Origin of the sequence: Corallococcus sp. AS-1-6 (assembly GCF_020037015.1) — a bacterium.
In the GTDB taxonomy this organism is placed as follows: domain Bacteria; phylum Myxococcota; class Myxococcia; order Myxococcales; family Myxococcaceae; genus Corallococcus.
The window spans coordinates 341,975-396,097 of the sequence record NZ_JAIQDE010000004.1 but is presented as its reverse complement, the minus strand read 5'-3'; the positions used below and the strand labels follow the sequence as shown (position 1 = coordinate 396,097).

Annotated in this window: 38 protein-coding genes; 12 read left to right on the top strand and 26 right to left on the bottom strand. The window is 71.8% G+C overall.

Annotated elements, in window-relative coordinates:
* From K8612_RS08630 to K8612_RS08580, 12 genes are all read right to left on the bottom strand, one after another.
* A partial coding sequence (locus K8612_RS08630; RefSeq protein WP_223761928.1) for a non-ribosomal peptide synthetase occupies positions 1-11,081 on the bottom strand: 11,081 nt, incomplete at its 3' end.
* Between the two features lie 322 nt (positions 11,082-11,403).
* Positions 11,404-12,327: a 5'-nucleotidase gene (locus K8612_RS08625; RefSeq protein WP_223738801.1), complete on the bottom strand. Its 924-nt coding sequence runs from the start codon at positions 12,325-12,327 to the stop codon at positions 11,404-11,406.
* Between the two features lie 66 nt (positions 12,328-12,393).
* The gene (locus K8612_RS38825) at positions 12,394-12,528 is read right to left on the bottom strand and encodes a hypothetical protein (RefSeq protein ID WP_255651349.1); all 135 of its coding nucleotides are present in this window, start codon (positions 12,526-12,528) and stop codon (positions 12,394-12,396) included.
* The gene (locus K8612_RS08620; protein ID WP_223738800.1) at positions 12,528-13,397 is read right to left on the bottom strand and encodes a tetratricopeptide repeat protein; all 870 of its coding nucleotides are present in this window, start codon (positions 13,395-13,397) and stop codon (positions 12,528-12,530) included. Before K8612_RS08620 ends, K8612_RS38825 begins: the two co-directional genes overlap by 1 nt.
* Positions 13,398-13,472: 75 nt before the next feature.
* A complete protein-coding gene (locus K8612_RS08615) occupies positions 13,473-14,744 on the bottom strand; it encodes a CheR family methyltransferase (protein WP_223761927.1) in 1,272 nt (423 codons plus the stop codon).
* 11 nt (positions 14,745-14,755) lie between these two features.
* On the bottom strand, positions 14,756-15,814 hold the full coding sequence (gene cheB / locus K8612_RS08610) for a chemotaxis-specific protein-glutamate methyltransferase CheB (RefSeq protein ID WP_223738798.1): 1,059 nt from the start codon (positions 15,812-15,814) through the stop codon (positions 14,756-14,758).
* A gap of 82 nt (positions 15,815-15,896) precedes the next feature.
* Complete coding sequence (locus K8612_RS08605) at positions 15,897-18,677, bottom strand: response regulator (protein WP_223761926.1); 2,781 nt, start codon at positions 18,675-18,677, stop codon at positions 15,897-15,899.
* Positions 18,674-20,479 (bottom strand): methyl-accepting chemotaxis protein, encoded by a 1,806-nt coding sequence (locus K8612_RS08600; protein ID WP_223738796.1) that lies wholly within the window; start codon positions 20,477-20,479, stop codon positions 18,674-18,676. The genes K8612_RS08605 and K8612_RS08600 overlap by 4 nt, the downstream gene beginning before the upstream one ends.
* Position 20,480: 1 nt before the next feature.
* Entirely contained in the window at positions 20,481-22,325 is a 1,845-nt protein-coding gene (locus tag K8612_RS08595) for a methyl-accepting chemotaxis protein (protein WP_223738795.1), read from the bottom strand.
* Positions 22,322-22,690, bottom strand: coding sequence for a protein CrdC (locus K8612_RS08590; protein WP_223738794.1), 369 nt, complete (start codon positions 22,688-22,690; stop codon positions 22,322-22,324). Before K8612_RS08590 ends, K8612_RS08595 begins: the two co-directional genes overlap by 4 nt.
* 4 nt (positions 22,691-22,694) lie before the next feature.
* Entirely contained in the window at positions 22,695-23,129 is a 435-nt protein-coding gene (locus K8612_RS08585) for a chemotaxis protein CheW (protein ID WP_223738793.1), read from the bottom strand.
* Positions 23,130-23,152: 23 nt separating this feature from the next.
* Positions 23,153-23,902, bottom strand: coding sequence for an OmpA family protein (locus K8612_RS08580; protein ID WP_306799628.1), 750 nt, complete (start codon positions 23,900-23,902; stop codon positions 23,153-23,155).
* Positions 23,903-24,078: 176 nt separating this feature from the next.
* Here K8612_RS08580 and K8612_RS08575 point away from each other — a divergent pair, with 176 nt between their 5' ends.
* Positions 24,079-25,539 carry a sigma-54 dependent transcriptional regulator gene (locus K8612_RS08575; RefSeq protein WP_223761925.1) on the top strand — a complete coding sequence of 487 codons (1,461 nt, stop codon included), beginning with the start codon at positions 24,079-24,081 and terminating at the stop codon, positions 25,537-25,539.
* A 20-nt stretch (positions 25,540-25,559) separates the two neighbouring features.
* Here the strand turns inward: K8612_RS08575 and K8612_RS08570 are convergent, their stop codons facing one another.
* On the bottom strand, positions 25,560-26,894 hold the full coding sequence (locus tag K8612_RS08570; protein ID WP_223761924.1) for a hypothetical protein: 1,335 nt from the start codon (positions 26,892-26,894) through the stop codon (positions 25,560-25,562).
* Between the two features lie 247 nt (positions 26,895-27,141).
* Between K8612_RS08570 and K8612_RS08565 the strand changes: the two genes are divergently transcribed.
* The 8 genes from K8612_RS08565 to K8612_RS08530 all read left to right on the top strand — a co-directional run bounded on the left by K8612_RS08565 (position 27,142) and on the right by K8612_RS08530 (position 35,803).
* Positions 27,142-27,714 (top strand): hypothetical protein, encoded by a 573-nt coding sequence (locus tag K8612_RS08565; protein WP_223761923.1) that lies wholly within the window; start codon positions 27,142-27,144, stop codon positions 27,712-27,714.
* The gene (locus tag K8612_RS08560) at positions 27,701-28,084 is read left to right on the top strand and encodes a GIY-YIG nuclease family protein (RefSeq protein ID WP_223761922.1); all 384 of its coding nucleotides are present in this window, start codon (positions 27,701-27,703) and stop codon (positions 28,082-28,084) included. Before K8612_RS08565 ends, K8612_RS08560 begins: the two co-directional genes overlap by 14 nt.
* 152 nt (positions 28,085-28,236) lie before the next feature.
* Positions 28,237-29,862, top strand: coding sequence for a CotH kinase family protein (locus tag K8612_RS08555; protein WP_223761921.1), 1,626 nt, complete (start codon positions 28,237-28,239; stop codon positions 29,860-29,862).
* Positions 29,859-30,626, top strand: coding sequence for a VTC domain-containing protein (locus K8612_RS08550; protein ID WP_223761920.1), 768 nt, complete (start codon positions 29,859-29,861; stop codon positions 30,624-30,626). The genes K8612_RS08555 and K8612_RS08550 overlap by 4 nt, the downstream gene beginning before the upstream one ends.
* A gap of 59 nt (positions 30,627-30,685) precedes the next feature.
* Positions 30,686-31,855, top strand: coding sequence for a porin (locus K8612_RS08545; protein WP_223761919.1), 1,170 nt, complete (start codon positions 30,686-30,688; stop codon positions 31,853-31,855).
* Entirely contained in the window at positions 31,855-33,537 is a 1,683-nt protein-coding gene (tmk, locus tag K8612_RS08540) for a dTMP kinase (protein ID WP_223761918.1), read from the top strand. The genes K8612_RS08545 and tmk overlap by 1 nt, the downstream gene beginning before the upstream one ends.
* Entirely contained in the window at positions 33,524-34,192 is a 669-nt protein-coding gene (locus tag K8612_RS08535; RefSeq protein ID WP_223738783.1) for a DUF4956 domain-containing protein, read from the top strand. The genes tmk and K8612_RS08535 overlap by 14 nt, the downstream gene beginning before the upstream one ends.
* Positions 34,193-34,285: 93 nt before the next feature.
* Positions 34,286-35,803, top strand: coding sequence for an Hsp70 family protein (locus K8612_RS08530; protein WP_223738782.1), 1,518 nt, complete (start codon positions 34,286-34,288; stop codon positions 35,801-35,803).
* 21 nt (positions 35,804-35,824) lie between these two features.
* Here K8612_RS08530 and K8612_RS08525 read toward each other — a convergent pair whose 3' ends face one another.
* Together K8612_RS08525 and K8612_RS08520 are read right to left on the bottom strand one after the other, a co-directional pair.
* Positions 35,825-38,542, bottom strand: coding sequence for a PAS domain-containing hybrid sensor histidine kinase/response regulator (locus tag K8612_RS08525; protein ID WP_223761917.1), 2,718 nt, complete (start codon positions 38,540-38,542; stop codon positions 35,825-35,827).
* A gap of 117 nt (positions 38,543-38,659) precedes the next feature.
* Complete coding sequence (locus K8612_RS08520; protein WP_223761916.1) at positions 38,660-39,040, bottom strand: hypothetical protein; 381 nt, start codon at positions 39,038-39,040, stop codon at positions 38,660-38,662.
* Positions 39,041-39,242: 202 nt separating this feature from the next.
* Between K8612_RS08520 and K8612_RS08515 the strand changes: the two genes are divergently transcribed.
* A complete protein-coding gene (locus K8612_RS08515) occupies positions 39,243-39,641 on the top strand; it encodes a response regulator (protein WP_223738780.1) in 399 nt (132 codons plus the stop codon).
* A 7-nt stretch (positions 39,642-39,648) separates the two neighbouring features.
* Here the strand turns inward: K8612_RS08515 and K8612_RS08510 are convergent, their stop codons facing one another.
* The 7 genes from K8612_RS08510 to K8612_RS08480 all read right to left on the bottom strand — a co-directional run bounded on the left by K8612_RS08510 (position 39,649) and on the right by K8612_RS08480 (position 47,060).
* Positions 39,649-40,323 (bottom strand): SOS response-associated peptidase, encoded by a 675-nt coding sequence (locus tag K8612_RS08510; protein WP_223738779.1) that lies wholly within the window; start codon positions 40,321-40,323, stop codon positions 39,649-39,651.
* Between the two features lie 56 nt (positions 40,324-40,379).
* The gene (gene dgt, locus K8612_RS08505) at positions 40,380-41,822 is read right to left on the bottom strand and encodes a dGTP triphosphohydrolase (RefSeq protein ID WP_223761915.1); all 1,443 of its coding nucleotides are present in this window, start codon (positions 41,820-41,822) and stop codon (positions 40,380-40,382) included.
* Positions 41,823-41,953: 131 nt separating this feature from the next.
* Entirely contained in the window at positions 41,954-42,625 is a 672-nt protein-coding gene (locus tag K8612_RS08500; RefSeq protein ID WP_223761914.1) for a DUF2378 family protein, read from the bottom strand.
* A 99-nt stretch (positions 42,626-42,724) separates the two neighbouring features.
* Positions 42,725-44,143 carry a sensor histidine kinase gene (locus tag K8612_RS08495; RefSeq protein WP_223761913.1) on the bottom strand — a complete coding sequence of 473 codons (1,419 nt, stop codon included), beginning with the start codon at positions 44,141-44,143 and terminating at the stop codon, positions 42,725-42,727.
* Between the two features lie 351 nt (positions 44,144-44,494).
* Positions 44,495-46,138, bottom strand: coding sequence for a GMC oxidoreductase (locus K8612_RS08490; protein WP_223761912.1), 1,644 nt, complete (start codon positions 46,136-46,138; stop codon positions 44,495-44,497).
* A 134-nt stretch (positions 46,139-46,272) separates the two neighbouring features.
* Positions 46,273-46,776: a hypothetical protein gene (locus tag K8612_RS08485; RefSeq protein ID WP_223738774.1), complete on the bottom strand. Its 504-nt coding sequence runs from the start codon at positions 46,774-46,776 to the stop codon at positions 46,273-46,275.
* Between the two features lie 92 nt (positions 46,777-46,868).
* Positions 46,869-47,060 carry a hypothetical protein gene (locus tag K8612_RS08480; protein WP_223761911.1) on the bottom strand — a complete coding sequence of 64 codons (192 nt, stop codon included), beginning with the start codon at positions 47,058-47,060 and terminating at the stop codon, positions 46,869-46,871.
* Between the two features lie 74 nt (positions 47,061-47,134).
* Between K8612_RS08480 and K8612_RS08475 the strand changes: the two genes are divergently transcribed.
* A complete protein-coding gene (locus tag K8612_RS08475) occupies positions 47,135-49,525 on the top strand; it encodes a glycoside hydrolase family 31 protein (protein WP_223761910.1) in 2,391 nt (796 codons plus the stop codon).
* A gap of 1 nt (position 49,526) precedes the next feature.
* On the opposite strand, the gene K8612_RS08470 is transcribed toward K8612_RS08475, so the two are convergent.
* The 4 genes from K8612_RS08470 to xth are packed head-to-tail and all read right to left on the bottom strand — an operon-like array spanning position 49,527 to position 52,866.
* Positions 49,527-50,237, bottom strand: coding sequence for a double-CXXCG motif protein (locus K8612_RS08470; RefSeq protein WP_223761909.1), 711 nt, complete (start codon positions 50,235-50,237; stop codon positions 49,527-49,529).
* A 15-nt stretch (positions 50,238-50,252) separates the two neighbouring features.
* Positions 50,253-50,900 carry a TIGR02269 family lipoprotein gene (locus tag K8612_RS08465; protein ID WP_223761908.1) on the bottom strand — a complete coding sequence of 216 codons (648 nt, stop codon included), beginning with the start codon at positions 50,898-50,900 and terminating at the stop codon, positions 50,253-50,255.
* Between the two features lie 8 nt (positions 50,901-50,908).
* On the bottom strand, positions 50,909-52,081 hold the full coding sequence (locus K8612_RS08460) for a threonine synthase (protein ID WP_223761907.1): 1,173 nt from the start codon (positions 52,079-52,081) through the stop codon (positions 50,909-50,911).
* Positions 52,082-52,095: 14 nt separating this feature from the next.
* Entirely contained in the window at positions 52,096-52,866 is a 771-nt protein-coding gene (gene xth, locus K8612_RS08455) for an exodeoxyribonuclease III (protein ID WP_223761906.1), read from the bottom strand.
* Between the two features lie 131 nt (positions 52,867-52,997).
* On the opposite strand from xth, the gene K8612_RS39195 reads away from it, so the two are divergent.
* Entirely contained in the window at positions 52,998-54,050 is a 1,053-nt protein-coding gene (locus K8612_RS39195) for a lipopolysaccharide assembly protein LapB (RefSeq protein ID WP_223761905.1), read from the top strand.
* The last annotated feature ends 73 nt before the right edge of the window (positions 54,051-54,123 follow it).

Below are 54,123 nucleotides of genomic sequence, written 5' to 3'. Positions count from 1 at the left end.
GGCGTGCGCTTCGCCTGCGCCTCGAAGAGCCGAGGAATCGTCGCGTCCCGGTCGTACTCCGCCTGCTGCTGGTTCCACGTCACCAGCACCTGCTGGCGCTCCGCCTCCGTCAGCATGGGCAGCCTGCCCACTGCCGTTTCCGGCCTGGTGACAATGCCTTCCAACAGCACGCGCAGGTGCTCCGCCATCCTGCGCACCGTCGCCTCGTCGAACAAGCTGGTGCTGTACTCCACCGCTCCGACCAAGCCCTGCGGCGTCTCCGTGAAGTAGACGCTCACGTCGAACTTCGACGTGTGAAGCTCCAGCTCCAGCGGCTTCATCGTCAGCCCGGGCAGCTTCGCCTCTCCCTCAGGCGTGTTCTGCAACGCCAGCATCGACTGGAACAGGGGCGTGTGGCTCAGACTGCGTTCCGGCTGCAGCGCCTCCACCAGCTTTTCGAACGGCACGTCCTGGTGCTCATAGGCCTCCAGGACCGTGCCGCGGACCTGCTTCAGCAGTTCACGGAAGGACGCATCCCCGTCCACCTGGGCGCGCAGCACCAGCGTGTTGACGAAGAAGCCGATGAGCCCTTCCAGCTCCGCCCGGGTCCGGCCCGCGATGGGCGAGCCCACGCTGATGTCCGTCTGTCCCGAGTAGCGCGACAGCAACGCCTGCCAGCCCGCCAGCAGCACCATGTACAGCGACGCGCCTTCACGCTGCGCCAACGTCTTCAACTGCTGTTCCAGCGACGAGGGCAAGACGAAGGAATGGACCGCTCCGGCATTGCCTCGCACCGCCGGGCGCGGCCGGTCCGTGGGCAGCTCCAACACGGGCGGCGCACCGGCGAGCTTCCCCCTCCAGAAGTCCACTTCCCTCTGGAGCGTCTCTCCCTGCAACCAGCCTCGCTGCCAGGCCGCGTAGCCCGCGTACTGGAGCGGCAGCTCCGGCAGCGGTGACGGGCGTCCTTCCGAGAACGCCGCGTAGAGCGCCCCCACCTCACGGATCAGCACGCCCAGCGACCAGCCGTCCGACACGATGTGGTGCATCGTGACGAGCAGCACGTGCTCGGTGCTCCCCAGCTTCAACAGGCCAGCCCGGATGAGCGGGCCCTTGTTCAGGTCGAAGGGCTCCGCCAGCTCCGCCCTGATCCGACGCCGGACCTCCTGCTCCTGCTGCTCGGGGGTGAGGCCCTCCAACTCGCTCCGCGCCAGCGAAAGGCGCGCATCGGCATGGATGCGCTGCACGGGCTGCCCTTCGTGCAGTTCGAAGGTCGTACGCAGGGATTCGTGACGGCGCACGACTTCACGCAGAGACCACTCCAGGGCGCCAACGTCCAGCTCGCCATCCAGCCGCACCGCGACCGGGACGTTGTAGAGCGGGCTGCCCGGCTCCAGTTGGTCGATGAACCACAGGCGCTGCTGTGCGAACGACAGCGGCGATGCTGCAGACCCGGCGAGGAGTTCCAGTGGCGCGGGCAATGGACGCGCGGCGGTCCCCAGTCGCTCGGCCAGGACTTCCAGCACGGGCGCTTCGAAGAGGGCTCGCAGCGGGAGTTCCACTCCGAATTCCGCACGGAGCCGTGACACCACCTGCGTCGCCAGCAACGAGTGCCCACCGAGCGCGAAGAAGTTGTCCTTCACGCCCACCCTGGGCACCCGCAGGACCTCCGCCCAGATGGCCGCCAGCTTTCGCTCTGCCTCCGTGCGGGGCGCTTCGTATTCGCGCTCCGAGCGGACCGTATCGAGCTCAGGCAGGGCCTTGCGGTCCACCTTGCCGTTGGCCGTGAGCGGCAGCGCGGCCAGCACGCCCATCGTGGACGGCACCATGTACTCCGGCAGTCGCTGCCGCAGCTCCGACTCCACGGCCTTCGGGTCGATGTTCTGGCCCGGCTTCGCCACGAGGTACGCAACCAGCCGCTTGTCGCCGCCCACGTCGCGCACCACCGCCGTGGCCTCCGCGATGCCCTCATGCTTCAGGAGCGCCGCTTCGACTTCGCCCAGCTCGATGCGGAAGCCGCGCACCTTCACCTGGAAGTCCGTGCGGCCCAGGAACTCCAGCGTCCCGTCCTCCCTCCACCGGGCCTTGTCGCCCGTGCGGTACAGCCGCGCTCCCGGCTTCGTGCTGAAGGCGTTGGGCACGAAGCGCTCCGCCGTCAGGTCCGTGCGATTGAGGTAGCCCCACGCCAGGCCTTCGCCTCCCACGTACAGCTCGCCCGGCACGCCCACGCCCGCCACGTCCCCTCGCGCGTCCAGCACGTACGCCGTCGAGTTCCCAATCGGCTTGCCGATGGGGACCGATGCGGTGAGCGACGTGTCGCGCGTCAGCGTGTGCGTGGTGGAGAACGTGGTGTTCTCCGTGGGGCCGTAGCCGTTCACCAGCACCGCGCCTTCTGGCAGATGCTTCAGATGCTCGCGCACACGCTGGGCTGGCAGCACGTCACCGCCCGCCAGCACCTGCGACACGCCAGAGAGTGCTTCCACCTGGTGCAGCGCCATCTGCTCGTACAGCGCCGCCGTCAGCCACAGCGTGGTGATGCGCTCCTGCTTCAGCAGTGCGCCCAGCTCCTCCAGCGTCAGCGCGTGCGGCGGTGCCAGCACCAGCTTCGCCCCGTGCAGCAGCGCGCCCCAGAGTTCCAGCGTCGAGGCGTCGAAGGCCACCGGCGCCAGTTGCAGCCAGACCTCCTCCGGCCCGAAGCGCAGGAAGCCGTTGCCCACCACCAACCGCGTGATGCCCCGGTGCGGCACGCTCACGCCCTTCGGGCGCCCCGTGCTTCCTGACGTGAACATCACGTACGCCAGGTCTTCCGCGCTCACCTCCACCTGCGGCGCTGCCTCCGGCTGGTGGGCCACTTCGCTCCACACTGTGTCCAGCAGCAGCGGCGTACCCGCGCTCTTCGGCAGCTTCTGCACCAGCGACTGCTGCGTCAGCGTTACCCCCACGCCCGCATCCCCCAGCAGCAACGCGATGCGCTCCGCCGGGTAGTTGCGGTCCACCGGCACGTACGCGCCTCCCGCCTTCAGGATGCCGAGCAGCCCCACCACCATCTCGAAGGAGCGCTCCACGAACACGCCCACCCGCGTGCCTCGCTTCACTCCGAGCCCGCGCAGGTGGTGCGCCAGTTGGTTCGCCTTCGCGTCCAGCTCGCCGTACGTCAGCGTCCTGCCGTCCTGGGCCTGGAGCGCCACTGCCTCCGGCGTCCTCCGCGCCTGATCCGCGAAGCGGGCGTGGACCGGCAGGTCGTGGCGGTTCTGGGTGTCCGTCTGGTTCCACGTCACCAGTACCTGCTGGCGCTCCGCCTCCGTCAGCATGGGCAACTGGCTCACCGCCGTCTCCGGCTTCGCCACCACGCCTTCCAGCAGGACGTGCAGGTGCTCCGCCATCCGGCGCACCGTCGCCTCGTCGAACAGGTCGGTGCTGTACTCCACCGCTCCGTTCAGCCCCTGTGGCGTCTCCGTGAAGAAGAGGCTCACGTCGAACTTCGACGTGCGGATCTCCAGTTCCAGCGGCTTCATCGTCAGCCCGGGCAGCTTCGCCTCGCCCTCGGGCATGTTCTGCAACGCCAGCAGCGTCTGGAACAGCGGGGTGTGGCTCAGGCTGCGCTCCGGATGCAGCGCCTCCACCAGCTTTTCGAACGGCACGTCCTGGTGCTCATAGGCCTCCAGCACTGTGCCCCTCACCTGCTTCAGCAGCTCACGGAAGGACTTCTCCCCGTCCACCCAGGCGCGCAGCACCAGCGTGTTGACGAAGAAGCCGATGAGTCCTTCCAGCTCCGCCCGCGTCCGGCCCGCGATGGGCGAGCCCACGCTGATGTCCATCTGCCCCGAGTAGCGCGACAGCAGCGCCTGCCAGCCCGCCAGCAGCACCATGTACAGCGACGCGCCTTCACGCTGCGCCAGTTCCCGCAGCGCATGGGCCAGCGCCGATGGCACCAGGAAGGAATGCACCGCTCCGGTGTTGCCTCGCACCGCCGGACGCGGATGGTCCGTGGGCAGCTCCAGCACTGGCGGCGCCCCGGCGAGCTTCCCCCTCCAGAAGTCCACTTCCTTCTGGAGCGTTTCTCCCTGCAACCAGCCCCGCTGCCAGGCCGCGTAGCCCGCGTACTGGAGCGGCAGCTCCGGCAGTGGCGACGGGCGTCCTTCCGAGAACGCTGCGTAGAGCGCGCCCACCTCGCGGATCAGCACTCCCAGCGACCAGCCGTCCGACACGATGTGGTGCATCGTGATGAGCAGCACGTGTTCGGTGCTTCCCAGCTTCAACAGGCCGGCCCGGATGAGCGGGCCCTTGTTCAGGTCGAAGGGCTCCGCCAGCTCCACCCCGAGCCGACGCCGGACCTCCTGCTCCTGCTGCTCGGGGGTGAGGCCCTCCAGGTCGACGTCCGCCAGTGGCAGGCGCGCATGCGGATGGATGCGCTGCACGGGCTGCCCTTCGTGCAGCTCGAAGGTCGTGCGCAGGGATTCGTGGCGCCGGACAATCTCGTTCAGGGCCCGCACCAGCGCGCCCCGCTGCAAGGTGCCTTGCAACCGGACCGCCACCGGGACGTTGTAGAGCGGGCTGCCCGGCTCCAGTTGGTCGATGAACCACAGGCGCTGCTGTGCGAACGACAGCGGCGGCGCCTCGTCCCTGGCGACGTGCTCCAACGCCGCGGGCAACGGACGGGCGGCCGTCCCCAGTCGCTCGGCCAGGACTTCCAGCACGGGCGCCTCGAAGAGGACTCGCAGCGAGAGCTCCACTCCGAGTTCCGTGCGGATCCGCGAGACCACCTGCGTCGCCAGCAACGAGTGCCCACCGAGCGCGAAGAAGTTGTCCTTCACGCCCACCCTGGGTACCCGCAGGACCTCCGCCCAGATGGCCGCCAGCTTTCGCTCCGCCTCCGTGCGAGGCGGCTCGTAGGCAGTGCCTGCCTCGTGCGCATCCAGCGCCTCCAGGGCCTTGCGGTCCACCTTGCCGTTGGCCGTGAGCGGCAGCGCGTCCAGCACGCCCATCGCGGACGGCACCATGTATTCAGGGAGCCGCTGCCGAAGCTCTGCCTCCACGGCCTTCGGGTCGATGTTCTGGCCCGGCTTCGCCACGAGGTACGCAACCAGCCGCTTGTCGCCGCCCACGTCGCGCACCACCGCCGTGGCCTCCGCGATGCCCTCCTGCTTCAGGAGCGCCGCTTCGACTTCGCCCAACTCGATGCGGAAGCCGCGCACCTTCACCTGGAAGTCGGTGCGCCCCAGGAACTCCAGCGTCCCGTCCTCCTTCCACCGGGCCTTGTCGCCCGTGCGGTACAGCCGCGCTCCCGGCTTCGTGCTGAGGGCGTTGGGCACGAAGCGCTCCGCCGTCAGGTCCGTGCGATTGAGGTAGCCCCACGCCAGGCCTTCGCCTCCCACGTACAGCTCGCCCGGCACGCCCACGCCCGCCACGTCCCCTCGCGCGTCCAGCACGTACGCCGTCGAGTTCCCAATCGGCTTGCCGATGGGGACCGATGCGGTGAGCGACGTGTCGCGCGTCAGCGTGTGCGTGGTGGAGAACGTGGTGTTCTCCGTGGGGCCGTAGCCGTTCACCAGCACCGCGCCTTCTGGCAGATGCTTCAGATGCTCGCGCACACGCTGGGCTGGCAGCACGTCTCCGCCCGCCAGCACCTGCGACACTCCTGCCAGCGCTTCCACCTGATGCAGCGCCATCTGCTCGTACAGCGCCGCCGTCAGCCACAGCGTGCTGATGCGCTCCTGCGTCAGCAGCGCACCCAACTCCTCCAGCGTCAGCGCGTGCGGCGGCGCCAGCACCAGCTTCGCCCCGTGCAGCAGCGCACCCCAGAGTTCCAGCGTCGAGGCGTCGAAGGCCACCGGCGCCAGTTGCAGCCAGACCTCCTCCGGCCCGAAGCGCAGGAAGCCGTTGCCCAGCACCAACCGCGTGATGCCCCGGTGCGGCACGCTCACGCCCTTCGGGCGCCCGGTGCTTCCTGACGTGAACATCACGTACGCCAGGTCTTCCGCGCTCACCTCCACCTGCGGCGCCGTCCCCGGCTGGTGGGCCACTTCGCTCCACACCGTGTCCAGCAGCAGCGGCGTGCCCGCGCTCTTCGGCAGCTTCTGCACCAGCGACTGCTGCGTCAGCGTTACCCCCACGCCCGCATCCCCCAGCAGCAACGCGATGCGCTCCGCCGGGTAGTTGCGGTCCACCGGCACGTACGCGCCTCCCGCCTTCAGGATGCCGAGCAGCCCCACCACCATCTCGAAGGAGCGCTCCACGAACACGCCCACCCGCGTGCCTCGCTTCACTCCGAGCCCGCGCAGGTGGTGCGCCAGTTGGTTCGCCTTCGCGTCCAGCTCGCCGTACGTCAGCGTCCTGCCGTCCTGGCTCTGGAGCGCCACTGCCTCCGGCGTCTTCCGCGCCTGCTCCTCGAAGCGGGCGTGGACCGGCGTCGTGTTCGTGGACTCCGCCACCGTGCGGTTGCCACCGTCGAGGAGCCGCTGCCGCTCCTCCGCGTCCACCATCGGCAGCCGGGACACTGCGGCCTCCGGACGTGCCAGCGCGGCCTCCAGCAGGACCCAGAGGTGCTCCACCATCCGGCGCACTGTCGCGGCGTCGAACAACTCGGTGCTGTACTCGACCGAGCCTCTCAGCCCTTCTCCCTCCTCCACGAAGAAGAGGCTCACGTCGAACTTCGACGTGCGGCTCTCCATCATCACCGGCTTGAGCGACATGCCCGGCAGCCCCAGGTCTCCCTGCGGCACGTTCTGGAGCGCCAGCAGCGTCTGGAACAGCGGGGTGTGGCTCAGGCTGCGCTCGGGCTGGAGCGCCTCCACCAGCTTCTCGAACGGCACGTCCTGGTGCTCGTAGGCCTCCAGCACCGTGCCCCTCACCTGCTTCAGCAGCTCACGGAAGGACGCGTGCCCGTCCACCCGGGCTCGCAGCACCAGCGTGTTGACGAAGAAGCCGATGAGCCCTTCCAGCTCCGCCCGGGTCCGGCCCGCGATGGGCGACCCGACGCTGATGTCCGTCTGTCCCGAGTAGCGCGACAGCAGCGCCTGCCACCCCGCCAGCAGCACCATGTACAGCGACGCGCCTTCACGCTGCGCCAGCGCCCGCAGGCGCTGCGTCATCGCGGGGGACCACTGGAAGAAGTGCATCGTGCCCGCGTTGCCCCGCACCGCCGGGCGCGGACGATCCGTGGGCAACTCCAGGGCCGCGGGTGCTCCCGCGAGCCGGCCCTTCCAGAAGGCCACCTCGCGTTCGAGCGCATCCCCCTGCAACCAGCCGCGCTGCCAGGCCGCGTAGTCCGCGTACTGGAGCGGCAGCTCCGGCAGCGAGGAGGGCTGGCCCTGCACGAACGCCGCGTACAGCGCGCCGATCTCCCGCACGAGCACGCCCAACGACCAGCCATCCGAGATGGCGTGGTGCATCGTGAGCGCGAGCAGGTGGTCGTGCCCGTCCAGCCGCACCAACTGCGCGCGGACCAGCGGCCCTCGCGACAGGTCGAACGGCCTCAGCCCCTGCGCCATCACCCGGCGGCGGGCCTCTTCCTCCCGCTCGCCCGCTTCGACGCCGCGCAGGTCCTCCACCTCCAGCGGCATCGCCGAGGGCGGATGCACCACCTGCACCGGCGTGCCTTCATGCGACGTGAACGTCGTGCGGAGCGCCTCGTGACGTCCCACCAACGCATCCAGCGCACCCTGGAGCGCCGCGACGTCCAGGGCCCCCTCCAGTCGGACCGCGAGCGGGACGTTGTAGAGCGGGCTGCCAGGCTCCAACTGGTCGATGAACCACAGGCGCTGCTGCGCGAACGACAACGGCAGGGGCTGCTCTCGCGAGACGGCCACCAGCGGCGGAGCGACGGAGCGCGTTGCGCGCTCCAGGCGGAGCGCCAGGGCCTCCAGCGTGGCGGACTCGAACAGCTCCCGCAGCGGCAGCTCCACGCCGAACCCGGCGCGGATCCGCGAGGCCACCTGCGTCGCCAGCAGCGAGTGGCCGCCCAGCTCGAAGAAGTTGTCCGTCACGCCCACCTGGGGCACGCGCAACACCTGCGCCCAGATGGCCGCCAGCTTCGCTTCCACTTCCGTGCGGGGCGCCTCGAAGACCTTCTCCGAGCGCGGGGCCTCCGGCTCCGGCAGCGCCTTGCGGTCCACCTTGCCGTTCGCGCTGAGCGGCAGCGCGTCCAGCGACACCAGCGCCGTGGGCACCATGTACTCCGGCAGCCGCTGCCTGAGGTGGGCCTTGAGCTCCGCCGCGTCGAGCATCCGCTCCGGCTTCGCGACCGCGTACCCCACCAACTGCTTGTCCGCGCCCTGCCCCCGCGCCACCACCGTGGCCTCCGCCACGTCCGGGTGCTGGAGGAGCGCGGCTTCGATTTCACCCAGCTCGATGCGGAAGCCGCGCACCTTCACCTGGAAGTCGGTGCGCCCCAGGAACTCCAGCGTCCCGTCCTCCCTCCACCGGGCCTTGTCGCCCGTGCGGTACAGCCGCGCTCCGGGCTCCGGGCTGAACGGGTGGGGCACGAAGCGCTCCGCCGTCAGGTCCGGGCGGTTGAGGTAGCCCCACGCCAGCCCCTCACCGCCCACGAACAGCTCCCCCGGCACGCCCACACCCGCCACGTCCCCGCGCGCGTCCAGCACGTACGTCGTCGAGTTCCCAATCGGCTTGCCGATGGGGACCGACGCGGTGAGCGACGTCTCGCGCGTCAGCGTGTGCGTGGTGGAGAACGTGGTGTTCTCCGTGGGGCCGTACGCATTCACCAGCACCGCGCCTTCCGGCAGCCGTGACACGTGCTCCCGAGCGCGCGGGAGCGGCATCACGTCACCGCCCGTCAGCACCTGGGACACGCCCGCCAGGGCGTCCGCCTGGTGCAGCGCCATCTGCTCGTACAGCGCCGTCGTCAGCCACAGCGTGCTGATGCGCTCCTGCTTCAGCAGCGCGCCCAGCTCCTCCAGCGTCAGCGCGTGCGGCGGCGCCAGCACCAGCTTCGCCCCGTGCAGCAGCGCGCCCCACAGCTCCAGCGTCGAGGCGTCGAAGGCCACAGGCCCCGTCTGCGACCAGACCGCGTCCGCGTCGAAGCGCATGAAGTCGTTGCCCACCACCAGGCGGGTGATGCCCCGGTGGGGGACGCACACGCCCTTCGGGCGCCCCGTGCTTCCTGACGTGAAGATGATGTACGCGAGGTCCTCTCCGCCCACCGCCACGTCCGGAGGCGTCTCCGGCTCGCGGCGGATGGCGTCCCACGCCGTGTCCACGCAGAGCGGCTTGCCCGCTCCGGCCGGCAGCTTCTCCACCAGCGACCGCTGCGTCAGCGTCACCTCGACGCCCGCGTCCTCCAGCAGCAGCGCGATGCGCTCCGCCGGGTAGTTGCGGTCCACCGGCACGTACGCGCCCCCGGCCTTCAGGATGCCGAGCAGCCCCACCACCATCTCCCACGAGCGATCCACGTACACGCCCACCCGCGTGCCGCGCTTCACCCCGAGCCCGCGCAGGTGGTGCGCCAGTTGGTTCGCCTTCGCGTCCAGTTCGCCGTACGTCAGCGCCTGCCCGTCCACGCCCTGCACCACCGCCACCCGGCCCGGCGCCTTGCGCGCCTGCTCCGCGAAGAGCGCGTGCACCGGGCGCTCCCTCGGGTACGCCGCCTGCGTCCGGTTCCAGTCCTCGGCCAGCAAGCGCCGCTCGGCGGCCTTCACCATGGTCAGCCGGGCCACGGGCATCGCCGGGTGGGCCACGGCGGACTCCAGCAGGCCGCGCAGGTGCTCCACCATCCGCGCGACGGTGGCCGCGTGGAAGAGGTCGGTGTCGTACTCCACGTAGCCGCTCAGGCTGCCTTCCGCCTCCGTGAGCTGGAGGAGCAGGTCGAACTTGGCCGTCTGGGTGTCCACCTCCATCGCGTTCAACCTCAGGCCCTGCACGGCCACCGGCCCGCGCGGCGCGTTCTGCAGCGCGAACATCGCCTGGAAGAACGGCGTGCGCCCCGAGTCGCGCTCCGGCTGGAGCGCCTCCACCAGCTTCTCGAACGGCACGTCCTGGTGGTCCGTCGCGCCCACCATCGTCTCGCGGAGCTGGCGCACCAGTCCCTGGAACGACAGCTCCGGCGTGAAGCGCGCGCGCAGCACCAGCGTGTTGACGAACATGCCGATGAGGCCTTCGAGCTCCGAGCGGGTCCGGCCCGCCATGGGAGAGCCCACGCTCACGTCGTCCTGCCCGGAGTAGCGCGACAGGAGCGACTGCCACCCGGCCAGCAGCACCATGAACAGCGTCGCGCCCTCCTGCTGCGCCAGCCCCCGGAGCGCGTCCGTCAGCTCCCGCGGCCACTGGATGGGCGTGCGCGCGCCCCGGAAGCCGCGCGCCGCGGGCCGGGGCTTGTCCGTCGTCAGCTCCAGCGCGGGCGGCGCGCCCGACAACTGCTCGCGCCAGTACGCCAACTGCCGCTCCAACGCCGCGCCCTGCAACGATTCCCGCTGCCAGGCCGCGTAGTCCGCGTACTGCACGGCCAGCTCCGGCAGCGGCGACGGCTGGCCCTGCAGGAACGTGGCGTAGAGCACCGCCACCTCGCGCACGAGCACGCCCAGTGACCATCCGTCCGACACGATGTGGTGCATCACCACCAGCAGCAGGTGGTCCGCGTCTCCCAGCCGCACCAGCAGCGCGCGCATCAGCGGCCCCGTGGCGAGGTCGAAGGGACGCAGCGCCCCCTCCCGCACCCGGCGCCAGGCTTCGGCCTCGCGCGCGTCCGCCGCGAGCGCGCCCACGTCCGTGCGCTCCAGCGCCAGCGCGGGCAGTGGCGCGAAGTGCTGCACCGGCCCGCTCTCCGTGCCCTGGAAGGTCGTGCGCAGCGACTCGTGGCGCCGCACCACCTCCAGCAGGGAGCGCTCCAGCATCGCCACGTCCAGCGCGCCCTCCAGCCGCACCGCCACGGGGACGTTGTAGAGCGGGCTGCCCGGCGCCAACTGGTCCATGAACCACAGCCGCTGCTGCGCGAAGGAGAGTTCCGCCGGCTTCGACCGGTCCCTCAGCGGGAACGCCGCCCGCGCCGGAGTCCCCGCCGCGTTCTTCTGCGCGGCCATCTTCTTGAGCAGCTCCGCGCGCTTCTCCGGAGACAGGTTCGCGATCCGCTTCGACAAATCACCGCTGCTGCTCATCGAATTGACTCCGGAATCTGGACACGACACGGCCCCCGAGGGGCGCCCGGAAAGCGGGACGCAGGGCCCAGAGGGTCAGTGCCGGTGGATGTCGATCACGCGCGGCCTGCCGCTCGTCGCGCGAGCAGCGTGGGGGGGTGGCCATGAAACCTGTTGATCACATTATTCGGTCGAAGAGCGACCTGCCATGCGTTCCACGCCGCCGGGCCTGCCTGCCCTCCAGCAGGGCTGGAACGGGCGTGACACATGCCGCGACAGGGGATGAGACAGGTGTTTCAGCCCCCGTCCCAGGATGGACGGGGTTGGCTCCACGCCTGGAAGCTCAGTGACCCGCGGAGCCGGGCGGCTCGACGCGCTCCACCTGCTTCTGGACGGCGGCATCCGACGCCACGTCCGCGCCCAGTTGCAGGTACGTCAACTGGTACGTGCGCCCCGTCTCCGGGCCCTGCGCCGCCGCCGTGCGGGCCAGGGCGTCGCGCCGCGCTTCGAAGGAGGCCAGCGTCTCCTGGAGCGAGCGGCGCGTGTCCTCGTTCTTCTCCGCCTTCAGGCGCTCCCGCACCCGCGCGATGTTCGCCTCCACCATGCGCTGGCTCTCCCGGGCGCGGTTCGCCTCGGACAGGTCCGCGAAGGGACCATCGCCCTCCACGGACAGCTCCAGCTTCGCGACCTGGCGGCCCCGCTCCCCGGGCGGCACCAGCGTGGACACGCCCTGGCGCTGGGCCATGCCCACGCCCCGGCCGTCGTGCGACTGCACCACGAAGTCCACGCCCTCGGCGCCCTGGGCCAGCTTCACCGCCTCCACGTAGGGCACCGCCGCGAGCACCACCACCAGCGACACCTGCTCCTTCTGGCGCAGGCGCTTGACCTCCGCGGTCACCGCCGGCCCCACCGGCAGGCCCCGGACACCCTCGGGCAGGATGGCGGTGCCCTCCGCGGACGCCGGGGACACACCGAGGATGCCCACCTTCAGCCCGCCCACCGTCGTCACCACCGAGGCGGGGAAGAGCGGCTGCCCCTTCGCGTCCACGAGGTTCGCGGACACGAGCTTCAGCTTCGCGCCCTTCGTCTTCTTCTTGAGGAAGTCCACGCCCAGCACCAGGTCGCGCTGGCCCACGGCCATGGCCGCGTAGCCCTGCGCGTCCAACTGCTCCAGGAGCAGCTCCGCGCGAGGCTTCGCCGTCGCATCCTGGCCATCCGCCAGGGTCTTGAAGAGCGCGTTGCCCGCGTCCAGTGCGAGCACCGGCACGCCCTTCGCGCGCTCCTGGTTCAGGACCGTCTTTCGTCTGGCCAGACCGCCAGACGGGTTGTGGCGTCAACCACAGGGGGCGACTTCGCCCCCGTTGTCTCCGGTGAAGAGCAGCACGAGCTTCTTCGGCGCGGCCCCCGCCACCAGCGGCAGGAGCAACAGGAGCGCCAGGGCGGCGAGCCGGGGGGCGCGGAGGCCCATCACTTCTTCGCCTTCTTCGGCGCGGGGGCGGGCGCGGGCTTCTTGTCCAGCTCCGCCAGCTTCGTCTTCGCCGCCTTGGCCGCGTCCGACTTGGGGTAACCCTTCACCAGCTCCTCCAGCGCCAGCTTCGACTCCTCCTTCATCTTCAGCTTCAGGAAGCAGTCGGAGGAGCGCAGGTACGCGTCCGGCGCGGACGGCGTCTTGGCGTGGTCCTGCACCACCTTGCCGTACTCGAAGAGGGCCTCGCGGCACCTGGACTCGGTGAAGTACGTCTCGCCCAGGCCGAAGTGGGCCTCGCCCACGAGCGCGTCCTTGGGCCACTTCTTCACGAACTCGTTGTAGAGCTGGCGCGCGACCAGCGCGTCGCCGGCCTTCGCCTTCTCCTGCGCGAGCGTGAGGAACTCCTTCTTGTCCGTGGGGCGCTGGAGCTCCTCGGCCTTCTTCTTCGCCTCGGCCTCCTTCACCGCCTCCGTGCCCTGGAGCGCCAGGAGCCGCTGGTTGGTCTCCTCCGTGCTCTTGCCGAGCGCGGCCTCCAGCTCCCCAATCTTGTAGAGGTACGTCTCCACCTGGCCGCGAAGCTGCGCCAGGTCCTCCACCGTCTTCTGGAACTGCACGCCGATGTCCGCGTCCTTGCGGCGCGCGGCGGTGTCCAGGCTCTGCAGGGCCTGCGTCACCTGGGCGATCTTCTCATCGAGCTTCGGCTGGGTGACGGCGAGCTGGTCGCGCGCCTCCTTCAGCTCCGCGGCCAGTTTCGCGTTGTCCGCGCCCAGCCGGTCCACCTTGGCTTCCAGGGCACGGCCGCGGTCGGCGGGGTAGAAACAGCCGGGTACGGCGGCGGTCAACAGGGCGAAGAGCACGAGCCTGCGCATGGGCCGGGCATCCTAGGTCCAAAAGGCCCCGCGCGCCGCTTCTGTTTCCGCCTCGCCCGGCCGCCCCCCTGCCCTTCAGCGCGCCCCCTCCGCCTCCAGCCGCTCCACGGCCCGGGCGCAGGCCACCCGGAGCCGGGGCAGGTTGAGGAAGAAGGGCACCGGCCGCGCCCGCCCGGAGTCCACCGCCCGCAGGGCCCGGCGGTAGGACTCCAGGGCCGCGCCGGGCTGGCCGCACTGCTCCAGCAGGAGCCCCAGCAGGTAGCGGGCGGCGACGTGGTCCGGATCCAGCTCCAGGCACCGGCGCAGGTCGCGCTCGGACTTCTCGTCCGGGACGCCCGTGGAGGCCCCGTCCAGCACGCACGAGAAGAGCCAGTCCGCCTGCGCCATCGCGGCCTCGTCCGCGGCCGGGGGCGGGAGCACGGGTGCGTCGTGCTTCGGTGCCGGCGCGGTGGGGCCGGGGGCTCCGCTGGCTCCGGAGGTTCCGGTAACGCTCGGGAACCTTCCGGAGTCCCGCTTCGGCCGGGCAGGCTCCACGGGCGCGGCGTCCTCGCGCACGTAGAAGAACGCGTGCTCGCTGGGCAGCAGCCGCAGCTCCGGGGGCACCTGGAGCAGGGGCTCCGCGGCGGACAGCACCAGCACCCCGCCGGGCGTCAGCCGCTCGCCCAGGCTCCGCACCGTGCGCTGGAAGGCCTCCGGGGTGAAGTAGATGAGGACGTTGCGGCAGAAGATGATGTCGAACCCGCCACCCCCGGGGGCCTCCGGATACGGGGCCTCCATCAGGTTGTGGCGCCGGAACTCCGCCTGCGCGCGCAGCGACTCCACCAGCGCGTGGCGCCGGCCCTTCGGCTGGAAGTAGCGCGAGCGCGCCGCGTCCGGCACGCGCCGGAGCGCATCCGTCGGGAAGCTCAGCTCGCGCGCCCGGGTGAGCACCTGCTCGGAGATGTCCGTGCCCAGCACGCGGCTGGCGGGATCCGCGCCCTCCTGCGCCATCAGGAGGAGCAGCGTGGCGACCTCCTCGCCCGCCGCGCAGCCCGCGCTCCACACGCGCAGCGGCGTCCTGGAGCGCTGTATCCGGGGGGACAGCACGTGCTCGCGGAAGGCGGACAGTTGCACCTCGTCCCGGAACACCTCCGACGTGTGCACCGCCACCGCGTCCACCAGCCGCGCCAGGTCCGCCGCGCCCGCCGCCGTGCGCAGGTGCGCCACCAGCCGCGCCGCGCCCTGGCCGTGTCCCAGCGCGTCCAGCCGCGCATCCAGCCGCCGCCGCTGGGCCCCGCTCAGCGCCATGCCCGTGTGCGCCTGAAGCCAGGCGTGGACGGGAGTCCAGCGCTCGGGAGGGGGCGTCATGGCGCGCGAGGTCAGCGGCTTGCGGCCAGCGACTCTCCGCGCGCCAGGCGCGCCAGGGTGGCCGCGACGTCATCGCCGTGGATGAGGTGGTCCACCGCCTTGCGCTCCACCGCCGCGCCCGGCATGCCGAACACCACGCAGGACTCCTCGTTCTGCGCCAGCGCCAGCCCACCGCCCTGCTTGATGGCCAGGAGCCCGTCCGCCCCGTCCGCGCCCATGCCGGTGAGCACCACGCCCACCGCCCTGCGGCCGTAGGCCTTGGCCACGCTCTCCAGCAGCACGGTGCCGCTGGGCATGTGCCCGTCGCGCTCCACGCCGGGCTTGAGCGCCACGCGGCCGCGCACGGGCACCACCATGTGCTGATCCGGCGGCGCCACCAGCACCAGCCCGGGCGCGAGCGTGTCCCCGTCCACCGCCAGGCGCACCTTCAGCTTGCTCGCGTTGGCCAGCCAGCTCGCCAGCGACTCCGAGAAGGCGGCGTTGATGTGCTGGACGATGACGATGGGCGCCGGGAAGTCCGCCGGCAGCTCCGACAGCATCCGGTAGAGCACCTGCGGGCCGCCCGTGCTGGCGGCCACCGCGACGATGCCCATGGAGGCCGCGGGCAGCACCGCCACCGGGGCGTGCGGCGTCCCCGGCGGGCCGCGCTTCTGGCCGCGCACGTGGCGGATGACGCGCACGGAGGAGATGAGCTTCACCTCCTTGGTGAGGTTCCACGCCTCCGGGCCCGCGTCGATGGCGGGCTTGATCTGCAGCGCCAGCGCGCCCAGCTCCAGCGCGCGGTACGTCAGCGCGGGGGCCTGCGAGCGCGGGTCGCCCGTCAGCACCAGGATGGGCGTGGGGCACTCGGCCATGATGTGCTCCACGGCCGTGAGCCCGTCCATGACGGGCATGTCCACGTCCATGGTGATGACGTGGGGGCGCAGCTCCTTGGTGAGGGCAACGGCCTCCTGGCCGTTCGCGGCGGTGCCGATGACCTGGATGTCCGGGTCATCGCTCAACGCCGCGCTGATGAGCTGACGGCAGATGACCGAGTCATCCACCACCAGCACCGTCACTTTCTTGCCCATGTCCGTTCAATACCCCGTACGCGCCGCGGGAGTATAGCAATGCGATGGGCCCCCGGGCGCTCTGTCCCGGTCTCCGGGGAGTTCAGGCCAGCAGCCGACCCACGACGTCCACCAGGTCCTGGCGGACGAGGTCGCCCTTGGTGATGTAGCCGTCCGCCCCGGCCGCCAGCCCACGCGCCCGGTCCGGCTCCCCTCCCCGGGTGGTGAGGATGACGACGGGCAGCCCGCGCCGGGCCGGGTCCGCCTTCAGGCGCCGGGTGAGCTCCACGCCGTCCATCTCCGGCATCTCCAGGTCGGTGACGACCAGCTCCACCGGGGGCCCCTCCTGGCCCAACTGCTCCAGCGCCGAGGGGCCGTCCGCCGCCCGGAGGGTGTCGTACCCCACCGCCTCCAGCAGGTTGGCCACCAGCTCCCGGGTGAGGGGCGAGTCGTCCACCACCAGGATGCGGCGGCGGCGCGGCGCGGGCGCGCGCACCGGGGGCCGGGCGAGCTTCAGGGGCGCGGTGCCATGCACGCCCGCCGCCAGCGCGGCCGCGGACAGCACCATGGCCAGCCGCCCGTCCGCGAGCGACGTGGCCCCGGTGAGGTGCGTGTAGCGCGCGAGGATGCCCTTCAGGGGGAGGATGGCCTGGACGCGCTCCTCCAGCACCCGGTCCACCGCCAGTGCGGCCTCCATGCCCTGGCCCTTCACCACCAGCACCAGCTCGCCCTCCCGGGCGGGGCGCTCGGTGGCGAGCCCCAGGAGCGACGCCAGCGAGGCGAAGGGCAGCACGCGTCCCTCCATCCGCAGGGTGGGACGGCCGGCGACCTCTCCCACCTCCGAGGCGTCCACCTTGAGGGCGCGGGAGACGTGGACGGCGCTCAGGGCGAGCGTCTCGTCGACGACCTGGACGAAGAGCAGGGGCGCCACGGTGAGGGACACCGGGACGCGCAGGGTGAAGATGGTGCCCCAGCCGGGCGCGGACTCCACGCCCACGTCGCCGCCCAGGGCCTGGAGCGAGGTACGTACGGCGTCCAGCCCCACGCCCCGACCCGACAGGTCGGTGACCACGTCGCGCGAGGTGAAGCCGGGCAGGAAGACAAGCTCGCGCGCGGCCGCGTCGGACAGGGCGTTGGCGGCGGGCTCGTCCAGCACGCCCCGGCGCACGGCCACCCGGCGCAGGAGGGCGGGGTCCATGCCGGCGCCGTCGTCCTCCACGCGCAGGACGATGCGGCTGCCCTCGCGGGCGGCGCGCAGGGTGAGGCAGCCCCGGGGGTGCTTGCCGGAGGCGACGCGGTCCACGCGCGTCTCCAGGCCGTGGTCCAGCGCGTTGCGGACCAGGTGCATGAGGGGTTCGCGCAGGGCCTCCACGACGGAGCGGTCCGCGCGGGTGTCCTCGCCGTCCACGACGAGCTCCACCTCCTTGCCCAGCTCGCGCGCCAGGTCGCGGACCATGCGGGGGTAGGGTTCGAAGAGGACGGAGAGGGGCAGCATGCGCAGGCCCTGGATCTCCTCGGACACCTGATCCAGGTCGCGCAGCTCCGCGTTGGCGAGCAGCTTGGCCTCGCGGTGCAGGGTGGCGGCGAGTTCCTTGGCGCGGCCCAGGCGCTCCGCGAGCGCGACGCCCGCGGGGCCCAGGTCCTCCGCGGCGCGGGCCAGCTCGCTCAGCTCGCGAACGAGCTCCAGGCGGCGCGCGGTGGCCAGCTCGCGGCGGCGGGCCACCTGGCCCAGGTTGGTGACCGCGCTGGTGAGCATGTCCAGGCTGGCCACGCCGATGCGCACGGCCGTGTCCATGCGGACGTCGCCCGTGCGCACCGTGGCCGTCCCGTGCTTCGGCGCGGCGGGTGCGCGCGAGCGAGCGGCGTCGACCATCCGCGCGCCGGGCGAAGCGGCCGGACTCGCGGGGGGCGTGTTCGGGGACGTGCCCGGAGAGGGGGCCACGAGGTGTGAGTTCCCCGGACCGCCAGCGGCGCCGCCCGGGGCGCCCGTGCTACCGGGAGTGGATGCCACGAGGTGCGCGCTCCCCGCCACCGGGGCCACGAGGTGCGAATGGCCCGAGCCTCCCGGTGGGAGACCGTGCGAACCGGGCGTGGCTCCCGCGCTCTGTCCAGGACCTGGGTTGCCGTACGCAGTGCCTGGTGTTGCTCCGTGGCCTGGATGCCCCGTGTGCGGGCCCGGCGACGCGCCGGCAACGTGGCCGGAAGGGATCCCCCCGAACGCCGTGCTCGGTACAGCCCCCGTGGCGGACGGGTCTCCGTGCGCTCCCGCCGGACTCCCAGGTGCCTCCGACCGGAGGGCCGTGGTCAGGAACTGCGACGCGGTGACTCCTGGGGCCGCGCCTCCCGCCGACGCTTCCGGGCGGGACGCGGGCGCTCCCCAGTGCGCGGGGACCACCACGGCCGCGGACGGCTCCCTGCGGTCCGCCACGATGAGGTGCGACGCGCCCTCCCCCTTCGCGGCCCGGCCGCCCTCCTCCGGACGCGGGGCTCCCGCAGGACGCGCGGACTCCGCGAGGACCCGCTCCTGCAGCGTCGCCACCAGCGTCTCCACCGCCAGCAGCGGCTCCCCCGCCTGGAGCGCCCCCGACAGCGCGAGCACCGTGTCCGCCGTGGCGAGCAGCGCGTCGGTGGACTCCGAGGACAGCCGGTAGCGCTGCGGCTCCGCGCACCGGACCAACTCCTCCATCTCGTGCGCGAGCGTGTTGATCTCGCTGAAGCCCATCATCCGGGCCTCGCCCTTGAGCCCGTGCAGCTCGCGCAGCACCCGCTGCCCGGCCTCCAGGTTGCCCCCGGACTCCAGCTCCATCAGGGAGCGGTTGATGCGCTCCAGACGGACCGTGACCAGGTCGCGGAACTGCTTGAGGAGCCGTTCGCTGGGGTTCACCCGCCGCCCCCCTTGCGCAGGGTCGCCTGGTGGATCTGGAAGCGCTCCACCACGCCGCGCAGGTCCTGCGCCAGCCCCAGCAGGTCCCCGTTCGCCGCGCCCACCTGCTTCGTCGCGTTGAGGCTCTGCTGGGTGATGCGCAGGATGTCCGCCATCGTGTCCGCGAGCTGATCCGTGCCCGCCTGCTGCTGCTGCGTGGACCGGGAGATGATCCGCACCGCGTCCGACGTCCGCCCCGCCAGGTCGACGATCTGCCGGAGCGACTCGGACACCTGCTCCGCCAGCCCCGTCCCCGTCTCCACCGCGCGCACGCCGCCGCCCGTCACCGCCACCGCGGCGGCGGAGGCCTCGCGCACCTCCTCGATGAGCCCCTCGATCTCCTTCGTGGACTCCAGCACGTTCTCCGCGAGCCTGCGCATCTCCGCCGCCACCAGCGAGAAACCCCGCCCCACCTCGCCCGCCTTGGTGCCCTCCAGCTCCGCGTTGAGCGCCAGCAGGTCCGACTTGTCCGCGACGCCGTTGATGAACTCGACGATCTTCCCGATCTGCTGCACGCGCTTGTCCAGCCGCCCCACCGCCGAGCCGATGGCCTGGTTGTCCTGGCGCATGCGCGACATGGCCCCCAGGAAGGACTCCGCGCTGCGCTGCCCGCCCTGCGCCGCCGCCAGCGTGCGCTGGGCGATCTCCGCCACCGAGCTCGCGTTCTCGGCGATCTGCTTCGCCGAGCGCGCCAGCTCCTCCGTGGTGGCGCTCGTCTCGTCCAGGCTGCTGGCCTGCTCCGCGGCGCCCGCCTCGTAGCGCCCGGAGGTGCTGAGGATCTCCTCCGTGGTGGCCGAAATCTGCGCCCCCGCGCGCTGCAGCTCCGCGAGCACGTCCGCCAGGTGCGTGCGCATGGTGGTGAAGGCCGCGGACACCGCCCACACCTCGTCCTCCGCGGGCACCAGCCGGGGGCTGGCCAGGTCGCCCGCGGCGATGCGGCGCGCCTCGCCGGACAGCTCCCGCATGGGCCGCCCCAGCAGCGTTCCGCCCAGGTACGCCGTGGCCAGCGCCAGGCCGAACACCACCGCGCACAGGAGCGCGCTGGATGTGAACGCGTCCACCAGCACACCCTGCGCGACCGGGCTGCCCGTGTCCTCCAGCCGGTGCAGGAGCCGCTCCGTCAGCGCCGTGACGACCTGCGCGCACATCACCGCGGGCGTCACCACGCAGATGGCGGTGAAGGCCACCAGCCGCGCGCGGATGCGCGAGCGCCGGGGCAGCGCGGCGATGACCTGCGAGTGCGTCAGCCCCTGCTCCGCCACCCACAGCACGCCGCGCCGCGCCCTCAACGTGACCAGCCCGTACACGAGCAGCGACGTGAGCGGGCCGAACAGCGCCCCCAGCCCCGCGACCCGCAGGGTGTCCTTCCACGCCAGGGCCATGGTCGACCCGAGCGCCATCGCCACCACGCCCGTGGTCAGCACCCACAAGCCCAGCGAGCGGAAGAACGCCTCGCCCGGCGAGCGCGCCACCTCGCCCACCGCCTGGGCCAGGTGCTCGGGCGTGGGCGGCAGCGCGCCGCGCTCCAGGGCCCTCAGCCGGGGGAAGCGGCGCAGGGACACGCCCACGCCCAGGAGCATGTGCAGCGCGCTCACGCCCACCACCAGGACGACGAGCCCCCCCAGCTTCTGGGACAGCTCGCCGCCCACCACGAGCGACGCGAAGTGCAGCCCCAGCGTGGAGCCCACCAGGTTCGCCAGCGGCACGGGGAACATCAACTGCTGGCTGAAGGCGGCCCGCCGCGAGCCCGAGGAGCGGTCCATGTCACCCGCCTCCCGTCGCGCCGGGCGCGCCGCCGGAAGCCCCGGGGGACTCGGCCCCGGGAGGCTCGATGTGGAAGCGCTGCACCACGTGCTGCAGGTCCGCCGCCAGGGTGGACAGGTCCGCGTTGGCCGCCACCATCTGCTTGGTGGCCGCGGCGTTCTGCTCGGTGACGCGCAGGATGTCCCCCATGGCCGCCGCGAGCTGATCCGTGCCCGTCTGCTGCTGCAGCGTCGCCAGCGAGATGCTGCGCACCGCGTGCGACGTCTGCCGCGCCAGCTCCAGGATGAGGCTCAGGCTGTCGTCCACCTGCGCCGCCAGGAGCGTGCCCAGCTCCGTCGTCTTCAGGCCCGCCTCCGTGGCCATCACCGCGCCGTTCGTCGCGTCGCGGATCTCCCCGATGAGGCCTTCAATCTCCTTCGTGGAGCGGATGACGTTCTCCGCCAGCCTCCGCATCTCCGCCGCCACCAGCGAGAAGCCCCGCCCCACCTCGCCCGCCTTGGTGCCCTCCAGCTCCGCGTTGAGCGCCAGCAGGTCCGACTTGTCGGCGATCTCGTTGATGAACTCCACCACCTTGCCAATCTGCTGCACGCGCTTGTTGAGGCGCACCACCGCCTCCGCGATGGCCTCGTTGTCCTCCTTCATGCGCTGCATGGCGCCCAGGAAGGCGGTGGCGCCGCGCTGGCCGGACTGCGCCGCGCCGAAGGTCGTCTCCGCGATGGCGGACACGGACTCCGCGTTGTCGGCGATCTGCTGCGCGGACCGGGCCAGCTCCTCCGTGGTGGCGCTGGTGGCGTTGAGCGCCCCGGCCTGCTCGTCCGCGCCCACCTCCTGCTCCGTGCTGGTGGCCACCAACTGCTCGGTGGTGGAGGAGATTTGGATGCCCGCCCGCTTGAGCTGCGACAGGGCCTGCACGAGCTGCACCTGCATCTGGGTGAATGCCGCGGAGGTGGCCCACACCTCGTCCTCGGCGTGGATGACGCGCGGGGGGCGCACCTCGCCGCGCGCGATGCGGGTCGCGTCCTCGGTGATGGCGCGCAGGGGCTCCGACAGCGCCGTGCCCGCGAGCGCCGCGGTGCCCAGGATGAGCAGCGTGACGAGCCCCGCGATGAGCCCCAGGGGCGGCCCGTCCCCCTCCCGCGCCCGCGCCATCACCTCCGCGCGCGCCTCCGGCGTGGTGGCCTGCGTCCACGCGTCCACCACCGCCACCGTGCGCGTGAAGGCCACGTCCAGGATGAAGAGCGACGGGCTCAGCACCGCGATGGCGGTGAAGACCACCAGCCGGCGGCGGATGTGCATGCGCCGGGGCGGCAGCGCGGCCAGCACCTCCAGCGGCGCCGGCCCCAGCGACACCAGCCGGTCCAGCGTGGCCCGCGCGCGGCGCACCACCATCAGGTAGGTGAGCATGGCGCTCAGCGGACCAATGGACAGCCCCAGCACCATCACCCGCACGCCCTCCGTCCACGGCACGTCCGCCAGGGTCGGGAAGGCCAGGGCCACCGTCAGCGTGCCGCCCAGCCAGCCCTGCATCACGAACCAGAAGCTGCGGCCGGGGATGGCCGCCACCTCCTGGACCGCCACCAGCAGGTGCTCCGACGTGGCGGGCAGGCGGCCCTCGCCCAGCGCGAAGAGCGTGCGCAGGGCCCGCGTGTCGCGCGCGTACCCCACGCTGATGAACAGCACGAGCGCGGAGAACATCAGCCACGTCAGCGGCGTGCGCCCCGCCTCCGGCAGCGTGTGCGACAGGTGGATGTGGAGGAACGCGATGCCCACGCCCAGGCAACTGCCCGGGATGCGGGGCCGCGTCGTCCAGCGGCCCAGCGCGCGAAGCTCCAGCGGCGCCATCATGCGCCCTCCCCGTCCAGCCCTCGCAGGTAGCGTTGGAAGGCGTCCAGGCGCAAGAGCGGCCAGAGCACCCCGCGCGTGAGCACGAAGCCGCGCAGGCTGCCCCCGGAGGCCCCCGCCACCACCGGCGAGGGCGGCAGCACCGACAGCACCTCCGAGTCGATCTCCAGCCCGTCCACGCCCACCGTCTCGCCGGTGGCCGTCACCAGCACGCGCTGGGCGCCCCCGCCCCCCAGGAAGGCCCGGTGGGCGGACACGGTGCCCGCGTCGGGCGCGGCGATGGAGGCCACCTCGCCCGCCTCGAAGGCGATGCGGTGCGGCCCCACGTGGCACAGGAGCGTCCCCTCGACCCGGCCCGCGGGAGGCATGGGGCTAGCCGCCCTGGCTGAGGTGGTCGAAGAGGCCTTCCGGGTCGATGACGGCCACGTCGCGCGAGCCGCTCTTCACGGGGCCGCGCAGGTGGACGTGCACGCCCGAGGGGCCCAGGGGCTCCAGCGGTCCCATCAGCGCGGACACGCCGGCGACGTTGCTGGCCGTGAGGGCCAGGGTTCCCCGGGTCAAGCGCACCAGGACGGCGCGGCGGGACCCGGCGGTGACCCCGCCCACCAGCAGGCTCATGTCCACGACGGGGATGACTTCACCCCGGTGCGCGAACACACCCAGCAGGTGTGGCGGGGAACCCGGTACCCGCGTCAGCTCGGGGAAGGTGACGACCTCCGCCGCTGCTTCCGCGGGCACCGCGTACCAACTGCTTCCACACGCGAAGACGAGGTAGGACTGACGCGTTTCCGACTCTAGGGCGGCCATGCGCGCCAGAGCCTACCCCAGAACTAGCGCTGGAACTCCACGCGGCGGTTCTCCGCCCAGCCTTCCTCGGTGGCCGCGCTGGACACCGGGCGGGTCTCACCATAGCCCACCGTGGACAGCCGGTTGGACGGCACGCCCAGGTCGACCAGGTAGCGCTTCACGGCCGCGGCGCGGCGGTTGGACAACTGGAGGTTGTACTCCTCCGTGCCGCGCTCGTCCGCGTGGCCACCCAGGGTGATCTTGCCCTGGCTGGCCTTGATGCAGGCCGCCAGCTCGCCCAGGCGCGACTGCGCGCTGGAGTCCAGGGTGGACTCGTTGAAGCCGAAGCGCACCGGCGAGTAGTCGCAGCGCGAGGAGGCGTCCGCCGTCACGCACTTGCCGGACTGGCACTCCTGGCCCTCACCACAGTCGGTGTTGGCGGAGCAGGTGTCCTTGGGGGCCTGGCAGCGGCCGGCCTGGCACTTGCCACCGTTGCACGCGGAGTCGTCCTTGCACTGGGCCTCGGCGCACTTGCCGGCCTCGCAGATGCGGCCGGTGCCACAGGCCGTGTCCGTGGTGCACTCAGGGGGCTTGGGCGCGCACTTGTTGGCCTGGCAGGTGAAGCCCTCACGGCAGTTCGCGTCCGTCGCGCACTCCTGGCACTGGCCCTGGACGCAGACCTCGCCCTTCTCCTGGCACTGCTCGTCGTTGTTGCACTTGGGGTAGGTGGGCGGGCACCCGGTCATCACGGCCACGGCGAGGGCCAACCCGGCCCAAAGCGAAATCCGACGCATCATTCCTCCGACAGCAACCACGGGAAAAGAGAGGCCCACAGAGGGCGGGCCCGGCCTGTCGCGTGTAGTCGGACCCACCGGGGAGAGTCAAAAGATTTGTCTTTTCCCTGCCCCTCCGGGCAACACGAGACCCTTGATGCCCCGATTATTTCCGTGAGAGTGTGAACGGTTTGCCCATGCCCGCTGCGGTCCTCATCGTTGATGACGAAAAGAACATCCTCCTCACCCTGAGCCAGTCGTTGCAGTTGGCCGGCTACCGCACGGAGCTGGCGAGCAGCGGGCAGGTGGCGCTGGACGTGGTCAGCGCGCGGCCGGTGGACGCGGTGTTGATGGACGTGAAGATGCCGGACATGGACGGCCTCACGGTGCTGGCGCGGCTCACGGAGTTCAAGCCGGACCTGCCCGTCATCATGATGTCCGGCCACGGCACCATCGACACGGCGGTGAAGGCGACGCAGTTGGGGGCGCGCGACTTCCTGGAGAAGCCGCTGGCGCGCGACCGGCTGCTGGTGGCGCTGCGCAACGCGCTCAAGCACCAGGCGGCGATGGAGGAGTTGCAGGAGCTGCGCGCGCAGTTGGGCCGCTTCGACATGGTGGGCGGCGGGCCCGCCATGCAGCGCATCTTCTCCCTCATCCAGCGGGCTGCGCCCAGCGAGGGGCGCGTGCTCATCACCGGGGAGAACGGCACCGGCAAGGAGCTCATCGCGCGGGCGCTGCACCAGCACTCCCGGCGCAAGGGCGGGCCGTTCGTGAAGCTCAACTGCGCCGCGGTGCCGCACGACCTCATCGAGAGCGAGCTGTTCGGCCACGAGAAGGGCGCCTTCACCGGCGCGGTGAGCGTGCGGCGCGGCAAGTTCGAGCTGGCGCACGAGGGCACGCTCTTCCTGGACGAGATTGGCGACATGCCGGCCGCGATGCAGTCGAAGCTCCTGCGCGTGCTCCAGGAGGGCGAGCTGGAGCGCGTGGGCGGCGCGGAGACGCTCAAGGTGGACGTGCGCGTCATCGCCGCGACGAACAAGAACCTGGAGAAGGAGATCGCCGCGGGCAGGTTCCGCGAGGACCTCTACTACCGGATCAACGTCGTGCAGATCCACTCGCCGCCGCTGCGCGAGCGCCGCGAGGACCTGCCGGACCTCATCGACACGTTCCTGCGCGAGGCGTGCGCGAAGAACGGGCGGCGGCCCCTGGCGCTGTCGCCGGACGCGCTCGCGGTGATGAGCGCGTATGACTACCCGGGCAACGTGCGCGAGCTGCGCAACCTGGTGGAGCGGCTGGCCATCCTCTGCGAGGGGCCGGTCGTCTCGCGCACGGACGCGCTGGAGCTGCTGCCCCGGGGCCGTCCCCTGCCCCCCATGCCCGAGCCCACCGTGGGCGGTGACGTGCCCGCCGCGCAGCCGGCCCCGGTGGTGACGGCGCCCGCCGAGCCCGCGCCCTCGAACCCGGGCGGGTGGAGGCCGCGCGTGGATCAGACCTTCCGCGAGCAGGTGGAGGACGCGGAGCGGGAGATCATCCAGCGGGTGCTCGCCCACACGCATGACAACGTGACGGAGGCGGCGCGCATCCTCGACCTGGAGCGGGGCCACTTCTACAAGAAGATGAAGGCCCTGGGCCTGCGCCGCGGTCAGTCCGAAGCGTAGGTGCCCGCATTGGCCGCTCCCTACCCTGGGGGCGGAAGCGCGGGGCGCGGGTGCCATCCCTGAAGAATCCGCTCGGCGGCGGCGCGGTCGTGCCACTCCGCCCGGCCGAGCAGCACCTGCTCACCGCGCTTGATCCGGATCGCCACCCATATCGGCGGGCCCGGAACGAAGTGCGCCTCTCCCGCGGCCCAGGCAAGGCCGCCCGTGGCCTTCACCACGCGTGAGACACAGGCGTCGAACTCCTCCGCCGGCAGCCAGCGCAACGCCTCCAACACCCGGTCCGCCTCGAATCCCTTCAGCGACGTGGGCCTTCCGGTGACGGCCTGAAGCGCCTGGGGGCCGCGCCTGTCTGGGATGAACGCCAACGCGTGGGGACGCAGGACGCAGACACCCTCGACCTCCCCCACCTTCGCGGGGAGGAGGGCGACGTCCTCCAACTGCACGCCCGACCGGACCGCGCCGAGGAGGGGTGGCCGGCGGTGCAGCTCCAGCGCGACCATCAGATGAAGGGCATCCGACACGCTGCGCGCGCGCAGCCGACGGTCGCCCGTCACCTCCAGGTCGAACTGGCTCCTGTCCAGGTGGACGCCGTCATCCGCGATCGAGTCCAGACGCACCTCCTGTGCCTCGCCGAACACGGGCGTCCAGAGGAGCCGCTCGCTGGTGATCCGCACCCTGCCGGAGCGGAGCTGGGGCCACAGCAGGACGCCTCCAATCGAGAGCCCCATGAGGGCCAGTCCCAGCTCCATGGCCCCGGGAAGCCCCGAGACCATGAGGAGGGTGAGGAGCAAGGCGCCCAACGGAACCGGCAGGAGATAGCGGGAGGGCACGTTCATGCTGCCCACGCCTGGGCCTGGCTTCCCCCTCGAACCGCCGTAGTCGGGCTCGAAGACGAGCACCTCGCCCTCTTTCAGCGTCTTGCTGACAGGCTGGCGAAGCAATGCCTCCAACCGCGTCAGCGCCTCTTCGAGGGTCACGTCCGGAGGCGCGACCGTCAACGTGTCCAGCCGTTGTCGCGCGAGCCGGGTGAGGCGCTCGCGCTGCGTGGACAGCGCCCGTGCCTGCCGCAGGACGGGCATGTCCTCGGTCCACGCCTCCACCTCCGCGCGGCGGTGCACACGCGCCAGCGCATTCCGCACCGCTTCGGCCCCGGCCACGAACGCGGACACCCGCTCCGGCTGCTTCAGGAAGCGGCGCTTCCAGCCACGGGCCGACAGCATGGCCTCCAGCTCCGCATGGGGGCGCATCGCCCCGGAGATGAGCTCCGCGCCTCCCTCCAGGATCCGCACGGTCTCCAGCTCGGAGGCAGCAAGGTCGTTCGCGGAGGGGGCTGTTCGTGCGCGTTCGGACGTCATCGCCGGAACATACCCAGCACATGCCCCCCTGGGGATGGGCCGAATCAAAGGGCGCCCTCCCGGCCGCACGTCTCCGGCCGCGTTGACGCCCGCGCGGCGCGTCTGGTCTATTCGTCCCACGGGTGCCGAGGGGTGCCCGCCGCCCGGAAAGACGACGTCACCCTCGCTTCACCCGCTGTCGCCAGACTCCTGATGAAGTCCTTCCACGGTCCCCCAACGGGTGAGGGCCAGCACCGGAGGATTCGTCATGGGAACCGGCAGCACCCTCCCCGTCACGCTTCATGAATACAAGGTCCGCGCGTCCCTGCTCCTCAAGGACCTGGACTCGTCCGACACGGCCCGCGCCACGCGCGCCGCGGAGCGGATGCGCGCCCTGCCCTTCTTCGCGGCTTTGTCCCTGGGCGAGGTGCTCGCGCGCCGGGACACCGTGCGGCACAAGCACGGGCTCGCCGTCATCGCGCGGGAAGCCGGGCACACCACCTGGACGGAGCTGAAGCAGGCCCTGGAGGCCCGGGCGCACGCGCTGGACACGCGCGCCTTCTTCCAGAAGGGCCAGAGCACGTTCCTCAACCGGTGGTTCTCCACCTACGAGGAGGCCGCTCGCTCATTGGCGGCGCAGGGCGGCTTCCTCTTCCCCTTCCGCGAGCAGTGCTTCATCTGCGAGGCCGGCTTCCTCCAGGCGCTGGGCATCGACTCGCGCGACGCGGACTGGGAACGGCTGGGCCACGACTGGGTGCGCCCGCGCGACCCTGACGCGAAGGCGCGGCTGGAGGCGAAGCTCGTCGCGCGGGGCTTCGGAGGCCACCATGGCGTCCGGTGACGACTCGCGCGCGGCCCGCGCGGAGCGCAAGCGCGCGTACAAGGAAGCGGAGGTGCCCATGGGCATCTACGCCATCCGCTGCCACGCCAACGGCAAGCTGTTCGTGGGCCATGCCCTCAACCTGACCGCGATGTTCAACCGCATCCGGTTCGAGTTCGCCCAGCGCATGCACCGCGTCCCCGAGTTGCAGGCGGACTGGGAGCGCCATGGCGAGGCGGCCTTCTCCTTCGAGGTGCTGGACCGGCTCAAGCCCCGCGAGGAGCCCGGTGGCCCTCCGCCCGTGGAGGAGCTGAAGGTGCTGGAGGAGATGTGGCTGGAGCGCCTGAGGCCCTACGGCGACGCCGGCTACAACACGCCACCCAGGCCCTGAGCGCCGGAGCACCGGCCGCCTTGCCGGAAACAATCCGTCACGGCCATGTAACGAAGAGGTCACGTCAGCCCTTCAAGGTCCGCAATCGCAGTGCCACGGCGGAGTCTCGCGCCGCCGTGGCACCGCGCCCCCGCACCCGCAAAGGGACCCCCATGGCCTTGCCTCGTCCGCGCCTCTCCGGCGCCTTCGCATTCCTGGCGTTCGCCCTCGGAGCCTGTGGCACCGACCGCCCCGACACCTGGACCGACGCCTCGCACGGGAAGAACGCTCCGCCCGCGTATGACGTTGTCTTCCCGAAGGGGAAGGTGCAGCGCCTGGACATCGTCATCACGCCGGAGGACTGGACGACGATGCAGGACGACATGACGTCCATGCTCGGCGAGTTCGGCGCGGGTGGGGACTTCGGCGGTGGGGGTGGCATGGGCGGCCAGCCCGACGGAGGCATGGGCGGCGGCGGAGGTGGCTTCCCCGCGGAGTTCGAGTCCGCGTGCGTGGGCAAGGCGTCCGGTGACGCCTGTACCGCCACCTTCAATGGCACCCCCTTCACCAGCACCTGCTCCACGTCCCCCATGGGCGGCGCGCTCGCGTGCCTCCCGCCGATGGGCGGTGGCGGTGGCGGTTTCCCTGGCGGGCCTCCCGACGGCGGAGGGCTTCCGGGCGGAGGCGGCGGTGGAGACCTCATCCCCAACACGCCGGTGTACGTGCCCGCGACGGTGAAGTTCGAGGGCAAGGCGTGGAACCACGTGGGGCTTCGCTACAAGGGCAACTCGTCGCTGTCCCAGGCGTGGCGGAGCGGCGTGGGCAAGATGCCGCTGCGCTTCAACTTCGACAAGTTCGAGGACGAGTACCCTGAAATCGAGGGCCAGCACTTCTACGGCTTCGGCAAGCTGTCGCTGTCCAACGCGGTGTCGGACGCGTCGCTCATCCGCAACAAGGTGGCCACGGACCTGTTCCGCGAAGCGGGCGTCCCGGCCAGCTACACCGCGTTCGCGGCCGTCTACGTGGACCACGGCGACGGGCCCCAGTACTGGGGCCTCTACACGCTGGCGGAGGACCCCGGGGATCCGCTGCTCGAGCGCTTCTTCAGCGACGACAGCGGTCCGCTCTACGAGGCGGACGGCGTTGGCGCGCGGCTCCAGAGCTTCGACGAGGCCTCCTTCGAGCCGGACAACAAGGCGGCGGAGGCGGCGGGCTGGGGCAGCGTGGAGGCGCTCATCACCGCGCTCAACTCGGAGCGCACGGACTCCGCCGCGTGGCGCTCGCGGCTGGAGGCGACGCTGGACGTGGACGGCTTCCTCAAGTGGCTGGCCTACAACACCGTCATCGAGAACTGGGACGCGTACGGGGCCATGGCCCACAACTACCTCCTGTACTCGCACCCGGGTGAGAACGGCCGGCTGCACTGGGTGACGTGGGACCATGACCGGTCGTTCCAGGACGGCATGCGCGCCACGTCGCTGTCGCAGGAGTCGGTGGACGCGACCTGGCCGCTCATCCGCTACCTGATGGACGACCCCGTCTACCGGCCCGTCTACGAGAAGTACGCGCTGGAGGCGGCGGACGGACTGCTCGCCCCCGGCCCGCTGGAGGCGCGCTTCCGCGAGGAGCACGCGCTCGTCACCCCGTGGGCCGTGGGTGAGAACGCGGAGCAGGCGGGGTTCACGTTCCTGAGCAGCCCGCAGGCGTTCCAGGACGCGCTCACCGGGGCCAACGGCCTGGTGGACTTCGCGACGAAGCGGCAGGCGGAAGTGCACGCGGCCTTCGGTACGAGCCCATGACCGCGACGGCCCGGGTGCAGGACGCGCAGAGGCCCGCGCCCGCCGCGGAGCAGGACCGGGAGCGGCGCTTCCAACCGCCGCGCGAGGTGCTGGCGTCCTTCCTGGGCGCCGTCCAGGGCTGGACGTCCCGGCACCTCTACGACCCGGGCCTGCCCGTGGCCTACACGCGCACGACGTACCTGGACACCGACGACCTGGACTTCCTGGGCACGTGCCACTCGGGACAGGCGGAGCGCCTGCGCCTGCGGGAGTACGCGGGCGCGGCCCACCTCGCGGAGGCTCCGGTGCTGACCGGGAAGCGCGTCCTGGAGTTGAAGCGCAGCCATGGCGAGCGGCGCACCAAGGTCCGGCTGCCCGTCACGGAGGCGGAGGCCCGCGCGGTGCTCACCGGCCATCCCCTGCCGGTGGACGGCGCCGCCGCGCGGCTCTTGCGACAGGCGAGCCTCTTGCCGGTGCGGCCCCGGGTCACCGCGTGGTACCGGCGCACCACGCTGGCCACGGTGTCCTGCGACGTGCGCATCACGCTGGATGAAGGCCTGGTGTTCGCCCTGCCGCCGGACACGACAGCGGATGGCGCGTTCGCGGTCCCCGCGCGGCGCGTGGGCCGGGCGCCGCCCGCGACGGTCGTGGAGGTGAAGTGGAAGCGCGACGCTCCCTCCTGGCTGGAGGAGGCGCTGTGGGGGCTGTCGTCCCATGAGACCGCCGCCTCGAAGTTCGAGCAGGGCATGCGCGCGCTCCTGGAGGACGCGCGCCCCACGAAGTGAACCCCCGAAGGAATCCCCCTCCCGTGCCACCGAGACTCCGCCCCCCTCCTGGCCGTGCCATGCCCGCGCGCGGACTGCTGCTGACCTTCCTGCTGTTCTGCGCGTCCGCCAGCGCGGGGCAGGCCGACCCCTCCCTTCCGGCGGGCACGACGCCGTCGCTCCCGGAGCCGCCTCCCGCCGCCGAGCCATTGCCGCCACCGCCAGGCGACGACACGGGCTCGGACGTGCCACCGCCCACGGTGCGGCTCCCCGCCGGCTCCGGGGTCATCGAAGTGGGTGGCAGGCTGTCGGTGCGGGAGACGGTGGACTCGCGCCCGGACAAGGTCTGGTCCGGGCGACTGTCCTTGCCCGCGACGCGCCTGGAGGCCACCTACCGCTTCAAGAAGAAGCTCAAGGCGGTGGTCGAGTTCGACGTGCAGGACGGCCTCAAGGACGCGTACGCGTGGCTGGACCTGCCCCACGGCTTCGCCCTCCGCGCGGGCCAGTTCAAGGTCCCCCTGTCGCTCATCGAGCTGGAGTCGTCCCGGTGGCTGCCGCTCGTGCGCCGGGGCCTCATGCGGGACGTGCTGCGCGACGCGCTGGTGCTCACCGGCCGCAGGCCCGGCGCCCAGTTGGAGTGGAAGTGCAAGGACTGCGCGGTGGACCTGAAGCTGCGCGCGGGCGTGTGGCAGACGGGCCATGACACCGGCAAGGTGGACCTGTCCAAGGGCCTGGGCGTGGTGCCCGCCTTCCGGGGAACGCTCACGCTGGGCACCGTGGAGTTGGGCGCGTCCGCGCTCCTCCAGCCCGCGGGCTCCATCGACGGGGGCTCGCACACGGGCTGGACGGCGGGGCTGGACGTCCAGCACGAGCTGCCCGTGGGACTCGGCGCGCTGCGCACCTGGGGCGAGGTGCTGGTGGGCCGCACCGAAGTGCTCACCGGCCTGGAGGGCCCCTTCCTCACCGCGCGGGCGCTGACCGGCTGGCGCATCGGCGGCGGCGCGAGGGGCGCGCTGTTCGTGGAGCCCTTCGTGATGCTGTCCGTGTTGGACCCCGACCGCACCCTCCACCAGGACCGGGTGTGGGAGGGGGCCGCGGGCCTGAACGTGGGCCAGTTCCGCCACTGGCGCCTCCAGGCCCAGGCGGAGGTGCGCGAGGCCGGCGACGCCGTGCCCGCCGTCGTCACGGCCCTGGAGGACAACCTGGCCTCGCGCAAGGCCGTGCTGCTGCAGATGGAGGTCTCCTTCTGATGTTCATCGTGTTCGAGGGAATCGACGGGTCGGGCAAGACGACGCTGTCCAACCGCGTGGCGCGCGAGCTGCGCCGGGCCGGGCTCACCGTGCGCCACGTGCGCGAGGATGGCCGGCTGGCCTCGCCCGTGTCGGAGGGGCTGCGGCGCTTCACGCGCGACCCGCTGCACCTGGCGCTCACGCCCGTGGCGGAGCTGCTGCTGTACGCGGCGCGCGAGGCGCAGCTCCTGGAGGAGGTGACGCGGCCCGCGCTGGCGGAGCACGACGTCGTCATCGCCGACCGCTTCCTCTACACCGCCGAAGTGCTCGCCCGCTTCGGCCGGGGCCTGCCAGAGGCGGAGGTGCGGTCCGTGCTGGACACCTGCCAGCGCGGCCTGCACCCGGACCGCGTCTTCCTCATCGACGTGGACCCCGCCATCGCCCGCGCCCGCCGCCGCGCGTCCAAGCTGCTGGCGAAGGATCGCTCCACGCCGTCGCGCAAGGGGCTCACCGGCGCCGGCCTCCAGGCCCGCCTGCGCGCCGGCTACCGCGCCCTGGCCGCCGCGAGCCCGGAGCGCTGGAGCATCATCGACAACACCGACGTCCCCCTGGAGGAACAGGTGACGCGGCTGGTGGAGGACGTGCTGCGCGTGCGCCGCGGTGAAGCGCCGCTCCACGCCGCGGGCCTGACGCGGCCCAAGGTCCCGGTGCGCTCGCTCGCCGAGGCGCGCGGCCGGTTCCTCGCCCGGCTGGACGGCTGGACCGTGGACGAGCCGGGCCTCGCCGCGTGGTTCCTCGCGGGCCTGGAGGGCCAGGACGTGGAGGCACGCCGCGCGCTGCTGGCCGAGCGGTGCCCGGAGCTCATCGCGCACGGGCTCTCCGGCCTCACGCATCCCGCGGCCTGGGAGTGGCGCCACCGCCTGGAGGCCGCCGCGCCCGAACAGGTGCTCGAGTCCCTCACCGACGGTGCCAGCGATGCGCCAGCGGCCTGGCATCTGCGCGAGCGGTGGGAGACCCGGGCTCCGGAGGCCGTGGCCGCGTCGCTCACCAGCCTGGATTCCGAGCGCGCCTGGCTCATGCGCGACCGGCTGTCACGCGCCGCGCCGGAGCCGGTGGTGGTGTCGCTGTCCGGACTGGACAGCCCCCGCGCCTGGGACGAGCGCTGGCGGTGGCTGTCCTCGCGCGGCGGCGACGCGGCCTTCGCGGACGAGGGCGTGGCGCGCGCGCTGTGCCGTTCGCTCCGGGGCGTGGACAGCGAGCGGGCCTGGGAGTGGCGCGAGCGCGCGATGGCCGTGGCACCGGACGCCGTGCTGCGCTCGCTGGAGGGCCTGGACAGCCCCCGCGCCTGGGCCCTGCGTGAACAGCACGCGGCGCGCGCCCCCAAGGCGGTCATCGGCTCGCTCACCGGGCTGGACGTGCCCGCCGCGTGGAGGCTGCGGGAGACGTTCGGAGTGACGTGCGAGGAGGTCCTGGACTCGCTCACCGGCATGGACGTGCCCGCCGCGTGGAAGCTGCGCACGGCGCTCGCGGACACGTGGCCCTCCGCCACCGTGAAGAGCCTGGGCCTGCTCGCGACGACGGCGCGGGGGCAGGCCCTCACGCTGGAGCTGCTGGAGCGCCATCCCCACGACTTCGCCCTCTTGCGCCAGGCGGCGCGGACGGCCTCACAGTTGGAACAGGAGCCTCGCCATGGCGTCGCTTGAGGTCTTCAACGCGGGCGCGCAGGCGTCCGTGCACGGGCTGCCGCTCCTGGAGGTGTTCGAGCGGCTGGGCTTCGCGCTGGTGCTGGGGTCGCTGCTGGCCTTCCGGCCCTGGCGCCGGTGGATGCCTCGCGCGCCGGTGATGGCGCAGGAGACCATGCACACCCAGTTGCTCATCGCCATCGCCGGGGCGGTGATGACCACCGTGATTGGCGACAGCATGTCGCGCGCCTTCGGGCTGGTGGGCCTGGGCGGCTTCATCCGCTTCCGCTCCGGCATCAAGGACTCGCGCGACGCGGCGGTGATGTTCGTGATGATCGGCGTGGGCATGGCCTGCGGCCTGGGTGCCTTCCCCATCGCGGTGTGCGCCACGCTGTTCTTCGGCGCCGTGCTGCTCGCGCTGGACTCCACCCTCCAGCGCCACCCGCAGCGGCTGAAGCTGTCCCTGGACGTGGAGGACCTGGGCGCCGCCCTGCCTCCCCTGCGCCAGTTGCACCCCGACTCGCGCGTGCTCACCCTGGAGCAGGCCACCGCCACCCCAGGTGGCACCGCCGTGGTGGAGCTGGCCGTGCCGGAGCGCACCGACACCTTCCTCCTGTTGGAGAAGCTGCGCGGCGCGCTGCCCGGCGTGCGCGCCGCCTCCATCGACCCCGAGTAGGTCCCGATTCCACATCCAGGCCCTCGTGCCCCGCCTCGACGGCGCGCGGGAGGTGCCCCGGCGCGGCGGGACGTGCGAGGATGGCGGCCTCACATGAGCACGAGCGCCGCCCCCATCCTCGGCATCGACTTCGGGACCACCAACACCGCGGCGGCCTTCTTCGACAAGGCGAACAAGCTGCGGGTGGTGCCCATCGCGGACAAGAGCCTCACCCTGCCCTCCATCGCGTGGTTCCACGCGGGGGACAAGGCCATCGTCGGCCCGGCGGCGCGGCGGCAGATCATCGACGACCCGCGCCACACCGTCTTCGGCGCCAAGCGCTTCCTGGGCCGCCGCTTCCAGTCCGAGTACGTGGCCCGCCACCGCGGCCGCTTCGCCTTCGAGCTGGTGGAGGGCCCGGACGGCTACACCGCCGTGGAGGTGTACGGGAAGGTGACGCCGCTCATCGACGTGGCGCACTTCATCCTCAAGCACCTCAACACGCTGGCCACGCACGCGGCCGGGGCCCCGTTCCAGGAGTGCGTGCTCACCGTGCCCGCGCACGCCTCCATCCGCCAGCGCGAGGCCATCCGCCGCGCCGCGGAGAAGGCGGGCCTGCGCGTGCGCGCCATCGTCAACGAGCCCACCGCCGCGGCGCTCTACTACGCCAACCTGCGCAACCCCGAGCAGACGGTGATGGTGTTCGACCTGGGCGGCGGCACCTTCGACGTCACCCTCATGTCCGTGCAGAACCGCGTGGTGAAGGTGCTGGCCACCGGCGGCGACGCGTTCCTCGGCGGCGCCAACTTCGACGAAGCCATCGTGGAAGCGCTGGTGGACGACTTCCAGAAGCAGCACGGCATCGACCTGCGCGGCAACAAGGTCGTCATGCAGCGCCTGGTGTTCGCCGCCGAGTCCGCGAAGATGGCGCTCTCCAGCGGCGCGTCCGTCCCCATCCGCATCCCCTGCATCACGCAGAAGGACGGCGCCTTCGTGGACTTCAACGTCACGCTGACGCGCGAGCGGATGGAGGCCATGGTGTTCCAGCTCATCGAGCGCACCGCCGCCGCGTGCGACGACGTGCTGGAGAAGGCGGGCCTGAAGCCGGACGCCATCGACGAGCTGGTGATGGTGGGCGGCCAGACGCGCATGCCCGCCATCCGCAGGCGCCTGTCCCACTTCAAGAAGCTGTCGTCGGATAAAGAAGTGCACCCGGAGCTGGGCGTGGCCGTGGGCGCGGCCATCCTGGGGCGCAACCTGGCGCGCGGCATCAGCGGCCTGTCGGACGTGGTGCCCATGCCCATTGGCGCCATGGTGCCCGGCGGCGGCCAGCACGAGGTGCTCCCCGCCAACACGCCCGTGCCCGGCACGCGCTCCGTGGACCTGGAGCTGCCGCCCTGGCCGGGCCCCGTGCCGGTGGCGCTCTTCGAGGCCCTGGACCGCACCACCGTGGAGCGCGAGCTGCTGGGCACCGTGCGCATCGAGCCGGACTGGCGCGTGGCGCACCCGGGCCCCACCACGCTGGAGCTGCGCATGGGGCCGGACTTCGCCCTCACCGCCAGCCTCGTCGCGAAGGACGGCCAGCGGCAGCCGCTCACCATCAGCGACCCGAACGCGCCCCAGCGGGCCTGAAGCGCTTCAGCCCGCGGCCCGTTACACCACGGTGCCCTTGAGCTGCTCCAGGAGCCGGCGGCTCTCCTCCAGCGCCTCCTGGCAGTGGGCGACGAGCGGCTCCAGCCCCTCCAGCACCCGGGCGTCCGCGCGCTGCTCGATGTCCCAGCACAGCGACTCCAGCATGGCCGCCCCGAAGTAGGCCGCGTTGGACTTGAGCGTGTGCGCGGCGCGCGCCAGGTTCTCCAGCTCACCGCGCGCGAGCGCCCCCCGCGCGTCGTCCATCAGCCGGGGCATGCTCTCCAGCGCCGTGTCCACGAGCTCCGGGAGCATCCGCTCCACCTGCCCGTCCAGCGACTGCCACAGCCGCTCCAACGCGCTCGCGTCCAGCCCGCGGATGCGCGGGGCGCCCAGGCGCGGGGCCTCCGGGGCGCGGACGACGGGGGCTCCCCCAGGCTTTCCCGGCAGGCGCTCCCAGGCGCGGCGCAGCGCGGAGATGAGTTCCTCCACGCGGATGGGCTTGCTGAGGAAGTCGTCCATGCCCGCGTCCAGGCACTCGCGGCGGTCCGCCGTCATCGCGTTGGCCGTCATGGCGATGACCCACGGCTGCTCGCCGGCGGGCATGTCCTGGCGCAACTGGCGCGTCGTGGCCAGGCCGTCCAGCTCCGGCATCTGGACGTCCATCAGCACGACGTCGTAGCGCTTGCGCGCCAGGAGGTTCAGGCCCTCGCGCCCGTTGTTCGCGGTGTCCGCCGGGTAGCCCAGCCGCTCCAGCACCAGCAGCGCCAGCTTCTGGTTGGTGGGGTTGTCCTCCACCAGCAGGATGCGCAGCGGCATCTGCTCGCCGGGGCGCGTGTTGAACACGGAGCGCTCGCGCGTGGCGGGCGCGGGCACGACGGGCATGGGCCGGGCGGAGATGAGGTCCTGCGCCAGGCACGTCATCAGCGCGTCATGCAACTGCGACGCCTTCACCGGCCGGGGCAGCACCGCCGTGAAGAGGCCGGGGGGCTGCGCGTCGCGTTGATCGTACGAGGTGAGCAGCAGGAGGGGCAGCTCGCGCGCGTCGCGCTGCTGGCGGATGTGCGCCGCCAGCGTGGGGCCGTCCATCAGCGGCATGCGGTGGTCCAGGATGGCCAGGTCGAAGCGGGCCCCGGACTCCAGCCGGGACAGCGCCTCCGCGCCGGAGCCCACCTCCACGATGGCCATCCCCCACGCGGCCAACTGGCGGCCCAGCAGCTTGCGGTTGATGGCGTTGTCGTCCACCACCAGCACGCGCCGGCCGTGCAGCTTGAGCGCGTCCGGACGCAGGGCCTCCCCGCCGCGAGGGGCCTCGCGCGCCTGGAAGGTGAAGTGGAACGTGGCGCCCTTGCCCGGCACGCCCTCGCTCTCCATCCACAGCCGCCCGCCCATCGCCTCCACCAGCCGCTTGCTGATGGCCAGCCCCAGCCCCGTGCCGCCGTAGCGGCGCGACACGGACTCATCCAACTGGTTGAAGGGCTGGAAGAGGCCCGCGCGCGCGGCCTCGCTGATGCCCAGGCCGGTGTCCTGCACCGCGAAGTGCAGCTCGAAGAGCCCGCCCGGCGCGAGCGGCTGGCGCGGCGTGTCCACGGAGATGGACACCCCGCCGCGCTCGGTGAACTTCACCGCGTTGCCCACCAGGTTGAGCAGCACCTGCCGCAGGCGCGCGCCGTCGCCCACCACGCTGACGGGCGTCTCGTCCGTGACGTGGTAGCCCAGGTCCAGGGACTTCTCGCTCGCGCGCATGGCGAGCAGGTCCAGCACGGACTCCACGCACTGGCGCAGGTTGAAGGGCTGCTGCTCCAGCTCGACCCGGCCGGCTTCGATCTTGGAGAAGTCCAGCATGTCGTTGAGCAGCCCCAACAGCGCGTCCCCGCTCTGGCGGATGGTGGACGCGAAGTCGCGCTGCTCGGGCGTGAGCGCCGTGTCCATCAGGAGCCCCGCCATGCCGATGATGGCGTTCATCGGCGTGCGGATCTCGTGGCTCACGGTGGCCAGGAACAGGCTCTTGGCCTGGTTGGCGTCCTCGGCGGACTGGCGCGCCCGCTGGAGGTCGGTGACGTCGTGGTAGATGGCGATGAAGCCCATGGACTGGCCGGACACCGTCACCGGCATGGCGCGCAGCTCCACGTCCACCACCGTGCCGTCCTTGCGCACGCGCCTGGTGACGACGTGCACGCGGTCCTTGCGCAGCACCTCGCGCGACGTCTCCTCGGCCTGCGGACGGATGTCGTCCACGTTGGCCACCAGCTTGAGGATGTTGCGCCCCAGCGCCTCGTACGGCGTGTACCCGAAGAGCCGCTCCGCGGCGGGGTTCCAGGACAGGACCTCGAAGGCGCGGCTGATGGTGACGATGGCCACCGGGCTGTGGCGCACCACCGCCTCGAAGAACTCCTTCTGCTGCCGGAGGATGGACTCGGCCTCCTGGGCCACGTCCAGGCCCCGCAGCAGCAGGAGCCAGCCGCCGTCCTGGGGCACCGCCCGCACCCGCACGGAGCGCACCGGGCCCACCGGGAGCTCCGTCTCCGGGGGAGCGTCTTCACCCGGCGATGAGACCTGGGGGGGCGTCCAGCCCGGCAGCACGCCGTCCACGGGCTGCCCCACCCACACGTCACGAGGGCCCAGCAGCGCCTCCGCGGCGCGGTTCACGGCCACGACCCGCAGGGTCGGGTCCAGGACGAGCACGCCGTCTCGCGTGTGCTCGAACAAGGCCGGATACGCGCTGGGTGGCAGTTCGGGCAAACTTCCCCCTCCGTTCAAGAACTGTAGGTCAGTCGAGGCGCCAGTTCCATGTCATCCACGGAAAACCGTGGAGGTGGGCAGGCGCCGGCCTCTTCCCGGGGCTCCCGGGACGGCGATTCAGGGGGTTGAAATGCCTGCCTGGCCATGCAGGGGGGCGGGATGTTTCGTCGTGTTTTCATACAGCGCGGTGAGGTCTCCCAGGGTGCTGGCGAGGACGCCCCGGGCGAGGTGTGAGCGGGCCAGGCGGCCGGGGGCCCAGGGGATCCATGCCACGGACGAGGCCAGGGAGGACATGCCAGATGCGGGGTCCTCCACCGTCACGCCCGCGTCAGGGCGATGCACCGGTTCGCCTCCGTCACGCAGCGGGGTCTCGAACCTCCCCTGGTACCAGGCCTCCACGCCCAGCAGGGTCGCGCCGGCCAGCACGGCGAGCCCCGTCAGGGACGCCACGGCGATGCGGCGGCGCCTGCCCGGCATGCCCCTGTCGGAGGACGTCATGGCGCGAATCCTAGGGGGCTTTTTCCGGAGCACCCAGGAACTGTCCAGGGACCGCCGCGCCACTGTTTCAGGGCGGACGGGCAGGCGGCCCCCTGCCCTCATGGCCGTGGTGGAAACCGCCGTCCCGGAATCTATGATGGGTCCTGGGCGGTGCGGCGTTCGGGCGACCTAGCTTTCCTTTGACCCCAAGGAAGAGAGCGCTGTGCCTGACGCGACGACCCCGCCCTTGATCCTCCTCATCGATGACGAGCCGGAGCTGGAAGTCACGGCCCGGTACCTCGAACTCGAAGGCTATTCCGTACTGACGGCGGCCAACGGCGAGGAGGGGCTGCTGGCGCTGGCCTCCTGCCGCAAGCCCTGCATCGTGCTGCTGGATTTGATGATGCCGGTGATGGACGGCTACGGCTTCCTGCGGCGGCTGCACGACGACGCGACGCTGTGCGGGCTCCCCGTCTTCGTGCTCACGGCCAGCTTCCAGACGGAGCGGATGGCCGGCGTCGTCGGGACGCTCCAGAAGCCCCTGCACATGGAGCTCTTCAAGGAGGCCGTGGCGCCCTACTACCCGTCTCCGGCGAAGAAGGAGGGCCCCTCCGCGGGATAGCGCCGGCTCAGGCCGCGACGCGGGCCACGCACTCCGGGCCGTCGTTGGCGGGGGAGTTCACCCCGCGCGACACCTCGTGGACGTCCAGCGGCGCCTCCGGCGCGGGGACGAGCAGCGGCAGCAGGACGGACGCCTCCTGGGGCTCCGGGCGCAGCCACACCGCCTGGCCTTCCGGCGACAGGATGACGGGCATCCGGTCGTGGATGGGCGCCATCAGCGCGTTGGGGCCGGTGGTGATGATGGTGCAGGTGCGCAGCACCTCGCCCGTGTCCGGCGCCGTCCACTCCTCCCAGAGCCCCGCCAGGGCCAGCGGCCTGCCCTCGCGGTGGTGGAAGAAGTACGGCGTCTTGGGCTTCGTGGACTGCTTCCACTCGTACCAGCCGTCCACCACCACCAGGCACCGCCTGCGCTTCAACGCCGAGCGGAAGCTGGGCTTCTCCGCCACCGTCTCACCGCGCGCGTTGATGAGCTTGTTGCCGATGGACGCGTCCTTCGCCCAGGACGGGATGAGCCCCCAGCGGAACACGTCCAGCAGCCGCGCGCCGTCGTTGGGCACCACGGGCAAGAGCTGCGTGGGACAGAGGTTGAAGCGCTCGCGCTCCAGCGTCGCGCGCGCGCCCGCGAGCTCCAGCTCGGCGACGAGCTGCGCGGGGGAGGTCCGGACGGTGACTCGGCCACACATGGGGGTGAAGCGTAGCGCCCGGCGGCCGGCGCCGCACGCTCGCCGCGCCCGAGGGCCTACGTGGGGAGCTGGATGCCGGACAGGCGCTGGTACAGCTCCACCGCGCGGCTGTCCGACAGGCCGGTGATGTAGTCCGTCACGCACAGGAGCCGCTGGTACGGCGTGAGCCGCTGGATGGCCTCGTCCCGCCGCAACGGCCGCTGCGCCGCCTCATCCGCCGCCGCGAACTCCGGGCGCTGGAAGCACTCCAGGGGCAGGAGCTGCCGCAGCTTCTTCTCCTCCGCGTTGGGTGTCTCCGCCACCACCGACAGGGCGAACATGTCCAGCAGGCCGCCCAGCGTCTTGAAGCCGGCGCTCTCAATCTGGAGCACGCGCTCGCTCCAGTAGCCGTGCTCGCGGGTGAAGTCGGTGATCTCCTCCAGCCGCGCGCGCACGTCGGGCTTGAGCGCGGTGAGCGACGTCTCCGTCCGCCCCGCCTCCAGCTCGTGCGCGTGCTCCACGAAGGCCTCCACGCACTGCGGGATGAGCTTCCCGATGGCCCGCGCCCGCGCCTGCGCCATGCGCGTCTCCAGGTGCCGGGGCGGCTTGCGGGCCGTGGGCTCCGGCAGCACCGACTCCAGCAACTGGCACGCGCGCTCCATGGGCACCAGCCCCAGCTTCGCGGAGTCCTCCAGGTCGATGACCGCGTAGCAGATGTCGTCCGCCGCCTCGACGAGGAAGGCCAGCGGGTGGCGGCTGAACACGCCGGGCTCGCGCTCGCGCAGGCCCGTGGCGCGGTAGGCCTCCAGCGCCAGGTCGACGTCGTCCTGGAAGTAACCGAACTTCTTCTCCGACACGACGCCCTTCGTCTTCTGCCGCGAGCCGGGCAGCACCGACGGGCGCGGGTACTTGCTCATGGCCCCCAGCGTCGCGGCGGTGTAGCGCAGCCCGCCCCGGCGCTCGCGCGACTGGAGCCGGTTGAGGATGCGGAAGCCCTGGGCGTTGCCCTCGAAGTCGCGCAGGTCGCGCCACTCGGCCTCCGTCGCGAACGGGCTCTTCCTCCCCTCCCCCGGCGGCGAGAGCCGCTGCCCCACCCAGTGCTGGATGGCCGCCTCCCCCGAGTGTCCGAACGGCGGGTTGCCGATGTCATGCGCCAGGCACGCCGCCGCCACGATGGTGCCCAGGTGCGACGGATCCAGCTCCACGCCCTGCGCCTTCAACCCCAGCCCGGCCTGGTGGCCCAGGGAGCGGCCCACGCAGGACGCCTCGATGCTGTGCGTGAGGCGCGTGCGCGTGTAGTCGCTCGTCGACAGGGGGAACACCTGCGTCTTGTCATGCAGGCAGCGGAACTCGCTGGAGAAGACGATGCGGTCGTAGTCCCGCGAGTAGTCATTGCGCTCGTCGAGCTGCCGGAGCGCGGCGTCCTCCGTCTGCGCGGAGCGCGGCCCCGACCCGACGCGGGCGTCCGACAGGAGCTGGCGCCAGCGCTCCGTCCGTTCCTGACTGTCATTGCGGCTCACGCGGAGAAGACCTCCCGGTACGAGGAGAGCCCCGCCATCGTGCTCCCCCGCACGGGGGGCGCAAGTTCCCGCGCCCTCCGCGGGCGCGACGCCCAGGGGGACCGGGCCCCAACTCCCGGTCCCCGCGCCCCCTACTGGAACATCCGCCAGCGGGACACCTTGGGCGCCTCCGTGGGCAGCGCGACGGGGGCCTCCCAGGAGATGTGGTACTCGGTGTCCAGCAGGCCCAGCTTGCGCCCCTGGACCCGGGGGTTGCGCGCCCCCACCATGGTGAGCACCTCGCGCAGCACGCCCTCGTGATAGGCCGGCGGCATGAAGTCGCGCCGCATGACGAACAGCGCGTCCCCCTCTCCCCTCCAGTCGACGGTGCGCTCCCCGTAGCTCACCGCCATCTGGTAGCCGGACGGCAGGTTCGTCACGAGCTTGCGCGCATCCCCCGCGGCGAGCAGCAGGAAGGTGCGCCCCACCGCGGACTCCAGGAAGCTGCGCGTGGCCTGCATCCCCATCTGCCGCAGCGCCTCGTCGGCCCCGCCCCACCGGGGCGACAACTGCCGCGCCGCCACCTGCGCCAGCTTGAGGAAGCTGGCCACCGGGTAGTTGAAGAAGCCCACGAAGCGGCGCTCGTCGGTGACGGCCCTGCAGGCGGCGACCGCCTCCTCGCCCGCGCCGGTGCGCACCGTCTCCAGCACCCCCAGGAAGAACATCCCCCGGGCGGTGTCCAGCTCCGTCGCCGCCATGCGCCGCACCGCCCAGTCCGCATCCACCGCCCCCGCCTCCGGGTACGGCTTCGCCTGTACCTGCATGCCTGCCTCCGTTATCGCGTGGGCCCACGCCCCACGTGCGAATCGCCAACGTGACGCTGCTCTCTTCCGGGATGCGCCGCGGCAGCAGGTGCGCATGCTTCAGAGAAGAGACGCCTCAGGGAAGAGGACGGTGAAGCGCGAGCCGTGGCCGAAGTCGCTCTCCGCCTGGATGCGCGCGCCATGTCCCTGCACCAGCCGCTTCACGATGGCGAGCCCCAGCCCGGTGCCGCGCAGCTTGGTGGTGAACATGGGCTCGAAGATGCGCTCCAGGAGCGACGCGGGGATGCCCGGCCCGTCGTCCGTCACGCGCAGGCGCCAGCCGCCGTCCCCCAGCGCGTCGGCGTGCACGCAGACCGTCCCGGAGCGCTCCGCCGGGATGGCCTCCACCGCGTTCTGGATGAGGTTGACCAGCACCTGGCGGAACTGCTCGCGGTCCAGGTGCGGCACCGGCAGCCCGTCCGGCACCTGGTTGTCCACGCGCACGCCCTCGCGGCACGGCACCACGCTGATGGCCTCCTCCACCAGCGGCTTGAGCGGACAGGGCGTGCGGCGCGGAGGCCGGCCCTTCGCGTAGTCCAGCAGGTCGGAGATGATGACCGAGCACGCCTGCAGCTCCCGGTCGATGATGTCCAGGAAGCGCGCGATGCGCGGATCCGCGGGCAGGGTCTCCGCCTTGCGCAGCCGGCGCAGGACGAACGCATGCGCGGTGCGCGCGGCCGCCAGCGGGTTGCGCAGCTCGTGGCTGACGCTGGCGGTGAGCTGCCCCAGCGACGCCAGCCGCTCCATCTGCTCCGCGTGGCCGCGGACGGCGTGCACCTCGCGCACGGCGGCGTCCAACTGGCCCGCGCGCAGCGCCAGCTCCTCCTCGATGGTGGCCTCCGCCAGGGCCTGGCGGGCGGCCCGCTCCCCCACTTCGCGCAGCGCGTCCCGGCAGGCCACCACCAGCACCACGTCGATGGCGGCCACCCAGAAGGCGTGCTCCAGGAAGCGCCACCACTCCGGATGAAGCTGGCCGTAGACGGACTCCGGCCACAGCGCGCCGCGCAGGCAGTGGTCCGCGACGATGGCCAGGCTGGCGGTGAAGAGCACCTTCGGGTCGCGGTAGAACGACAGCACCGCCAGCGAGCCGAAGATGTGGAAGTGCGTCTCGATGCGGCCCCCCGTCAGGTGGATGAGCAGCGCGGACCAGAGCATCTGGCTCACCGCCACCACGTGGCGCGTCGCCGTCTGTCCCGCGTGCAGCCGCGTGAGCATCACCGGGAACACGCTCAGCGCCGCGCCCAGCAGCACCGCCGTCTGCACGTGCAGGTGCACCGCGCGCACCTTGCCCTCCCACCCATAGGGAGACACGAACACCGCCACCAGCACCGCCGCCGCCCACTGCCCCAACATCAACCAGGTGAACAGGCCGTCCACCCGCTTGCGCGACTCGCGCAACTGCAACGCCAGCAGCGCCGCCGCCCGGCCCTCCAGGCCAGCGGAGACATGCACCGGAGCATGAATGGAAAAGGCAGACATGAACGGAGTCATCTCTTCACCCGACCGGACTGGTGGCGAAAGCGACTAATCCTGCAAAATAGGAACTACACGGAACTCTTCAGCCCAGCCATGCTGCCTGGGGGCACCTGGAGTGCCCGTGCTTCAACACTGCCGGCTCCCACCCACGCCGACGGTGTGGGACGCCGCCCGGGTGGCGGCATCCCTTTCATTCGCAGCCAACAATGACAAGCAGGCCATCCCCGCGTCCACCGAACACGCGGGAATCAGGACCGCGGTACGAGTCCCGCGCTCACGTCTGATCACTGGCGCCCGCCCAGGAGTCCCAGGGGGGCGCAGGGGGCATCCGCGTACACGGCCCCTGGGGGCGTGTCAGGAGATGGCGGCGTGGGCGCGCGGGGGGGCTTCGAGCGTGGCGTCCTCGTCGCCCCGGGGCAGCTCCCGGGCGGCGGGGATGAAGGTCATGGCGCGCTCGGCGAGCGCGGTGATGGTGAGCGAGGGATTGACGCCCGGGTTGGCGGAGATGGCCGCGCCATCCACCACGTACAGCCCCTCATAGCCATACAAGCGGTGGCGCGCATCGATGGCGCCTGTCTTTGGGGAGTCCCCCATGCACGCGCCGCCCAGGATGTGCGCGGTGGTCGGGATGCCCATGAGCGTTTCGCTGACCATGGTCATGGGGAAGCCGTCCAGCTTGTCGGCCACGCGCTTCGCCAGGTCGAAGGCCTCCGGCATGTTCGCGGTGGGCGCGGGGCCCTCCTGCAGGCCGGTGGTGAGGCCGGAGCGGAAGCCGGTGGTGAGCGCCCGGCCGCGGCGCATGCGCAGGTGGCCCTCCATGGTGCGCATGTACAGGAGGATCATCGTGCGGCGCGCGAAGTCCGGGACGAACCAGGCCTGGAGGAAGCGCAGGGGGCGGCGCGCGAGCAGCCCCACCAGCCGGGCCACGCGCGTCCACGCGGTGGCGCCGGGGACGTGGGGGGCCATGAGCAGGCGGAAGAAGCCGGAGCCCTCCGGGTAGCGCACGGGCTCCAGGTGCGAGTGCTCGTCGGTGTGGAGGATGGACCCGATGGCGATGCCCCGGGACAGGTCGCGGTCCTTCTGCTTCCTGCCGCTGACGATGCCGATGAGCGCCTCGGAGTTGGTGCGCACGCCGTCGCCCACGCGCTCGGAGAGGTTCGGCAGGCCGTTGGGCGCGTCCTTGAGCTTGAGCAGCAGGTCCAGGGTGCCCAGCACGCCGCCCGCGAAGATGACGTGCTTCGCGGTGAAGCGGCGCGTCTTCTTGAAGAGGCCGGTGCCCTGCTTCGCCGTCACCTCGTAGCCACCGCCCTCCGGCAGGGGGCGCACCCACGTCACCTCGGTGTCCGCGTGGAGGGTGAGGCCCTTCTTCTCCGCGAAGTAGAGGTAGTTCTTGTCCAGCGTGTTCTTGGCGTTGTTGCGGCAGCCCAGCATGCAGCCGCCGCACGCGTTGCAGCCGGTGCGATCCGGGCCCTCGCCGCCGAAGTAGGGGTCCTTCACGGTGACGCCGGGCTCGCCGAAGTAGACGGCCACGGTGGTGGGCTGGAAGTCGGTGCGGCCCAGGTCCTGGCCCACTTCCTTGAGCACCTGGTCGGGGAAGGTGTTGAGCGGGTTGACGGTGGCGCCCAGCATCCGGCGCGCGGTCGCGTAGTGCGGCGCGAGCTCCTGCTTCCACGGCGCCAGGTGGCCCCAGGAGGCGGCGTCGAAGAAGTCGTCCCGTGGGATGGGCAGCGTGTTGGCGTAGACGAGCGAGCCGCCGCCCACGCCGACGCCGGACAGCACGGTGACGTGGCGGAAGAAGGTCATCTTGAAGAGGCCCCGCCACCCGAGCTGGGGCATCCACAGCCAGCGCTTCAGGTTCCAGTTGGACTTGGGGAAGTCCTGGCCCTGGAGGCGCCGGCCCTTCTCCAGCATCACCACGCGGTAGCCCTTCTCGACGAGCCGCAACGCGCTGACGCTGCCGCCGAATCCCGAGCCGATGATGAGCCAGTCGCAGTCCATGACGTCCTCCCCGTCTCCCGGAGCGTGAGCGTTCCCCACACCCAGGAGGTCCGCACTCTATGCCACGAGCGCGAGCCGTCCTGGTGGGACCTGTCGCACGCCCCCGGAATGAAGGGAGGACCGGGCGGCGCGGGCTAGCGCTTCGAGGCCTGCTTCCTCGCCCGGCGTGCGGCGGGCGTGTTGGCGACGAACTGGCGTCCCGCCCGGGAGCCCGCGCGCTTGCGCCGCTCCGTGGCCTTCTTCTGCGCCGGGCTCAGGTGGGCCCAGGCCTCCTTCGGAAGATAGCGCGCGGTGGTGCGGCCGTGGCGGGCGCGGGTGCGGCCGTCCTGGGTCTGCCACTTCTCCTTCGTCCAGGAGGACAGGTGGCGCTGCGCGGTGCCGCGGGAGCCCCGGTAGCCGCCGCCGGCCTTCTTGTACTCCGCGGCGAGGAGCTGGGCCTTGCGCGCGCTCCACTGGCCGGCGCGGCCGCCCTTGTCGCTCTTCATGATGCGCTTCTTGAGGCGCTCGCGCAGGGCGGGGTTCGTATAGCGGCTGCTCGCGCTGGCGGACGCGTGGGGCTTTCGCGCGGCGCGCTTCGCGGGCGTGGCGGCGGCGTGCTTGCGCCGGGGAGCGGCGTGGGTCTTGCGCCGGCTGGCCATGAAGGCTCCTTTGCTGGGGACAAAGGTACGGATGGCTCGCGGGGAATGGCCCGCGCCGCTCCGCTGCCTGCTCGGCGCTGGAGACCGGGGCGCTACGCCGGGGTGGCGCCGGGCTCGCGCGGGCGGAACAGCGAGCACGCGCGCACGGGCTGGGGCGCGTACTTCTGGGGCAGGAGCGGGCACATGATGAACGTGGAGGTCCGCGTCTGGACGTAGCGGGGCGGCGCGGCGCAGCGGTGGCAGAGGCTGTCCGGGAACGGCAGCGGATCAGGGGGCGGCGTCATGACAGTGGCCAGCATCGCACGGGCCGGGAAGGAAAGGCGGGTGCGGGCCGCGCGCGCTCCCTAGATTGCGGGCCATGCACGTCGCTGACGCCCACGTCGAATCCCACCGGCTGCGCCTGTCCGGCCGGCACGCCGTCCTGGAGGTGTCGTGTCCGCTGCCCGGGGTGCTGCGGCTGAGGCACGCGCCGGTGTCGTCGGAGACAGGCTTCCTCCATCCCGAGCTGCCCGGCAAGCGGTCCTGGTCCGTCATCGCCGAGGGGGGCCACCCCGTGAAGGTCGAGCGCGACGGCGAGCTCGCGCGGGTGACGGCGGAGGGCGTGTCCCTGGAGGTGGACGTGGAGTCGGGGACGTGGCGCTTCCGGGACGCGCGGGGGCGGGAGCTGGCGCGCTGCGTGGAGGTGTCCGGCGAGGTGCAGGCCGTGTATCCGATGAGCCGGCACCGCACGCGGCTGAAGCTGCGGGCACCCGAGGGCGAGCGCTACCTGGGGTTCGGAGAGAAGGTGGGGCCGCTGGACAAGCGCGGCATGCACTTCACGTTCTGGAACACGGACGTGGTGCCGCACCACCCGGACACGGATCCGCTCTACCAGTCCATCCCGTTCTTCGTGGGCCTGCGCGACGGCGTGGCGTGGGGGTTCTTCCTGGACGAGTCCTGGCGCTCGGAGGTGGACGTGGCGCTCGCGGACGCGTCGCGGGTGGCGTGGGAGTCGTGGGGGCCGGAGCTGGACTGCTACCTCTTCGCGGGGCCCCTGCCCGCGGACGTGGTGCGCGGGTACGCGGCGCTGACGGGGCGGCCTCCCCTGCCCCCGCTGTGGAGCCTGGGCGCGCAGCAGAGCCGCTGGGGCTATGAGAACGCGCAGGACATCCGGGGCGTCATCCAGGGCTACCGGCAGCGGGACCTGCCGCTGGACTGCGTGTATCTCGATATCGATTACATGGATGGGTACAAGGTCTGGACCTGGGACCGGGCGCGCTACCCGGACCCGGCCGGCCTGGTGCGCGAGGCGGCGGCGCAGGGCGTGCGGCTGGTGCCCATCATCGACCCGGCCTTGAAGCTGGAGCCGGGCTGGAGCGTGTACGAGGAAGCGAAGGCGCGCGACCACCTGGTGCGCTACGACCGGGGCGACGTGCTGGTGGGCGAGGTGTGGCCCAAGCCCGCGGTGTTCCCGGACCTGACGCGGCCGGAGGTGCAGCGCTGGTGGGGCGGCCTGCATCGCGACTTCGTGGCGCTGGGCATGGCGGGGTTCTGGAATGACATGAACGAGCCGTCGTGCTTCGGCGTGCAGCCGGACGTGGGCATCCTCACGCTGACGAGCGAGCGCGCGGAAGGCATCGGCACGGTGGAGGGCAAGACGCTGCCGTACGACGCGCGCCACGGGGAGAAGCGGCACCTGGAGGTGCACAACGTCTACGCGTTGGGCATGGCGAAGGGCGCGTTCGAGGGCCTGCGCGAGCTGCGACCGGAGGCCCGGCCCTTCCTGCTGACGCGTGCGGGGTTCGCGGGCATCCAGCGTTACTCGGCGGTGTGGACGGGGGACAACTCCAGCCACTGGACGCAGTTGGAAACATCGCTGCCCATGTTGATGGGCCTGGGCCTGGCGGCGGTGGCACACACGGGGGTGGACATCCCGGGCTTCATCGGCCGGGCGAACGGCGAGCTGCTGGTGCGCTGGATGCAGACGGGCACCTTCTACCCGTTGATGCGCAACCACGCGGGCAAGGGAACGTCGCCGCAGGAGCCGTGGCGATTCGGAGAGCCGTACCTGACACTGGCGAGAGCGGCGTTGGAGCGGCGGTACCGGCTGCTGCCCACGCTGTACACGCTGATGCACGAGGCGTCGGAGACGGGGCTCGCGCCGCTGCGGCCGCTGTTGATGGAGGCGCCCGGGGACGCGGAGGCAGCCGGCGCGTTTGATCAGTTCCTGTTCGGAAGGGACCTGCTGGTGGCGCCGGTGGTGCGGCCCGGCCAGACGAAGCGGCTGGCGTACCTGCCGGCGGGGGCATGGTTGGAGTGGCCGGGGTTGGAGCGGACGGGAGAGGTGCGCGAGGGAGGCCGGCACGTCATCGCGGACGGGCCGCTGGACACGGTGCCGGTGTGGCTGCGCGCGGGAGGCGCGGTGGCGCTGACACGGCCCGCGATGCACACCACGGACGCGAACTGGAAGCACCTGGAGTGGCACGTGCACGCGGCGCCGGAGATATATGGCCGGCTCTACGAGGACGCGGGAGACGGCTACGGCGAGTCACGGCTCACGGAGCTGCGCGGCGGAGTGACCGCGGGGGCGCTGCGACTGGAGCGGAGCGAGCTGGGGACACTCGCTCGGGCGCGGGTGGAGGAGACGATCCGGGTGTATGGGTTGACGTCCGTGCGGCACGTGACGGGTGCCCGGGCACACCGTTTCGAGGACGGCGTGCTGGAGCTCCAGGTCGCCGCGGATTGGACGCGGCTGAACGTGGCGCCGTAGGTCAGAGGACGGGGAGCTCCTTGAACACGACGCCTTCGAATCCAAGGCGGTTCACGGCGTCCACGAAGCGCTCCGTGGCGATGATGACGGTGGTGAAGTCAGTCAAGCGGAACAGGTCCAGGTCCGTTGGCAGCGTTCGCCCGTTCAGGATGGGCGTCTCTGGAAGGGGGTTGCCCTGACGTCCGCACCGTTCGCAGGGGCGGTCCCGCCCACCAGGGAAGCAACTGTCGTGGAGACGGCCCCGGCAATGGATCTCAACCAACCGCAGATCCACCTCGGTCTTGCTCCGGAATCGCAGGTCCATCTTGCTGACGCGAAGAGCGATGCCCGCCTCGCGCAGTTGGTCCACGGTCTCGCGCCGCATCACCAGGGTCCAAGGGTCTGGTAGATCGAGCGCACTCCACTTACCGGAGGCCTTGCCGATGAGAGGCCCGAACTCGGCACCAGGCAGCAGTGGAGCTTCGAAGGGAACCTGGAGCCGGACCAGCTCACGCAGTCGCTCGTACTCCTCGAGCGGAACCTGCCGTGCCTCATCGAGTTCTCCACGGTGGGACCAGCCCGACAGATCCACGGAGGGATAGGCCTCTCCCAATCCACCGGGGCTTGACCCACACACGGGACACAAGCCTCCCGGCAGTCCCCATCGGTGCGTGCCATTGATGAATCCGGTGAAGCGCGGCCCTTCAGCGGCCCTCAGCCAGAAGAACTTCACGAGGTCCCCCGATTATCACTGCATGAAGTAGTACGGGACGATGGGGCCCATGAGGTTGAAGTCGACAATCATTCGGGCCAATTGGTTCTGGATCTGTTGCGGCGTCGCGAACGGATGTTGCTCCGCGAATGTCCTCCAGGTCTTGTTCCAAGGCCCGCCTCGTCCTCCCGGCCCATGGATTCGCACATGCTCCGCGCGGGGAATGACCATCGTGAAGTCATGCACGTTGATGCCGCCCCGCAGCTTGAAGAACTCTGCGAGACGTCCCTCTTGGGGGTAGAGGTGGTGCTTCACCCATCCCGAGCCGGAGGGCTTCCTGCCATCGGGAGGCGGAGAAGGGGCGGGATGGTTGTACCAGCGGATGATGAAGATGGCTTCACGGTCACCCGGGAGGGACTGGGCGCTGCCCCAGTTGCGCCGGGGACCTGAACCGGGTGCCGCTGACGACACGGGAGGCCGGATGCCTCCCCGTGCCAGCAACACACCGGTGTCCTCGCAGTGATAGAGCCCGCAGAGATCATCCGCACAGACCAGCGCCACGCACCGGTCGTGCCCTTCGCAGGCGTCGTCCTCCGCCGCGCTCCAGTCCTCCATCGCGGGCAAGGGCGCGGATGCGCACCCTGCCAGCAACACGCACAAACCCACCGCGAGGAGCCTCGTCATCCTGCGGCTCACCACAGTGGCGCCATGTTCTCCACGTACTTGAAGCCCGTGCCCGTGTTGAACACGACCACCGTCTCCTCCGGCTTCACGTCCCCGGCGGCCTGGAGCTTCTTGAGCGCCGCCACGCACGCGCCGCCCTCCGGCGCCATGAACAGGCCTTCCGCCGCGGCGGCGTCCTTCGTGCCCTGGACGATCTCCGCCTCTGTCACCGACACCGCCGTGCCGTGGCTGTCCTTCACCGCGCGCAGGATGAGGAAGTCCCCCAGTGCCTTGGGCACCCGCAGGCCGTGCGCGTGCGTCGTCGCGCCCTGCCACATGGGCGCGTCCGGCTTGCCTTCCGCGTGCGCCTTCACGATGGGCGCGCAGCCCTCCGCCTGCACCGCCACCATCCGGGGCCGCTTCGAATCAATCAGCCCCATCGCCTCCATCTCCTCGAAGGCCTTCCACATCCCGATGAGCCCCGTGCCCCCACCCGTCGGGTACAGGATGACGTCCGGCAGCGTCCACCCGAGCTGCTCCGCCAGCTCGTAGCCCATCGTCTTCTTGCCCTCGACCCGGTAGGGCTCCTTCAGCGTGGCGCACTCGTACCAGCCATGCTCCTTCGCCAGCCCCGCGCACACCCGGCCCGCGTCGGAGATGAGCCCGTCCACCGTCTCCACGTGCGCGCCGTACGCCCGCGTCTCCATCAGGAACAGCGACGCGATGTCCTTCGGCACGAAGACGTGCGCCTCCATCCCGCCTCGCGCCGCGTACGCCGCCAGCGCGCTGCCCGCGTTCCCTGCGGAGGGCAGGCACACCGCCTTCGCGCCCAGCACTTTCGCCATGGACACCGCGGCGGACAGGCCTCGCGCCTTGAAGGAGCCCGTCGGATTGCCGCTCTCGTCCTTCACCCACACCCGCTGCAAGCCCAGCCATGAACCCAGCCGGGGCGCGGGCAGCAGCGGCGTGAAGCCCTCTCCCAACGTCAGGCGCTGTGCCGGCGCATCCACCGGCAGCACCTCGTGGTAGCGCCACATGGAGCGCTCACGTCCGGGCAGCGCTTCCTTGCGCAACGTCTTCGCCGCGCGCTCCAGGTCGTAGCGCGCGAACAGCGGCGCCTGACACGCCGTGCACAGGTTCCACACCTTGCCCGGCGCATACGTCTGGTCGCACTTCGTGCATTCAAGTCGGAGGACGGACATGCCTCCGACTCTACTCAGTCCTTCAACTCCAGCCACACCGGCGCGTGGTCCGACGGCTGCTGTCCCTTGCGCTCCTCGCGGTCCACGTCACACGCCGTGAGCCTTGGCACCAGCGGCGCCGTGAGGAACAGGTGGTCGATCCGCACGCCCTTGTTCTTGGGGAACATCAGCATCCGGTAGTCCCACCAGGAGAACTTCTGCACGTCCGGGTGCAGCCTGCGGAACGCGTCCGTCAACCCAAAGGCACACACCTGCTGGAGCGCGTCGCGCTCGCGCAACGTGAAGAGCGTCTGCCCCTCCCACTGCGCCACGTCGTACACGTCGATGGGGTCCGGCGCGATGTTCCAGTCCCCGCCCATCACCACCAGGTCGTCCGGCTTGTGGCGCGTGTCCAGGTAGTTCCGCAGCCGCCGGTACCACTCCAGCTTGTACACGTACGCCGGCGAGTCCACCTGCTGCCCGTTGGGCGCGTACGCGCTCACCACCCGGATGCCATTCACCGTCGCGGAGATGAAGCGCGCGTGCGTGTCATCCACCCCGTCCGACAGGCCCCGGATGACGTCCGTGGGCTCCGTCTTCGCCAGGATGGCCACGCCGTTGTACGTCTTCTGCCCGTGCACCGCGGCGAAGTAGCCCGCCTCCTTCACCGCGTCGAAGGGGAAGTCCGCGTCGGTGCACTTGAGCTCCTGCAGGCACAGCACGTCTGGCTGGGCGCTCTTCAGCCAGTTGACCAACCGCTGCTGCCGGGCCCTCACCGAGTTCACGTTCCAGGTCGCGATTCGCATGCGGCGCGGACCGTCGCACGCGGCCCACGCCCCTGCCACGCTTTTCCCCTCGCGCCTGTGGCCCCAGGGACACACCCGCCGTCCCCCAGAGGGAAAACCCGTTGGCACACCGGTCGCAGTAGGGGAGGGCCATGAACCCGAAGACGCGCACCCGGTCCCGTCGCCCCGCCTCCTTCCGGCGCTTCACCGTGCCGCCCGCGCTTCGCAAGGCCCTCATCCCCGCCGCGCTCGCCGCCCTGGGGCTCGCCGCCTGGGAGGACGTCCCCCTGCCCCGCCTGCTCAAGCCCTGGCTCTCCCACGCCCTGGAGGCCCGCGCGGGACAGGCCCCTGTCGCCGCCGCGCCCACCCTGCCCCTGGAGGCCACCGGCGACGAGCCCCCGCTGATGGCCGCCCCGCGCCCCGTGGACGAGGCCGCCCCGGCGGAGGCTCCCGTCCCCGGCGACGCCCTGGCGCTGCCGCACACGCACGCCCGCCGGGTGGACCACGTGGCCCGCGCCCAGGGCCTGCGCGAGCTGGGGGACGTGTCCGGCGCCGTGACGGAGCTGCGCCGCGCGCTGCACGACGACCCGGGCGCCACGGACGCCCTGGCGCAGCTCGCGCGCACGGCCCGGCTGGCCGGGGACACGCCGCTCGCCATCGACGCGTACGCCCGGCTGGGCCAGGCGGAGCCCCATGACGCGGGGGCGCTGGTGCAGCAGGCGCGGCTGCTGGTGTCGGAGGGCCGCTTCCCGGACGCCGTCCGCGTGGGCGAGGAGGCGCTGCTGCGCGACCCGGAAGACCCGGAGGTGTACCAGGTGCTCGGCCGCGCGCACCTGGGCGCCCATGAGCTCACCTCCGCCATCCTGCGCTTCCAGCAGGCGGTGCACCTGGACCCCGAGCACGGCCACGCGCTCAACAACCTGGGCTTCGCCTACCTGCGCGCCAACGACAACGCGCGCGCCGTGGAGGTCCTCACCCAGGCCGCCAGCCTCCTGCCGAACGTGGCCTACGTGCAGAACAACCTGGGCGTCGCCTGCGAGCGCCTGGGCCGGCTGGAGGAGGCCCGGTCCGCCTACGCCGCCGCCACCCGGCTGTCGCCTCGCTACGTGCAGGCTCGCGTCAACGCGGAGCGGGTGGGCCGCGTGGCCCGGGCCGCCCCGGCGGGTCCTGTCACGCCGGAGCCGCTCCCGCCCGCCGCGCCGTAGGGCGGGCAGCCAGGAAACAGCCCCGTTTCCGGGGGGATGGCCCGGACGGGTTCACCCCGCCCGCCCCCCGGTC

Excerpts from the sequence above, each read along its gene's own strand:
- K8612_RS08585 (WP_223738793.1), bottom strand. The coding sequence starts at position 23,129 with ATGGCCGCCCTAGAGTCGGAAACGCGTCAGTCCTACCTCGTCTTCGCG.
- K8612_RS08465 (WP_223761908.1), bottom strand. The coding sequence starts at position 50,900 with ATGACGAGGCTCCTCGCGGTGGGTTTGTGCGTGTTGCTGGCAGGGTGC.
- cheB (WP_223738798.1), bottom strand. The coding sequence starts at position 15,814 with ATGGGCAAGAAAGTGACGGTGCTGGTGGTGGATGACTCGGTCATCTGC.
- K8612_RS08590 (WP_223738794.1), bottom strand. The coding sequence starts at position 22,690 with ATGCCTCCCGCGGGCCGGGTCGAGGGGACGCTCCTGTGCCACGTGGGG.
- K8612_RS08580 (WP_306799628.1), bottom strand. The coding sequence starts at position 23,902 with ATGCGTCGGATTTCGCTTTGGGCCGGGTTGGCCCTCGCCGTGGCCGTG.
- K8612_RS08565 (WP_223761923.1), top strand. The coding sequence starts at position 27,142 with ATGGGAACCGGCAGCACCCTCCCCGTCACGCTTCATGAATACAAGGTC.
- K8612_RS08600 (WP_223738796.1), bottom strand. The coding sequence starts at position 20,479 with ATGGACCGCTCCTCGGGCTCGCGGCGGGCCGCCTTCAGCCAGCAGTTG.
- K8612_RS08545 (WP_223761919.1), top strand. The coding sequence starts at position 30,686 with ATGCCCGCGCGCGGACTGCTGCTGACCTTCCTGCTGTTCTGCGCGTCC.
- K8612_RS08480 (WP_223761911.1), bottom strand. The coding sequence starts at position 47,060 with ATGACGCCGCCCCCTGATCCGCTGCCGTTCCCGGACAGCCTCTGCCAC.
- K8612_RS08550 (WP_223761920.1), top strand. The coding sequence starts at position 29,859 with ATGACCGCGACGGCCCGGGTGCAGGACGCGCAGAGGCCCGCGCCCGCC.
- K8612_RS08500 (WP_223761914.1), bottom strand. The coding sequence starts at position 42,625 with ATGCAGGTACAGGCGAAGCCGTACCCGGAGGCGGGGGCGGTGGATGCG.
- K8612_RS08510 (WP_223738779.1), bottom strand. The coding sequence starts at position 40,323 with ATGTGTGGCCGAGTCACCGTCCGGACCTCCCCCGCGCAGCTCGTCGCC.
- tmk (WP_223761918.1), top strand. The coding sequence starts at position 31,855 with ATGTTCATCGTGTTCGAGGGAATCGACGGGTCGGGCAAGACGACGCTG.
- K8612_RS08475 (WP_223761910.1), top strand. The coding sequence starts at position 47,135 with ATGCACGTCGCTGACGCCCACGTCGAATCCCACCGGCTGCGCCTGTCC.
- K8612_RS08535 (WP_223738783.1), top strand. The coding sequence starts at position 33,524 with ATGGCGTCGCTTGAGGTCTTCAACGCGGGCGCGCAGGCGTCCGTGCAC.
- K8612_RS08620 (WP_223738800.1), bottom strand. The coding sequence starts at position 13,397 with ATGCGCAGGCTCGTGCTCTTCGCCCTGTTGACCGCCGCCGTACCCGGC.
- K8612_RS08520 (WP_223761916.1), bottom strand. The coding sequence starts at position 39,040 with ATGACGTCCTCCGACAGGGGCATGCCGGGCAGGCGCCGCCGCATCGCC.
- K8612_RS08490 (WP_223761912.1), bottom strand. The coding sequence starts at position 46,138 with ATGGACTGCGACTGGCTCATCATCGGCTCGGGATTCGGCGGCAGCGTC.
- K8612_RS08615 (WP_223761927.1), bottom strand. The coding sequence starts at position 14,744 with ATGACGCCCCCTCCCGAGCGCTGGACTCCCGTCCACGCCTGGCTTCAG.
- K8612_RS08530 (WP_223738782.1), top strand. The coding sequence starts at position 34,286 with ATGAGCACGAGCGCCGCCCCCATCCTCGGCATCGACTTCGGGACCACC.
- K8612_RS08575 (WP_223761925.1), top strand. The coding sequence starts at position 24,079 with ATGCCCGCTGCGGTCCTCATCGTTGATGACGAAAAGAACATCCTCCTC.
- K8612_RS08495 (WP_223761913.1), bottom strand. The coding sequence starts at position 44,143 with ATGTCTGCCTTTTCCATTCATGCTCCGGTGCATGTCTCCGCTGGCCTG.
- K8612_RS08555 (WP_223761921.1), top strand. The coding sequence starts at position 28,237 with ATGGCCTTGCCTCGTCCGCGCCTCTCCGGCGCCTTCGCATTCCTGGCG.
- K8612_RS39195 (WP_223761905.1), top strand. The coding sequence starts at position 52,998 with ATGAACCCGAAGACGCGCACCCGGTCCCGTCGCCCCGCCTCCTTCCGG.
- K8612_RS38825 (WP_255651349.1), bottom strand. The coding sequence starts at position 12,528 with ATGGGCCTCCGCGCCCCCCGGCTCGCCGCCCTGGCGCTCCTGTTGCTC.
- K8612_RS08485 (WP_223738774.1), bottom strand. The coding sequence starts at position 46,776 with ATGGCCAGCCGGCGCAAGACCCACGCCGCTCCCCGGCGCAAGCACGCC.
- K8612_RS08570 (WP_223761924.1), bottom strand. The coding sequence starts at position 26,894 with ATGACGTCCGAACGCGCACGAACAGCCCCCTCCGCGAACGACCTTGCT.
- K8612_RS08560 (WP_223761922.1), top strand. The coding sequence starts at position 27,701 with ATGGCGTCCGGTGACGACTCGCGCGCGGCCCGCGCGGAGCGCAAGCGC.
- K8612_RS08460 (WP_223761907.1), bottom strand. The coding sequence starts at position 52,081 with ATGTCCGTCCTCCGACTTGAATGCACGAAGTGCGACCAGACGTATGCG.
- K8612_RS08595 (WP_223738795.1), bottom strand. The coding sequence starts at position 22,325 with ATGATGGCGCCGCTGGAGCTTCGCGCGCTGGGCCGCTGGACGACGCGG.
- xth (WP_223761906.1), bottom strand. The coding sequence starts at position 52,866 with ATGCGAATCGCGACCTGGAACGTGAACTCGGTGAGGGCCCGGCAGCAG.